Origin of the sequence: Aeoliella sp., from assembly GCF_965227375.1 — a bacterium.
Lineage (GTDB): Bacteria > Planctomycetota > Planctomycetia > Pirellulales > Lacipirellulaceae > Aeoliella.
In genome coordinates this window covers 1492383-1550053 of record NZ_CBDDFX010000001.1, presented here as the reverse complement: position 1 = coordinate 1550053, position 57671 = coordinate 1492383, and the positions used below count along the sequence as shown (strand labels likewise).

The 57671-nt window shown below is 61.1% G+C and carries 46 protein-coding genes (2 of these 46 cut by a window edge); 24 read left to right on the top strand and 22 right to left on the bottom strand.

Annotated elements, in window-relative coordinates:
• On the top strand, window positions 1–765 hold the 3' portion of the coding sequence (gene pheT, locus ACQK2L_RS06420) for a phenylalanine--tRNA ligase subunit beta (RefSeq protein ID WP_425396108.1). 1263 nt of this gene lie to the left of the window's left edge; the window shows 765 of its 2028 coding nt (coding positions 1264–2028); the start codon falls outside the window, past its left edge; it ends in the stop codon at window positions 763–765.
• A gap of 68 nt (window positions 766–833) precedes the next feature.
• Window positions 834–1634, top strand: coding sequence for a YhfC family glutamic-type intramembrane protease (locus ACQK2L_RS06415; protein WP_425396107.1), 801 nt, complete (start codon window positions 834–836; stop codon window positions 1632–1634).
• A 40-nt stretch (window positions 1635–1674) separates the two neighbouring features.
• Here the strand turns inward: ACQK2L_RS06415 and ACQK2L_RS06410 are convergent, their stop codons facing one another.
• Together ACQK2L_RS06410 and ACQK2L_RS06405 are read right to left on the bottom strand one after the other, a co-directional pair.
• The gene (locus ACQK2L_RS06410; protein ID WP_425396106.1) at window positions 1675–2733 is read right to left on the bottom strand and encodes a hypothetical protein; all 1059 of its coding nucleotides are present in this window, start codon (window positions 2731–2733) and stop codon (window positions 1675–1677) included.
• Between the two features lie 26 nt (window positions 2734–2759).
• The gene (locus ACQK2L_RS06405) at window positions 2760–3836 is read right to left on the bottom strand and encodes a hypothetical protein (protein WP_425396105.1); all 1077 of its coding nucleotides are present in this window, start codon (window positions 3834–3836) and stop codon (window positions 2760–2762) included.
• Window positions 3837–4359: 523 nt separating this feature from the next.
• Here ACQK2L_RS06405 and ACQK2L_RS06400 point away from each other — a divergent pair.
• The 4 genes from ACQK2L_RS06400 (at window position 4360) to ACQK2L_RS06385 (ending at window position 13657) form a co-directional block, all read left to right on the top strand.
• Window positions 4360–5964, top strand: coding sequence for an AMP-dependent synthetase/ligase (locus tag ACQK2L_RS06400; RefSeq protein WP_425396104.1), 1605 nt, complete (start codon window positions 4360–4362; stop codon window positions 5962–5964).
• A 136-nt stretch (window positions 5965–6100) separates the two neighbouring features.
• The gene (locus ACQK2L_RS06395; RefSeq protein WP_425396103.1) at window positions 6101–7054 is read left to right on the top strand and encodes a C-terminal binding protein; all 954 of its coding nucleotides are present in this window, start codon (window positions 6101–6103) and stop codon (window positions 7052–7054) included.
• Window positions 7055–7261: 207 nt separating this feature from the next.
• The gene (locus ACQK2L_RS06390; protein ID WP_425396102.1) at window positions 7262–9214 is read left to right on the top strand and encodes a hypothetical protein; all 1953 of its coding nucleotides are present in this window, start codon (window positions 7262–7264) and stop codon (window positions 9212–9214) included.
• Window positions 9215–9646: 432 nt separating this feature from the next.
• Window positions 9647–13657, top strand: coding sequence for a CotH kinase family protein (locus ACQK2L_RS06385; RefSeq protein ID WP_425396101.1), 4011 nt, complete (start codon window positions 9647–9649; stop codon window positions 13655–13657).
• Window positions 13658–14099: 442 nt separating this feature from the next.
• Here the strand turns inward: ACQK2L_RS06385 and ACQK2L_RS06380 are convergent, their stop codons facing one another.
• The 5 genes from ACQK2L_RS06380 to ACQK2L_RS06360 all read right to left on the bottom strand — a co-directional run bounded on the left by ACQK2L_RS06380 (window position 14100) and on the right by ACQK2L_RS06360 (window position 19330).
• Complete coding sequence (locus ACQK2L_RS06380; RefSeq protein ID WP_425396100.1) at window positions 14100–14678, bottom strand: DUF3299 domain-containing protein; 579 nt, start codon at window positions 14676–14678, stop codon at window positions 14100–14102.
• Window positions 14679–14734: 56 nt separating this feature from the next.
• A complete protein-coding gene (locus tag ACQK2L_RS06375) occupies window positions 14735–15454 on the bottom strand; it encodes a hypothetical protein (protein ID WP_425396099.1) in 720 nt (239 codons plus the stop codon).
• Between the two features lie 64 nt (window positions 15455–15518).
• A complete protein-coding gene (locus ACQK2L_RS06370; protein WP_425396098.1) occupies window positions 15519–17231 on the bottom strand; it encodes a hypothetical protein in 1713 nt (570 codons plus the stop codon).
• A gap of 78 nt (window positions 17232–17309) precedes the next feature.
• Window positions 17310–18644, bottom strand: coding sequence for an ABC transporter permease (locus ACQK2L_RS06365; RefSeq protein ID WP_425396097.1), 1335 nt, complete (start codon window positions 18642–18644; stop codon window positions 17310–17312).
• A complete protein-coding gene (locus tag ACQK2L_RS06360) occupies window positions 18641–19330 on the bottom strand; it encodes an ABC transporter ATP-binding protein (protein ID WP_425396096.1) in 690 nt (229 codons plus the stop codon). The genes ACQK2L_RS06365 and ACQK2L_RS06360 overlap by 4 nt, the downstream gene beginning before the upstream one ends.
• A 281-nt stretch (window positions 19331–19611) precedes the next feature.
• Here ACQK2L_RS06360 and ACQK2L_RS06355 point away from each other — a divergent pair, with 281 nt between their 5' ends.
• Window positions 19612–21111, top strand: a complete 1500-nt coding sequence (locus ACQK2L_RS06355; RefSeq protein ID WP_425396095.1) for a DUF3466 family protein — start codon at window positions 19612–19614, stop codon at window positions 21109–21111.
• Here ACQK2L_RS06355 and ACQK2L_RS06350 read toward each other — a convergent pair.
• Window positions 21108–22226, bottom strand: coding sequence for a CinA family protein (locus ACQK2L_RS06350; protein ID WP_425396094.1), 1119 nt, complete (start codon window positions 22224–22226; stop codon window positions 21108–21110). The two genes, ACQK2L_RS06355 and ACQK2L_RS06350, sit on opposite strands and share 4 nt — an antisense overlap.
• A 284-nt stretch (window positions 22227–22510) precedes the next feature.
• On the opposite strand from ACQK2L_RS06350, the gene ACQK2L_RS06345 reads away from it, so the two are divergent.
• Window positions 22511–23644: a GNAT family N-acetyltransferase gene (locus tag ACQK2L_RS06345; RefSeq protein WP_425396093.1), complete on the top strand. Its 1134-nt coding sequence runs from the start codon at window positions 22511–22513 to the stop codon at window positions 23642–23644.
• 7 nt (window positions 23645–23651) lie between these two features.
• On the opposite strand, the gene ACQK2L_RS06340 is transcribed toward ACQK2L_RS06345, so the two are convergent.
• Window positions 23652–23900, bottom strand: a complete 249-nt coding sequence (locus ACQK2L_RS06340) for a hypothetical protein (RefSeq protein ID WP_425396092.1) — start codon at window positions 23898–23900, stop codon at window positions 23652–23654.
• Between the two features lie 274 nt (window positions 23901–24174).
• Between ACQK2L_RS06340 and ACQK2L_RS06335 the strand changes: the two genes are divergently transcribed.
• From ACQK2L_RS06335 to ACQK2L_RS06305, 7 genes are all read left to right on the top strand, one after another.
• A complete protein-coding gene (locus tag ACQK2L_RS06335; RefSeq protein ID WP_425396091.1) occupies window positions 24175–27207 on the top strand; it encodes a CHAT domain-containing protein in 3033 nt (1010 codons plus the stop codon).
• A 366-nt stretch (window positions 27208–27573) separates the two neighbouring features.
• Window positions 27574–29394, top strand: a complete 1821-nt coding sequence (locus tag ACQK2L_RS06330; protein ID WP_425396090.1) for a phosphoenolpyruvate carboxykinase (GTP) — start codon at window positions 27574–27576, stop codon at window positions 29392–29394.
• A gap of 294 nt (window positions 29395–29688) precedes the next feature.
• A complete protein-coding gene (locus ACQK2L_RS06325; protein WP_425396089.1) occupies window positions 29689–29991 on the top strand; it encodes a hypothetical protein in 303 nt (100 codons plus the stop codon).
• Window positions 29992–30047: 56 nt separating this feature from the next.
• Window positions 30048–31151 (top strand): A/G-specific adenine glycosylase, encoded by a 1104-nt coding sequence (gene mutY / locus ACQK2L_RS06320; RefSeq protein WP_425396088.1) that lies wholly within the window; start codon window positions 30048–30050, stop codon window positions 31149–31151.
• Between the two features lie 193 nt (window positions 31152–31344).
• Window positions 31345–31770 carry a nucleotide pyrophosphohydrolase gene (locus ACQK2L_RS06315; protein ID WP_425396087.1) on the top strand — a complete coding sequence of 142 codons (426 nt, stop codon included), beginning with the start codon at window positions 31345–31347 and terminating at the stop codon, window positions 31768–31770.
• A gap of 5 nt (window positions 31771–31775) precedes the next feature.
• The gene (locus tag ACQK2L_RS06310) at window positions 31776–32861 is read left to right on the top strand and encodes an ATP-grasp domain-containing protein (protein ID WP_425396086.1); all 1086 of its coding nucleotides are present in this window, start codon (window positions 31776–31778) and stop codon (window positions 32859–32861) included.
• Window positions 32862–32906: 45 nt separating this feature from the next.
• Window positions 32907–33389 carry a YfcE family phosphodiesterase gene (locus ACQK2L_RS06305; RefSeq protein WP_425396085.1) on the top strand — a complete coding sequence of 161 codons (483 nt, stop codon included), beginning with the start codon at window positions 32907–32909 and terminating at the stop codon, window positions 33387–33389.
• Between the two features lie 13 nt (window positions 33390–33402).
• Here ACQK2L_RS06305 and rimI read toward each other — a convergent pair whose 3' ends face one another.
• Window positions 33403–33921 (bottom strand): ribosomal protein S18-alanine N-acetyltransferase, encoded by a 519-nt coding sequence (rimI, locus tag ACQK2L_RS06300; protein WP_425396084.1) that lies wholly within the window; start codon window positions 33919–33921, stop codon window positions 33403–33405.
• Window positions 33922–34257: 336 nt separating this feature from the next.
• Here rimI and ACQK2L_RS06295 point away from each other — a divergent pair, with 336 nt between their 5' ends.
• From ACQK2L_RS06295 to ACQK2L_RS06285, 3 genes are all read left to right on the top strand, one after another.
• Window positions 34258–36135, top strand: a complete 1878-nt coding sequence (locus ACQK2L_RS06295) for a hypothetical protein (RefSeq protein ID WP_425396083.1) — start codon at window positions 34258–34260, stop codon at window positions 36133–36135.
• Between the two features lie 3 nt (window positions 36136–36138).
• Window positions 36139–37026: a glycosyltransferase family 2 protein gene (locus ACQK2L_RS06290; RefSeq protein ID WP_425396082.1), complete on the top strand. Its 888-nt coding sequence runs from the start codon at window positions 36139–36141 to the stop codon at window positions 37024–37026.
• A gap of 294 nt (window positions 37027–37320) precedes the next feature.
• Window positions 37321–38541 (top strand): DegT/DnrJ/EryC1/StrS family aminotransferase, encoded by a 1221-nt coding sequence (locus ACQK2L_RS06285; protein ID WP_425396081.1) that lies wholly within the window; start codon window positions 37321–37323, stop codon window positions 38539–38541.
• An 84-nt stretch (window positions 38542–38625) separates the two neighbouring features.
• Here the strand turns inward: ACQK2L_RS06285 and ACQK2L_RS06280 are convergent, their stop codons facing one another.
• A complete protein-coding gene (locus tag ACQK2L_RS06280) occupies window positions 38626–38784 on the bottom strand; it encodes a hypothetical protein (RefSeq protein WP_425396080.1) in 159 nt (52 codons plus the stop codon).
• Between the two features lie 128 nt (window positions 38785–38912).
• Window positions 38913–39389 (bottom strand): hypothetical protein, encoded by a 477-nt coding sequence (locus tag ACQK2L_RS06275; protein ID WP_425396079.1) that lies wholly within the window; start codon window positions 39387–39389, stop codon window positions 38913–38915.
• Between the two features lie 301 nt (window positions 39390–39690).
• Between ACQK2L_RS06275 and ACQK2L_RS06270 the strand changes: the two genes are divergently transcribed.
• From ACQK2L_RS06270 to ACQK2L_RS06260, 3 genes are all read left to right on the top strand, one after another.
• On the top strand, window positions 39691–41631 hold the full coding sequence (locus ACQK2L_RS06270; protein WP_425396078.1) for a protein kinase domain-containing protein: 1941 nt from the start codon (window positions 39691–39693) through the stop codon (window positions 41629–41631).
• A gap of 60 nt (window positions 41632–41691) precedes the next feature.
• Window positions 41692–42954 carry an MFS transporter gene (locus tag ACQK2L_RS06265; protein ID WP_425396077.1) on the top strand — a complete coding sequence of 421 codons (1263 nt, stop codon included), beginning with the start codon at window positions 41692–41694 and terminating at the stop codon, window positions 42952–42954.
• Between the two features lie 161 nt (window positions 42955–43115).
• On the top strand, window positions 43116–45227 hold the full coding sequence (locus ACQK2L_RS06260; RefSeq protein ID WP_425396076.1) for a sodium:solute symporter family transporter: 2112 nt from the start codon (window positions 43116–43118) through the stop codon (window positions 45225–45227).
• 1 nt (window position 45228) lies between these two features.
• On the opposite strand, the gene ACQK2L_RS06255 is transcribed toward ACQK2L_RS06260, so the two are convergent.
• Complete coding sequence (locus ACQK2L_RS06255) at window positions 45229–46311, bottom strand: potassium channel family protein (RefSeq protein WP_425396075.1); 1083 nt, start codon at window positions 46309–46311, stop codon at window positions 45229–45231.
• Window positions 46312–46554: 243 nt separating this feature from the next.
• Here ACQK2L_RS06255 and purE point away from each other — a divergent pair, with 243 nt between their 5' ends.
• Window positions 46555–47049, top strand: a complete 495-nt coding sequence (gene purE / locus ACQK2L_RS06250) for a 5-(carboxyamino)imidazole ribonucleotide mutase (protein WP_425396074.1) — start codon at window positions 46555–46557, stop codon at window positions 47047–47049.
• 163 nt (window positions 47050–47212) lie between these two features.
• Here purE and ACQK2L_RS06245 read toward each other — a convergent pair whose 3' ends face one another.
• The 5 genes from ACQK2L_RS06245 to ACQK2L_RS06225 all read right to left on the bottom strand — a co-directional run bounded on the left by ACQK2L_RS06245 (window position 47213) and on the right by ACQK2L_RS06225 (window position 51144).
• Window positions 47213–47938 carry a hypothetical protein gene (locus ACQK2L_RS06245; RefSeq protein ID WP_425396073.1) on the bottom strand — a complete coding sequence of 242 codons (726 nt, stop codon included), beginning with the start codon at window positions 47936–47938 and terminating at the stop codon, window positions 47213–47215.
• Window positions 47939–48145: 207 nt separating this feature from the next.
• Window positions 48146–48271: a hypothetical protein gene (locus ACQK2L_RS06240; RefSeq protein ID WP_425397422.1), complete on the bottom strand. Its 126-nt coding sequence runs from the start codon at window positions 48269–48271 to the stop codon at window positions 48146–48148.
• Between the two features lie 183 nt (window positions 48272–48454).
• Window positions 48455–48925 carry a hypothetical protein gene (locus ACQK2L_RS06235; protein ID WP_425396072.1) on the bottom strand — a complete coding sequence of 157 codons (471 nt, stop codon included), beginning with the start codon at window positions 48923–48925 and terminating at the stop codon, window positions 48455–48457.
• Window positions 48912–49130 carry a hypothetical protein gene (locus tag ACQK2L_RS06230; protein WP_425396071.1) on the bottom strand — a complete coding sequence of 73 codons (219 nt, stop codon included), beginning with the start codon at window positions 49128–49130 and terminating at the stop codon, window positions 48912–48914. Before ACQK2L_RS06230 ends, ACQK2L_RS06235 begins: the two co-directional genes overlap by 14 nt.
• 25 nt (window positions 49131–49155) lie before the next feature.
• Window positions 49156–51144, bottom strand: coding sequence for an acyl-CoA dehydrogenase family protein (locus ACQK2L_RS06225; protein ID WP_425396070.1), 1989 nt, complete (start codon window positions 51142–51144; stop codon window positions 49156–49158).
• Window positions 51145–51441: 297 nt separating this feature from the next.
• On the opposite strand from ACQK2L_RS06225, the gene ACQK2L_RS06220 reads away from it, so the two are divergent.
• The gene (locus tag ACQK2L_RS06220) at window positions 51442–52566 is read left to right on the top strand and encodes an aminopeptidase (protein WP_425396069.1); all 1125 of its coding nucleotides are present in this window, start codon (window positions 51442–51444) and stop codon (window positions 52564–52566) included.
• A 333-nt stretch (window positions 52567–52899) separates the two neighbouring features.
• On the opposite strand, the gene ACQK2L_RS06215 is transcribed toward ACQK2L_RS06220, so the two are convergent.
• The 3 genes from ACQK2L_RS06215 to ACQK2L_RS06205 form a co-directional block, all read right to left on the bottom strand.
• Window positions 52900–53256, bottom strand: a complete 357-nt coding sequence (locus tag ACQK2L_RS06215) for an STAS/SEC14 domain-containing protein (protein WP_425396068.1) — start codon at window positions 53254–53256, stop codon at window positions 52900–52902.
• A 248-nt stretch (window positions 53257–53504) separates the two neighbouring features.
• Entirely contained in the window at window positions 53505–54788 is a 1284-nt protein-coding gene (locus ACQK2L_RS06210; protein ID WP_425396067.1) for a metallophosphoesterase family protein, read from the bottom strand.
• 74 nt (window positions 54789–54862) lie between these two features.
• Window positions 54863–55294 (bottom strand): hypothetical protein, encoded by a 432-nt coding sequence (locus ACQK2L_RS06205; RefSeq protein WP_425396066.1) that lies wholly within the window; start codon window positions 55292–55294, stop codon window positions 54863–54865.
• 220 nt (window positions 55295–55514) lie between these two features.
• On the opposite strand from ACQK2L_RS06205, the gene ACQK2L_RS06200 reads away from it, so the two are divergent.
• Window positions 55515–56474, top strand: coding sequence for a family 43 glycosylhydrolase (locus tag ACQK2L_RS06200; protein WP_425396065.1), 960 nt, complete (start codon window positions 55515–55517; stop codon window positions 56472–56474).
• Window positions 56475–56557: 83 nt separating this feature from the next.
• Here ACQK2L_RS06200 and ACQK2L_RS06195 read toward each other — a convergent pair whose 3' ends face one another.
• Window positions 56558–57671 carry the 3' portion of a phosphoenolpyruvate hydrolase family protein gene (locus ACQK2L_RS06195; RefSeq protein WP_425396064.1) on the bottom strand. The gene runs 689 nt beyond the window's last position, so 1114 of the gene's 1803 nt are visible here — the last part of the coding sequence; its start codon lies beyond the right edge, outside the window; the stop codon is at window positions 56558–56560.

The following is a 57671-nucleotide window of genomic DNA, read 5'->3' as shown; positions in this document are numbered from 1 at the left end:
ACCAGCACGCCGGTATTGCGCCGCGCCAACGCCCTGCGCCAAAGCGTCGTGCCGAGCCTGCTCGCGTGCCGCAAGACAAACGTGGCGATGAGCAACCCGGTGATCGAGCAATTCGAGATTGCCAGGATCTACCTGCCGCAGCCCGGCCAACTGCCCGACGAACGACTGGTGCTGGCGATCGCCAGCGGGCGGGGGTTCCTCGATGTGAAGGGCGTGGCGGAAGCGGTGGTGTCCGACACCGTGGGACACCGCCGAACCTTGGCCGCCTCGGCCGACGACTCAGGCGCGTCCACGTTGCTCGATGCATCGCGCACCGCGAGCCTATCGCTCGACGGAGTGAAGCTCGGCTACATCGGCGAACTTTCGACAGAGGGACTCGACCAATTTGACCTCCGCGGTCCGGTGACCGTGGCCGAGATCGACCTCGGCCCGCTGTTGGACGGTGCAGAGCTAATCCCCCGCGCGTCGTCGCTCACCAACTACCAACCGATGTCGCGCGACCTGAACGTGGTGTTCGACGAGTCGGTCCGCTGGGCGGACGTGGAGGAGATCGTGCACACGGCCGGCGGCCAGTTGCTCGAAAGCCTCGCGTTCCAGGAAGAGTACCGCGACGCCGAGCGGCTGGGCAAAGGCAAAAAGAGCCTGCTGTGGAGCGTCACTTTGCGAAGCAGCGAAGGCACCCTGACTAGCGAACAAGCCGACGAGGTCCACGCAGCGATTGTGGCCCAGTTGTCGAAGAAGCTCGGCGGCGAATTACGGGCTTAGTGGGTGAACCGACTGGGCCTGCCGGGTATGATTAGCGGAGCAGTTGATCCAACCCAAGCGTGGTCGCCATGCTCAGCCCGGTCTCCTATCTGTTTTACTTCCTCGGACCTGTTCTGCTCGCCGTGTGGTGGCGTTGGCGAAGCGGGGCCGAGTGGAGCTTCTTTTTTATCGGCATACCGCTTTTCCTGTTGTCGCAGGTCGGAGTGGTGCTGGTGCAAGGTCTGATGGCCGCCATTGCGGGTGTTGCCGGCGGACAAGAGTATGCGAAAACAGCCGCTCTTATTGGAGCTGGAATTGGCCCCGGGCTGTGCGAGGAATCTTGCCGCGTGCTTGGCTTCTATTGGCTCAGCCGGCGCAGCAAGCCAGCCACGTGGAATCGTGGCTTCATGTACGCCATCGGACATAGCGGCATGGAGACGGTTTTGGTAGGGCTCGGAATACTGGCCGCGCTGGCAGCCGCCGAGTACATGCCGGATAAGCTTCCAGAGTCCGTCGTTCAATCCATCGATGAAATGCGCCAGACGCCGACTTGGAAAGCAACGCTACTGGCTGCGCATCGCCTGTTTGGCGGATTGTTGATCCATGCTACGTTCACGTCACTCGTAGTCCTGTTCATGCAGCACCGCCAGTGGCGGTGGTTGCTGGCGGCCATGGGACTGCACGCGGTGAACAACTGGGTAGCGATTTCGTTGCAGTCGCAATTGGCGCACCTTGGATTCCTGGCCATCTTCACGCTGTGCCTCGTTGCGGTTTACGGAGCGCTACTATGGTGGACCTGGCGGCTGACGCACCACCAACCAGCTCCGACTGCGAATGCTGGAACCACGGCAGACACGACGAGCACTCCCGAAGACTCGCACACGCCCTAGCCGGTGGCACACCTGCCGCCGCGACGAACATAATGGGTGCTCACTCTTGCGATTTCGCGTCCCGCTCGGCGACTCGCTCTCGTAAGTCCTTGACGTAGCTCTCGAGGCCTTCGATTGTCCACTCACCATCAGGCTGATTGATGTAACTCCAAAGTTCCAGCAGCGTGATGCGGAGGTCGCTCGTCAGCAGTTCGCCGTCCACCACTTCAAAGATCTGGACATCGTCCGGCAGCATTGCCTTCGACTCGCCTTCCAACGGAAGCTCGTAGTGGTATCGATGGGAGAACCATGGTTCGACACGTTTTGGCTGCGGATTCCAACGGACGTTTCCGCGCAGGAATTGCACGAATATCACTCGGGGTTCTTCTCGCCAGTCTCTGGGCGCTTGCATCGCGTACCAGATGTTGACTTGGTCGCCGGTGGGTAGTTCCCAGCTTTGTCCTTGCACGCCATCGCTCGTACGTGGCCAAAACCGCACTCCATGGGGGAAGTAAATCGGATCACTCAAGCTCTGCCGCTCCACCCATCGCTGGCCCCACAACTCGGGCCACCTAGGGTGATAGGCTATCTGGTAGGTACTCAAGGCGAACATGGCGGTCAGAAGCAGCATCGTGCCAACGCTGAAGCGCCACTTCAATGGATTCCACACCAAGAACGGGGGTCGTGAAGTCGCGTTTCTGAACCACGCCCTGGCTGGGCCAAGTTCGAGAGACCGAAACACCCAGTACAGCAACAGAGCTACAAGAAGCCACGGGACCAATCCGACGTAGCAACGAAGGACTGAGTAATAGCGTCTCATGCCATCTAAGACCATCACCCAGGCTGGCAAGCCGATCAACCACACGATCAGTACCAATAGCGACATCATCGAGCCTGCGACCCGCGCCCACTCCCGTCGGCGGAACAGTCCCCAAGCAATGGGCAGGAGTACGAACCACACACTCCAGCAGGGCCATTCTTCGGTCCACAAGCTTAGAGCTTGTTTAATCACCGAATAGCAGCTCAACAGCAGCAGCAACCCCGCAATCACACGAACTTCGAGCGGCGCGCGATCGTCGGCTTCGCGTTCCGACTCAGGGGTCTCGGGTGATTCTTGCATGGAGGTATTGTAGACGACCCGTTGTCTTAGCAACCGCTCGCGTCCCGCTCGGCCACTCGCTTGCGTAGGTCATTTACGTAGGTTTCGAGGCCTTTGAGGGTTGGTTCTATGTCGGGGTGGTTTACATAGCTCCAGAGTTCGAGGACTGTGAGTTGCACCTCGCTGGTGCGGAGCTTGCCACCGTAGAACTCGGCAATCTGGACTTTTCCTGGAAAGTCGATCCTTGGTCCGCCGGCCAAACGAAAATTAGCAGTCCATCTTCCTGCCCCTCTCGTGGCCCGCCCATGGGCCAGAGAAACACGCTCGCCGATTACGTCCCAACGATTTATGACAACGTAGCCGAGTGCAGGTTGATCGGAGAATGAGTTACTCAGCACGACGCCGTAGTGTATTTCGCTAGCGTACCTGTCATCTTCGCGGTAGTATGCTCCGCCAGAATCCGTCGAAGGGACGGAGAGAACTGGTTCGGGAAAGTAGAGTGGGTCCGAAAACTCCTGCCTTTCAAGCCAACGCCGTGCTCGTAGTCTACGTACCCCGGGATGCGTCACCGTAACTACCGAGGCGACCGCTAGGATCACGGTGAGGAACAGCAGCGCGCCGAGTCCAAACCGCCAACGCTTCGGACTCCACTCGATGTAGGGAACCGTGGGCCACTGGCGTTGGTAATAGTCGACCACCTTCTTGCTAGCCATATATCGACTGAGATTCCCTGAAACGAATGCCACAACCAACGAATAGGCTACGGCAACCAATTTCTGCTGAGCGCCAGTGGGGCCAAAGTCCTTGCCCAAGAAGAGATCGCCGATACACAGCAACGCTGAGAAGGAACATACAATCAGACTGACGTAGCACACGATGCCAAGCGGAACTGCCACCCACTTGCGCGCCCATCCCCTGCGGCGAAGCAGCCCCCATCCCACCACGCCCAGGCCAACCCACACACCAATCCAAGCATCGCCGTCAACCAATGTGCTGAGAACGAAGCTGACAAGCGACATCGCTCCCAACAAGAGCAGCAACCCTGCAATCACACGAATCCCCAGCGGCGCGCGCTCGGTGGCTGCTTCGCTCTGCGGCTCAAGGGTCTCATGTTCTTCCTGCATGTAGCTATTGTGATCCAACGTGACGTTGGCCGCAAAGTCCTAGCCGGCCGGCACACTTGCCGCCGCGGGTGTCCCCGGCGATGTTCCGAGTTCTTGCGAATCCGGCTACCAACCGACGGGCCGGGCTGGTGTTTTTGCAGCGTGTTTTCCGCAGGCGCAATTTGCTAGCCTCCGCCTCGTTGGGCGCTATAATTACAGTACCGGAACACTTTTCTCACGAAGGAATGGTTCAAGAAGAACTTCCGCTTACTTCTATTTCCCCCTTCTCCTATTCTCTCCCCCACACAGGAGAGGGGGGAATGCAGGTGGAAGTTCTTCTTGAACTGTTCCTGGACGCTTGTCTCGCTAGCATCTCGTCAAGCCGAACTTTTCGAATAGTGATCGCAAGTACGGCGCTGCTAGTCCAAGCTTCCCTCGAGATCACTATCCGAAAAGCTCCGTTTGACAAAGCGCTAGCATGCTCCGCTTGCGTGCGCAGATTCCTCTGGACCTGTTGCCCGCGTTTTCCTAATTTCTCGCCACTATGCGCAAGACTTCCCTCGCCACTGCCACGCGTGCTCGAACGCTCCCCGAGTTGTTCGTGGCGACCGTGCGCCGTCGTCGCCATCAGCCGGCGCTGGGCGTGATCGAGGGTGGGCAGCTCAAGTGGCATACGTGGGAGGAACTCGGTGCGGCCGTCGAGGCTCGCGCGCGGCAGTTCGAGAACCAAGGCATCGGGCGGGGCGAGTTGGTCGTGCAGATCGGCCCGAACAGTGTTGCCTGGGTCGTGAACGACATGGCATTGCACTACGTGGGCGCGGTGCATGTGCCGCTGCACACGACGCTCTCGAAATCGAAACAACAAGAGCTGATCGATCACAGCGGCGCGGAGCACGTGATCGAGCTCTCCGGGGACGCTAACCAGGTCAAGCTCTCCAAACGCTCGAACGAGCGCATCGGCAAGTACATTCCGCCGCACAGCATTTGTGCGCCCGACTCGCTGGCCACCATCCTGTATACGTCCGGCACCACTGGCGAGCCGCGGGGCGTGATGCTCACGCAGAAAAACCTGGTGTCCAACACGGTGGCCTTGAGCGAAGCGGTTGGCAGCCGCAACGAGATGCGGTTGGTGGTGCTGCCGTTCAGTCACATCTACGCCAGAACTTGCGATCTGTATAGCTGGATCGAACGCGGCTCACGGCTGGTGCTATGCGAAGAACCGCGCGAGACGTTCATGCGCGACTGCCAGTTGGTCAAGCCGCTGGTAATCAACGCGGTACCGTACCTGTACCAGAAACTGGTCGACCTGGCCGACGCGGAACTCGAACGGGCGGACGCCGACAAGGCCTCGGGGCCGCCGAAGACAATTCGCGGGCTGCTGGGCGGACGCATCGCCCGCTGCTATTGCGGCGGTGCGGCGCTGGCGCCGAGCGTCGTGGAACGCTTCGCCGAAGAACGCATTCCACTGCTGCCGGGCTACGGCCTTACCGAGGCTTCGCCAGTGGTGACGGTTCCCTCGCACGAGGAACTCGCCCCGTACGCAGTCGGGCGTCCGCTGTCGAACGTGGAAGTGCGATTGGCCGACGACGGCGAGATCCTGGTTCGCGGCCCCAATGTGATGAAGGGTTACTGGCTGAACGAAGCGGCCACCGACGAAGTGCTGCACGACGGCTGGCTCTCCACGGGCGACCTGGGTGAGTGGGACGCCGAAGGGCGGCTGGCGATTGTGGGCCGCAAGAAGGAACTGATGGCTCTGGCGACCGGCAAGAAAATCATTCCGTCGGCCCTGGAAACGCTGGTTTGTGCGTCGCCCTGGATCGAACAGGCGATCGTTATCGGCGAAGGCCAGCGGTACCTATCGGCCATCATCGTGCCGAACCCTAAGCGGATCAAAAGCGAAATTCGCAAGCAGAAACTGTTCGTGTGGTCGAAGAAGCGAGGTGTTTCGCATCCGCGGATTCGCAAAGTCATCGAGCGGGAACTCAACGCCATGCTGGCGCACCTGCCACCGCATCAGCAGGTCAAGAAGTTCGTGATCATCGACCGGGGTTTCTCGATCGACCTGGGCGAAATGACCCCCAAGCTGAGCCTCCGCCGCAAGGTGATCGAGAAAAATTTCGCCAAAGAAATCGCCTCGATGTACTCGTAAGGCGAGCGCTCCAGAAATGTTTCTGGACCGCCAAGCTTGGCGAAGCTGACGCTTGGTACCGTCTTCAAGACCGCACGGGCGGAGGTTAGGATAGCAGTCTCTATCCACCCGACCTCTGACCTCTCCGTTCTTCACCATGCCCCGCGCTCTCTACACCGATTATCCCTGGCCCGACACCTCTGTTGAGCAGTCGATTCTGGACGAGGCCGATTGCCAAATAGTCGAAGCTCCCACGGGCGACGAGGAGACCTTGGCCCGGTTGGCCGTGGACTGCGATGCGATTTTCACTTGCTGGGCGCAGGTGACCGCCAAGGTGCTCGACGCCGCGCCCAACTGCCGGCACGTTTCGCGCACTGGGATTGGCCTCGATAACATCGACGTCGAGCGGGCCACCGAGCGCGGCATGATCGTGACGAACGTGCCCGACTACTGCATTCCGGAGGTAGCCGAGCACACCATGGCGCTCTTGTTCGCTCTGGCTCGCAACATTCACGTCCACCATAAAAACACGCACGCTAATGTGTACGACATCCAGTCGGGCGCGACGATGGAGCGAATGGAAGACCAAACGGTGGGCGTCGTGGGCACCGGGCAGATTGGCAAGGTGTTCATTCAGAAGTGCCTGGGCCTCGGCATGCGGGTCGTGGCCCACAACCGTTCGCAGCAGGTGCCTGCCGGAGTCGAGTGGCGCGGTTTAAATGACCTGCTGGCCGAAAGCGACTACGTAGCGCTGCTCTGCCCGCTGACACCCGAAACGCAGGGCCTGATGAGCGGCGAACAGTTCGCCCGGATGAAAGACTCGGCGTTCCTGATTAACACCTCGCGGGGCGGGCTGGTCGATCACGCGGCGCTGGCCGAGGCGCTCGATGCGGGGCAACTGGCCGGCGCGGGGCTCGATGTGCAGGTTCCCGAACCGCCCGATCTGAACGTGCCGCCGTACAATGATCCGCGTGTGATCGTTACTCCGCATGCGGCATTTCTTTCTACCAGAGCAGTTACCGAACTTCGCACGCGCGTGGCCAGACAGGTAGTAGACTTTCTCCAGGGGCGAACGCCTGAGAACATCGTCAACGCCGACCGCTTGGCGTGAAGTTGTCCTCATAACCGGCAATTTGCCCGGTGCCACCCGCATGTTCGCTACAGTCGGCGCGCGTGCGCAAAGGGTTTTTTGACCCTTGCCCATGCTCGGCCTATATATCTGCGTAGAGATTTTATGTCGCCACAAGACGGGCGGCGGCGCACATCGTGCGTTCCCGCCCCGATGAAACTGCATTAGGAAGGCTCGCGCTACACCAGTATGGACACTTCGAACTCCCCGCCTGAAAGCCCCCCCGAGGGCGCAACTCGCGACTCGCTTCGCGACTTGCGGGAGCGCGCGCAAGCGTCGCTCGAAAAGCAGCGGGAGCGGATGCGAGAACTGGAAGGGAGTTTCTCCGACCGGCTGCAATCGGTGGCCGACGAACTCGCTCAAGAATTGCAGAACGACGAAGGTGCCTCCAGCGACCCGCAGGTGCACGAACAGCACCAGCAGTGGCAACAGGAACTGGCCGAGACCGACGCGGAACTCAACCAGCGGATGGCCGAGCTGGAAGCCAAGCTGAGCGAAGTCGCCGAGCGCGAACTGGAGTTCGAGCAACGTGAGAACGAGCTCGCCGCCCAGGAAGAGTCGCACCGCGAGCAATCGGAGGAAGTTGCCGCCCAGCAGCAGTCGGTCGAGCAGCGCGAAGAACAGCTGGCTAGCGAGCGGCAGTCGCTCGAACAAGGTCAGGCTGAACTGGAGCAAGCACGTGCCGAACTGGATCAGTCGCGCAGTGAGTTGGAGCAAGCACGGGCCGAGTTCGAACAACAGCGAAACGAAACCAATCAAGAGTTGGAGCATCGCCTGGCGGAGCTGGAAGGCCAGCTGGGCGAGCGGCAGGCGGAACTTGATTCGACGAGGGAAGAGCGAGACCGCCTATCGGCCGATCGCGAACAGTTATGTGGCGAGATCGCCCAACTGCAGCAGGAAGCGGAAACGCGGGAAGGAAACTTTGCCGCCGAGCGAGAAGCTTGGCAACAAGCGCAAGCGGGCGACACCGAGCAACTAACGCAGAGAATCGCCGAGCTGGAAGGCCAGCTCGAGAGCGACGCCTCGACGCACCGGCAGCAACAGCAAGCGTTGCAGCAAGAACTGTCTGAAGCGCAGTCGCGGGTCGAGAACCTCGAATCCGCGGCTCAGTCGGCCGAGCAGTCCTCCGCCGAAGCGTCCAACTCGCTGGAAGAAGCCCAGGCCGCCTGGCAGCAGGAACGCGAGGCGATGCTGGCCGAAGAGCAGCGGCTGGCCTCGACGCTCGAGAAGGTGAGCGCGAAGCTGGCCGAAACCGAGGCCAACTCCGAGCCGATGGAGGAGATGCAGAGCAAGTTTGCCCTGGCTCTGGACGACCTGCGCGAACTCCGCGAGCGGAATGCTCAACTGGAACAAGAACTGGCCCACCGACCGGCGCAGGGCGAAGGTGAGTCGGCGGAGTTGATCACACTCCGTGAAGAACGCGACGCGCTGATGGCCGAGGTCGAAGACCTCCGCAACCGGCCGTTGCCGACCGCCGAGTCGGGCGACGAGGCGATGGCCGACTTGCAGCGACGATTCGAAATGGCCGTGGAAGACGTCCGCGAACTCCGCGCCGAGAAAGAGAAGCTCGAAGAGCAACTTGCCAATCGCCCGGCGGGCGGCGGCAGCAGCGGCGGCGGTGAGGAGAAGTGGGAAGATCTGAAACGCAAGCTGTTGATGAGCCTGGAAGACGAGTCGGGCGAGTTGACCGAGGAACGACGCGAAGAACGGGCGTCGATCGAACACACGATCCGCATCACCGACGACGTGGTCGCCGGGAAGGATCGCGAGATTCACCAGCTCCGCGAGCAACTCGAGTCGGTGCCCGAAGCCCCACCTGTCGACCCCGACCAGGACGAAGCAACGGAACAAGCCGTGCAGGCCGCAGTGGACGCCGACGAGGTGATTCAACAGCACCGCGCGAACATGGCGCGACTCGAGGAAGAGCTCACCGAGAAGCTCCGCCAAGCAGAGTTGGAAGTCTCGGTCGAACGAGCCAAGATCGCCCGCGAGCAGACGGAACTGGCCGAGTGGCGAATCGAACTAGAGGCGCTACGCGACTCGCTCCCGCAAAAAGGCTCCGGCGGCTCCGATGGCAATGGCGGCGGAGGCGGAGGCCGCGGCCGTTGGTTCAGAAAAATGGGCCTCGGCGGCGACGAGTGAATTTAGGCTTTAAGCTGTAAGTCCTAAGCCATGAGCCGTATGCTCGAACCAGCGTAGTCCTGCCTATGCTTGGTGCTTTAGTTCGAGCGGCATTTTTTCTAGACGGTCTCGCACGAACTCACGCTACCGAGTATCTATAGTGCGATCTAGTCCCCGCCCAGGCATACGCGGCCAATGCGCGGAGGCGCACTTCTCTCTCGGAAAGCCCAGAAAAAGTAACGTTTTGGGCCTTCGTGGTATCTATAGGGTGCGGGGTCTGAGTAGTTGCCAGGCGTACCGCGACAAACTCTCGTCGTCTATTCGCTGATTCAAAGGGCGAGCCTAGCAGATAGGCTCGCCATCGCTACCGCTGGGATTCTGCACTCTATGACTGTCCGTATCGCTCGAAAGTCGCTTCGGTCGCTTACTTTCGAAAAGCTGGAAACTCGGGTCGTGTTGAGCTCGACCCCCATCATCACGGAATTCGTTGCGTCGAACGACAATTCACTGGACGACGGCGATGGCAACAGCAGTGATTGGATCGAAATCTACAACCCAACCAAGGACGCGATTGACCTGGCCGGCTGGCATCTGACCGACAAGGCCGACAACCTTGATAAGTGGACGTTCCCCAGCCTGTCGCAGTCCATTTTGTCCCCTGGCGAGTACCTTGTCGTCTTTGCGTCCGGCCAGGAGACCGAAACGTACGTTGACCCAGGAGGCAATCTGCACACCGACTTTGCATTGAGCGCGGGCGGTGAGTTCCTGGGGCTGACCGATCCGCTGGAGAACATCGTCTGGTCGTACGCGCCGGAGTACCCGTCGCAACTGACCGATGTCTCCTACGGTGTGAATACACAGGTCGTCGACCTGATCGACGACTCGACGACCACGTCGGCGTGGGTGCCGACATCGGACGTGTTGGATGCGGGCGCGTCACCCGCCTGGACCCAGATCGCATTCGACGATTCGTCGTGGGCGCAGAGCGTAAGCGGCCCCGGTGTGGGATTCGATTCTTCCGCGGGGCAATCGCCTGGGCCCGCCAATGGAGTGGAACTCGGCGACCTGGTGGGCGGCGACCTTACCGACCCAGAGGACGACGGTATTCTGGCGGTTATTTTTGAAGGAGGGTCGTCGAGTAATTCACCCACGGGCGAAGAACCCGCCAGGGCGCTGGACAACACCGACTCGACCAAGTGGTTGGCCTTCGCTCCTTCGGGCACGTACTACGAAATCCACTTCACCGATGGCCTGCCGCGGATTGTCGATGGGTACACGATCACCTCGGCGAACGACGCGTCCAATCGCGACCCCTATAGCTGGACGTTGAGCGGTTCCAACGACGGGGAAACGTATACGGTCGTCGATAGCAGGGATGCTCAGGACTTTGACGACCGCTTTGAGACTAGGCTCTACGAGTTCTCTAGCACCACTGGCTTTAGCTCCTATCGCTTCGACTTCCAGACGGAGTACGGCGTAACCGGTGGCAACATGCCCAACTCGATCCAGATGGCCGAGATTGAGTTGTTCAGTTCGCAGGAATTCAACATGGACCAGCTGGTCGATCTCGACCTGCAGTCCGAGTGGGAGGCAGACCGCAGCAGCATTTACCAGCGCGTCGAATTCAATGTGGCCGACCCGTCGGCGCTCGGCGCGTTGTGGATGGACATGCAATTTAACGACGGCTTTGTCGCGTACCTGAACGGCATGAAGGTCGTGGTGGAGAACGCCCCTTCGCGCCCGAGTTGGCAGTCGCTCGCCCTGGAGCAGCGCGAAGACTCCGAGGCATTCAGTCCCAAGCGTTTCGACCTGAGCGCGTTTCACGACCTGCTGGTGTCGGGCAACAACGTGCTGGCGATCCACGCGCTGAACGACAACGAATTCAGCAGCGAGTTGCTCTCGCGACCGCAGCTATCCGCAGCGTTATTAGACATGTCGGCGGCGACGGAGTTCTACTACGAAACCCCCACGCCCGGCGCGCCGAACGGAGAAGGGAACCTCGGATTTGTGAGCACGCCGGCGTTTAGTGTGCCGCACGGTTTCTACAATAGCGAGTTTAGCCTCTCAATCAGCACCGAAACGCCCGACGCGCTGATCTACTACACCACCAACGGCGACACACCGACACCTGAGTCCGGCTTGCTGTACACGGACCCCATCACCATCGACGGCACCACGGCCATCCTCGCTGCCGCCTTTCAGGAGGGCTACTACGATTCCACGGTTGTCGGCAGCACGTACGTGTTCGTCAGCGACGTGGTATCGCAGAGCTATTCGTCCACGCTCGCTGCAGGGTTCCCAACCAGCTGGGGGAGCGTCTCACCCGACTATGGCATGGACCCCGACGTGATCGGCAACTTCGACGGCGCAGGCAGCTCGCTGGGCGGCGACCTGTTCGGCGGCCAGTACGCCAGCACGATCCAAAGCGACCTGCTCGCGATCCCCACGCTTTCGATCGTGATGGAAACCGAAGAGTTGTTCGGACCCGACGGGATCTACACCCAGTCGACCAATGGCGGCGTGGCTTACGAGCGAGCGACATCGGTTGAACTCATCTATCCGGATGGGACCGAGGGTTTTCAGGTTAACGCGGGCATTCGCATGCAGGGCGGCGCCTTCCGCCGCCACGACCTGAGCAAGAAGCACTCGTTCCGCCTGTTGTTCAAGGACGACTACGGTCCGACGAAGCTCGATTTCCCATTGTTTGGGGAAGACGCCGTGGCCAGCTTCGACACCATCACGCTGCGGATGGAATCGAACGACGGCTACGCGTGGGACGGCGCCGGCACGCGTCCCCAATACGCACGCGACGCATTCGCGAGCAGGACGCTGGCCGCCCTGGGGCAAGTCGCTTCGCACAGCAACCGAGTGCATCTCTATATCAACGGCATCTACTGGGGCGTCTACAACCCGACCGAGCGTCCCGACGCCTCGTTCGCGGCAATGTACTTCGGTGGGGATAAGGACAACTTGGACGCGATCAACGATGGCAGTCCCACCGATGGCGACCTGGACGCTTGGAACGCGATGGTCGCACTGGCACAACAGGCGGGCAGCGGATCTGCCAGCTCGCGTGCCGCCGCGTACCAGCGCCTGCAGGGCGCTAATCCCGATGGTTCGAACAACCCCGCCTATGAAGACTACTTGGACATCGACAACTACATCGACTACTTGATGGTCAACTTCTACGGCGGCAATGTCGACTGGCCCCACCGCAACTGGTATGCAGTCAGAGAGCGGGGCCTGGACAGCACCGGCTTCAAGTTCGTGAGTTGGGACGCCGAGTCGACCATGAACCTGTTCGGCTCCGACATCAACACCAACCGACTGGGCGCCAATGTAGAGGCGGCGCAGCCCTACAGCTACCTGAGAAACAACGAGGAATTCCGCATCCGGTTTGCCGACCACGCACACCGCGCCTTATTCAACGACGGTGCCCTGACTCCCGACGAAGCCATCGCTCGGTACGAGGCGCTGCTAGCCGACATGCAGCACGCCATCGTGGCCGAGAGCGCCCGCTGGGGCGACATGCACCGCAGTACCCCATTGACCAAGGCGCAGTGGGAGGCGGAAGGGCAGTCGGTGATCGACACCTTCCTGACCGGTCGGACCGATGTGTTTCTCAACCAGTTGCGTTCCGCCAACCTGTACCCTTCCGTCGACGCCCCCGTGTTCAGCCAGCACGGCGGCCCGGTCCCCGCGGGCGGTATCGAGCTGGGCATCACTAGTACTGAAGGCGTCATCTACTACACGCTCGATGGTTCAGATCCTCGAGCAACCGGGGGAGGCGTCGCGGGGCAGACCTACACCGCGCCGGTGGCAGTAACACCCGGCGTCACGGTCAAGTCGCGCACGCTCAGTGGTGGTGAGTGGTCGGCGCTAAACGAGGCGACCTTCGAAGCGCAGCCGCTTCCCGGAGACTACGATGGCAATGGTACGGTCGAGCAGGCCGACTACCTCGCTTGGCGAAGCCAGTTCGGCTCGCAGGTGCCCACTCCTGGCACAGGCGCCGATGGCAACCAGGACGGCGTCGTTAACCTGGCCGACTACACGATCTGGCGAAACAACTTGGGTGCCTCTGTCGCGCCCAGTCAATCGGCGTCCCTACAGGTATCCTCTTCAGACCCAGCATTGGCGGCCGTCACGAGTTCGGCTGCCGAAACAGTCGACCAAGAACTGCAAGGAGTGTCGCCTGCACAGCTGCCCTATTCTATCGCCCTGAAAGCGACTGTCGGCGGAGCTGCAGGTCCGGCTAAGCAATCCTGGAGTTCCGCACGGGTCGACGTTGCTCTTCAGTTGTTGTATCTAAACCAGCAACAAGAGCAGCCAGACAATCAGAGCCCGGCGAATCTAGCAGGCGTTGATAGTAGCCTGGGCGACGAGGGGTACGATACGTCCGCCGAATTGCATGCCGTGGAAGAAGTGTTCGCTGATTTGGCAACGGAGTTCATTCTGGGGCTGTGATCAGGCAGTGACGTGACTTGCTACCACGCGGATCCCTCAAAATCGCTCCTGTAAAAAAATCGCCGTAGAATCCGCGTTCTGATTTGATCTAATAGAGAGAGCTGCTTCGCAGTTGGGTGGGACCGGTGTGCGCGTTTGGTGACTCGAGCGCTCGTTCAACGGTGTGAACGGCGACTATCGGGGTTTTGTCCTCCTGTAAAACCACCAGGGACAAAACCCTTTGGGCCCGTTTGCAAGGTGGTTCTTGTAAACCGTTGTCGCAAAACGACTTGCGTCAACGGGCCGAGTTCTCCGTGGACGGAGTTTTGGTACCACGGATGAAAATCGGGGAACTACTCAGCGTGGGCGAAATCGTAAATCGCTGGAGGGTAACGACTTATGGAGACGGAGCATTTTGGGTTTTGGTCCAGGTGGGACAAAACGTTGCATGGCGGGGTGGGGTCTATTTGACCTTTTCGCCGCGCATCAGGAAGACGGCGCGGGTTACTCCGTCGAACTCCAGTGGGTCGACAACGAACTCGCCTTCGACGGAGACCGGTTTGGTGGAGAACGTGGCCGTGCGGCCGGGCGTCATTTCGATGCGGATGCAATCGTAGAGCGCCGCGCCGGGTCCAAAGCAGCACTCCTGATTGTCGCGCACCAGCACAAAGGCCTTGAGCCCCTCGCGCTGCATGGTGGGATAGATATAGCCGCGAATGCGAATCCGCTGGCCGACCAGGTCTTCGATCTCCTCGGTCAGCATGTCGCGCTCGTACGGCGCGTCGGGCTCGATGTCGAACTTGATGTCGTCGAACGTTTTGTCGACGATTCGCGACGACTTCGTGGCCGCAGGTTTGGTGGCTGCAGATGTTTGGTCGTCCGACGCGCTGGCGTTGGAGACCTGCTCGGCGCTGGGCATGGTGTAGTAGGTCTCTTCCGGCTCGCAGCCCGCGATGAGCAAGAGAGCTAGCACCGCCACCACGCCGGATGCGTGCTGCCGTGGAGGCATGGTGAGCCACTTTTCGCGTTGTGGAAGTTTCATCTCAGCCATCACATCCATTGTCGGCGATTGGAGGCAAGCGAAACCAGCGAACCTGTCTACTCGACGTAGTCGGCTTCCAAAAAGTAAACGGGATACTGAGCGCCACGACCCAAGTTTTGAGGAGCGCATTTCAAATGGCCCCCCACGCGAAACACGCCAGCATCGTAGTCGATCGCCTTGGTTCCCGGATTGAGCTGCACGGCAACTTGATCCCAGTATTTAACCGACTGCAGGTCGCCAAAGCAGCATGTGTTGTTGTCGCGGACCAGCAGGAACTTGTCGATGTTCTTCCGGCCTGGGGCCGAGTCGGGACGGATGTAACCCTTGATGAACACCTTTTGGCCAAGTTGATCCGCCGCGTCCTCGGGAATGGGCCGACGCGCGAGTTCGTCCTTCTTGTCGGGCTTGAGCGTCTGGAACGAAATTCGGCTGTAACCATCGGGCACCTCCGTGGCGTGCTTCACCGCTGCGATGCCCACCCCAGCGACCAGCAAGTTCGCGGACATCAACAACCCAAACAGTGCGAAGCCCTTGCCGGTGTAGATATCGCGATTGTTGTTGATTTTGCGAATCGCCAGCAGCGACATCACGATGCCCAGCGCCGGGATCGCGGATACCAGGATAGCGACATCCAGAAAGTCGGTGAATGCCAGTATGAACAGCGACACGAGCCCTAACAACGCCGAAACCAACGCCCCCGAGTAGATGGCGCGATAGTCGATCGCGGCGTCTTCTTCGCTGCGCTTGGCCGGAGGATCAAGGACGGTTGTGCTCATGGGATTAGGTGAGTAAGTGAGTAAGTGAGTAGGTGAGGAAGTGAAGGGTTAGTATATGTGTAGCTTAATTGCCGCTGCGGAGTACCAGCCATACCAGGGCGATCATCAAGGCGGCCGCCACGAGTGGGATACCGATGACCAACGCCGGGTCGGGCTCTTTTTCAAGGGCTTCGGCCTCCGCTACGTTTGTCACAGGCTGCGTGGTTTCGGACTCGCTCTCGGCAGGCTCGAAGGTTTCGTCGATGTTGTTGGTTTCGTCAGGCTCGTCGGTCTCGGCTTTGGCCACCAAGGTTGTCACCGGAGCCTCGTCCGTCGCGACGTCCGCTGCGGGATCGGATTCGTCAGGCTCGTCGTCGGTCGGCTGCTCTATTGTATCCTCGGTGTCCGTGGAGACGGCTACTTGTTCTACGGTCTCCGACGGCAATGGTTCTGCGGTGTTTTCCGCCTCGTTTTCCGCTTCGTTGGGCGAGTTCAGCGGCGGGGCCTGGTCGGGTGGGCGGCTGCCGGCGCGGGCGAAGCCCAGGAAGCCGAACGACATCAGGCTCCGCGCCCTTTTCACCGTTTCCGGCTCGAGCTTTTCGATCTTCTCCAGCGCTTCGGTTGCCCGCTGGCCCACTTCGCCTTCCTGTTGCGAGGCCTGATCCAGGTAGGCCACGATCGGCTCTTTGACGTACGTCTTGGGGTCGGCTTCGCTGAACATGGTTACCAGGCGGTCGAGCACCGTCCAGTCCTGCCATCGCGAGAGATCGCGGACCGCCTGCTCGGCAAAGTCGGGCTTCTCGAGCACCAACCGCATCGACTGCTTCAAGCGGTCCATCGAGACTTCGTCGGTTTCCTCGGCCAGGAACCGCAGCGCGAGCAGCAGCCCGTACACCTTGGTGGGGTCTTCGGTCGGATCCTGGAGGAACTCTTCGTCGAGCCGATCGAGTCCATCGGCGCCGGTGAGTTTCAGGTAGCAACCCACCATGGCGTTGAAGCCGAGTTGCTTCTGGCGTTGCTGCATGGCGACCATCTCGGGCAGGATGGGCAGCGTGATGCCGCCGCCCAGGCCGAGGCTCATGGCAGCCGAGGCTTCGGCCGTGGCCTTCAGCACCCGCCCGTCGGCCAGCATCATTCGCTCCAGCTTGGCCACGTCCTGGTCGTCGCCCACGATGCCGAGCATCACGAAGTACAAGCTACGGCGGCTGGGGCTCACTTGCGGGTCTTCGATCCACTGCCACAGTTGGTCGCGGTCGATCTTATCGGCGATGGCCACCACGTCGGGGTACGGGGTACGGGCGAACTCGTCGTACGAGTCTTGCGCGAGCAGTGGGTCGGCGTGCTCCAGGTAGTCGTAGAAGTACTGCGAACGCCCGGGGCCCTTCTCCGGCAACGCGCGAATCTCCTGCACGTACTTCACCGCGGCGTCGCTCAGCGGAACGGGAATGTTCCAATCGAGCTCTTCGCTGCCGATGCCGCGGATCAGGTAGGTTTGTCCTTGGATCGGTTCGCCGAAGAACACTGCTTCGACTTGCTCGGCGCCGCCGAGCAGCTTTTCGCCCAGCAGCACTTTCTCGATGCGAAACTTGGCCTTGCCGGTGTCGGGATCGATGATGCCGCCGGGAGGGGCATCGCCTTCGGCGTCGACCAGCTTGGCGAGCACCACGACGTCGCTGCCGTCCATCTCCTCGGTCAGGGTGGCTTTCTCCACCGTGCAGTAGGGACACGCCAGCAGTGGGCCAGCGACGAGAGCCAGCACGGTCAGGACGAGCAGCGGGATTTGGAGGGAGCGGTTCATGGGGTTCGTTTCGCGGAGAGGGGGCAGTGCGAATCGTGGGAGGGACCTGTCAGGAAGGGGCCCTTCATTGTACCCAATCTATCGCGTACCGCTGAGAGCTTTTGCCACATCGGTTCGATAGGCAGTTATAGCAGGCAGAATTCCCGCCAAAATGGCCAAAAGCACCAGCGATGGCAGGACAATTAGCTCCTTGGGGTCCACCGCTAGCATGTCCAGCGGCACGCCAGTTTTGATTTCGACGTAGGGGCTCGCCAGGCCCACCATCAGATGACCCAGCACCCAACCAGCCAGACCACCCAGCAGCGCGAGCAGCACCGCCTCGAGCAGCACGATACTTTGCACCGCTCCGCGACTGGCCCCCAAGGCCCGCATCACCGCGATGTCGTGAGCCCGATCGGACATCGAATTGTAAATGCTAACCAGGATACCAATGGCAGCCACCAGCACGATCAACGCCGTGAGGACCAACAGCACGGTGCGCACCGGACCGACGATGTTCTCCAGCATCTGCGTGACCACTTCGCTGGGCGGCACCGCTTGGGTGCCGCTGCCCGACTTGTTGATGCTGAAGTTAAGTTCCATCGCCTCGGTCGGGCCCTTGGCGAGCACCAGAATGGAGGTCACCTCGCGCTGGGCTTCGGGCAGGGGCTCGAGTTCGTTGCCTTCGTTATCGTAGCCAACCGTCGGAGCGCCGGGCTCTGGCACCGTGCTGGCCTCGGTGTCGTCGGCGTTCTTGGGCTTGGCGGAGAGCGAGTGATTCGGCATCAGGTAGAAGCCTTCCATATTCACATACACGGCGCGGTCGTTGGCCGTTCCGGTCGGCTTCAGAATACCTACAACCTCAAAGGACTCCTCATGCTCGTCTTCCGGATTGCCGCCGAGACCGTGGGTCGGATTGACCTTGTCGCCGACCTTGATCTTGCCCTGCCTGGCGATCACCGAGCCGATCACTGCCTCGCGAAATTTCTCGCGTTTGAAGTTGCGTCCTTCGGAGAACTCATAAGGCGTCACCCCATCGTACTTCAGCTTTTCGAACAGGTCGGGCGTGGTGCCGATAGCGCGGTACTTGTAGTCGCCCACCACGAACGTATCGCCCAAGCAATAAGGAATCGCTGCATCGGTGTATTTGGCGTACTCGCCATCGACGAACTTGCGGTAATAGGCGTACGAAATGGGATAGAGCGGCTTGCCCAGGTGATACACGGTGCTCATCACCAGCTCGGTCCGTCCGCCAGTGCCGCCAACGATGAAGTGATAGCCTTGCGCGTCTTGCTCGAATTGCTCGACCGCCACGCGATGGATCACCAGCACCATGATCACTGCCGCTACGCCGAGCGCCATCGACAGTCCCGTGAGGAACGACGCCAGCGGGCGTTCGCACATGTTTCGCCAGGCGATGGAGAGGAAGTTCATGCCGCGCTCACCACTCGGTTAAGGTCTTCCAGGGCCACCACGTGTTCGAACTGGTTCGATACTTCCGGCGAGTGGGTCACCATCAGCATGGCGACTTTTTCGTTGTTGCACACGTCGCGCAGCATGTCGACCACTTGTTGCTGGTGGCCAGGATCGATGTTGGCCGTGGGCTCGTCGGCCAACAGCAGCACCGGCTTGTTCACCAATGCCCGAGCCACGGCGGTACGTTGTTGTTCGCCGACGCTCAGGTGGGCCGGTTTGTGGTTCAGGCGGTGCCCCAGGCCGACCTGTTCGAGCAGCTCAACGGCCCGGTCGCGATCCTTTGGCCGCTTGGTAAAGGTCATGCCGAGCATCACGTTCTCCAGGGCGGTGAAGGCCGGCAGCAGATTGAATGTTTGAAACACGTAGCCAATGTTGTTCGCGCGAAACTTGTCGCGTCCCGCTTCCGGCAACCGGTGAAGCTGCACCGGCCCGAAGTGGATTTCACCCGAATCGATCGGCATCAGCCCGGCGATCGAGTGCAGCAGCGTGGTCTTGCCACAACCGCTCCGCCCGCGAATCACCACCTGGTCGCCCGGCCGGATGGCGAAGTGCTCGATGTCGAGAATGGGCAGCCGCTCGCCGCTCGGCTCGCGGTAGCTCTTCTGCACCTGCTTTAGCTCGACGAGGTACGGGGAGTCGGACATGGGGGGATTGCGTGGTGGAGGGTCTGAAACCCGCGGCTTCCGCCGCGGGCGATGGTGGGAGACCGTCTATCATAACGCCGCGCGGGCGTGGGCGAAAATGGCCACTGGGGGCCGGAGACCAGCGCGATATCGCGCTTCTTGGGTGTACGTGGCGGATTTACGAGAAGTTCATGAAGTCGACCGAACCTCGACCACTATTCTTAGCGGCACAGTCTCAATTCGCACCGCAATGGCCCATGGATTAGGATACGAAGTCAGAAAACTCCCACCGAGACGAGCTCATGATGACTGCATATCGACTCGCCTTCTTGACGCTGCTCATCGCCTTCGGCGCGTGCACCACCGCCGATGCGGTTGCGTTTCTTCAAGTCCATGGCGGCCCCAGCTATGATCCCGGCCAGGGCAATGGGTACCTCCACCCCTTCGGTGGCTTGCAGGCGACCGACAGTGGCATCGCGATCAGTAGCTTCGTCAGATACGACGCCGGCGTCGCTGAGAGCCGACGCGCCATGCATTGGGGGCCGACTACCGGACCGAGCGAACTCGCCTACCTCAGTGTGGATTCCCAAGGAGCGCCCTACAGCGAGATTACCGCGATCAATAGTAGCGGAATGATGGTTGGTGCGGCGAACAAGTTTGTTGACGGAGTATCGCAGAAGATACGAGCGGTGCGCTGGGATGCGACAGGAACGGAGGTTACGGAGTTGGACTTCATCGCGGAGAACATCAACCCCATCTCTCACTTGGGCTACGCCACGGCCATCAATGACAGCGGGCTGACCGTGGGTTGGTCAACCAAGACGGGGCCAACCGGTTCGTTGGGGCGGCGGGCGGTGCGGTGGGAGCCCGATGGCACTGCCGTGACCGAGTTAGGGAACCTCGGTACGCGAGATGGATCGACTCGCAGCGAAGCACTTATCGTGAACGATGATGGAATCATTGCCGGCTACGCCGAGAAGTACGCGGACGGCGTCGCCATCGGAATTCGGGCTATTCGTTGGGATACCGACAGCACGGAAGCCGTCGAGTTGGGAGATCTTGGCACGGACGGTCGCGGATTTACGGAGAGTTATGTTACAGACATCAACGACGAAGGAACCATTGTTGGCTGGGCAAGGAAAGTTGAGGGTAGTTCCTTACGCTTGGCGCGGGGCGTGCGGTGGGAAGCGGGGCAAACAACCGCAACCGAACTCGGCACACTGAGCGCACAAAGCACTTCGGCAAGAAGCTTCGCCTTGAGCATCAACGACGAAGGCACGTCGGTGGGCTGGTCGACAAAACACATCGGCTCCGCGTCTCGAGGCACGCGCGGTGTCCGCTGGGACGCCTCGACCACAACGCCCACGGAGCTAGGCAGTCTCGGCACCGACTCCAGCGGACGCACGGCAAGCATTGCCTATCAAATCAATTCTCGCGGTGTAGCCGTTGGCTACGCCCAGAAGTATGAGTCGGAAAACCTGGTCGGCGATCGCGCTGTTGCCTGGGGGGCCGATGCAAGCGCACTGGACCTTAACACGCTAATCGACCCCAACAGCGGCTGGACATTGGAGCGAGCCTTCGATATCAGCGACAGCGGTTGGATCACCGGTGTCGGGATGTTCGATCCGGGTGGCGACCAGACGGCCTACGAACGTGCGTTCCTGATGCGTCTACCAGCAACCTACATTCCCGAGCCTGCCATGGGGCCGATACTGGCCCTAGCCGCTGTGGCAGTATGCCTTGCAGCTTGGCCGAGGAGGGCGTTCGCACGCGTACCGACCCCGCAAGCCAGCGGCCACTAACCTTCGCCGCGGAGCTTGGTGCTCGAAACGTCGTTGCGGAAGGTCGATTCGGGGACCGACGAGCTGATGGTCATGAGGCTTTTCGGCAGGCCCAGGGTTTCGAGCGTGTAGTAGCCGTCGTCGAGTTCGCGGCCGAACACCAGGAAGCTGGCGCCCAGGTCGGTGAGTTCGGCGATGGCCGAGTCGCGGGCGGAGATGCTGCCGCCGTAGTACTTGGCGTCGCCGATCCGCATGATGGTGTCGGCGCCGCAAACGAATGGCACTTCGGGATACATGCGGGCCTTCTCCACGAACGTCGCTGCGCGGGTGAGCACCAGCGGCTTGTCTTCGAACTGCAGGGCGCGGGACTCGATCTCCACGTAGTCGAGCGGCGGCTTGTCCACGTTGGCGATCGACAGCTCGAACAGCACGTGGCAGTCGAGCAACTGCTCGGCGATGGCGGCCATCTCGACATGGCCTGCGTGCAGCGGATTGAACGCACCGGGGAACAGGGCAATCGAATCGGTGGCGCCGCGGCAGTTCATCTCCACGCACGACTGCTCTCCCGTGAGCAGCGTTCGCCAGGCGGGCAGCGCCTCGACGCGGCGGCGGACCACCTTTTCGTCTTCGGCCAGTTCGAGTTCGAACGAAGGCTGAAGGCCCGCCGCTTCGGCCGCTGCGTACAGCACGAGTTCAGCGGCCAGTTGCTCTTCCTGCTCGCGAGTGCGCTCGCCTTTGTTCAAGACGAGTGTCAGCGCGCAGGTGCTGCTCACCGTTTGAAACGCCACGTGCACACGGTGTGGGCCCTTCTTCGGTCGGTCGGATGCCAGCGACGCGGTGGCGGCTACGCCGGCCAGAGCGAAGCCGGTGGTGCTGAGCTGCCGCGCGCGCATGTAAGCGGCCATGGCCATCGCTCGAGCGGTCCGCTCGCTGCACGCTTGCTCGGGCTGGGCGCCGAGCCATTGGGCGAGCGCCTGGGGGCTGTAAGGAACCTGGGCGTCGAGCACGGTGCGCGAGCCGCCGGGCACCGAGAGTACGTCGCCAATGGCCGAAGCCCCGCCTCCAGTGGTGGCCAGGACGAACTCGAACTCGGCGGAGTGGATGGCTTCGATGCGTGAACGGATCTGAGGATTCATACGGCGATTCGAAAGTTGCGGGTTGTGCGGAACTGCGTTCGTCCGCGGCGTTGCTTTTAGGCTGCGCTGGGTTTGCAGAAACTACACATGCTGCGAAAGGGCAACGTCGGTTTTCCCCGGCGTTTAGGTGCGGAGCTGGCAATTGTACCGGCTATCCGGCCCGCTGGCTGCGGTCCGGCGGAGTTGGCACATCGGTTGCAGTTTCCCTCCCTCTCAAGGGTACTTCAGCCAGTGCCCTGGTGCTCCTCGCAAATCTCCTCTTCGTAAGACTGGACGGTACCCCCATGGCCGACGTCGTCGAGCTGAATGATCTTCGCTCGCTAAGTCGCTACCGCCTGTTGTGGGACTCGCTCGTGGCGGACACGCCCGACGCGACGTTCCTGCACACCTACGACTGGCTGGAAAACTACTGGCGGCATTTCGGCCGTGGCAAACAGTTGCGCGTACTGGTGGTCCGCTCGTCGGCACATGGTGTGGGAATCCTGCCACTGTGCGTGGTGCGCCGGCGGCATCGACTCGGCTCGGTGCGGGTACTCACCTATCCGTTGGACGATTGGGGCACGTTCTACAGCCCAATCGGACCCCACCCCACCGCCACGCTGCTCACCGCGCTGCGGCACGTGTCCAACACGCACCGGGACTGGGACGAAGTCGACCTGCGGTGGATCGCCCACGAGAGTCGCGACCGCGGCCGCACGTTTCGCGCGATGCAGCAAGTGGGATTCACCCCGCGGGTCGAGCCGCACGGCGGTACTTCGTTGATCGATCTCGCAGAGGTCGGCAATTGGGACGGCTACCTGGCGAGCTTGTCGCGCAAGCAACGACACGAGCTGCGGCGCATCAACCGCCGCGTGAGCGATTGGGGCAGCGTCGAGCTGGTGCGTCACCGACCCCAGCCACGCCGCACCGGCGATGGCGACCCGGCGTGGGAGGTGTACCAACAGTGCGAGCAAGTGGCCCGCGCTAGTTGGCAAAACAACTCCACCACTGGCAACACGCTTTCGCATCCCTCGTTGGTGAGCTTCTTCCACGATACGCACGCCGCGGCCAGTCGGTTGGGCATGGTCGACATGGCAGTGCTGCGACTAGCGGACCGCCCTGTCGCGTTCTGGTACGGCTACCACTACCAGGGCCGTGTGATGGGGCTTCGCATGGGCTACTGCCCTAATGCTCCCGTGAGCGGAGTCGGCATGGCGCTCATGTCGCGGCTGATTGAAGACAGCCTGGACCGCGGCGACGACACATTCGACCTGGGTCCGGGTGGCGAGAGCTACAAACTGCGACTACGCACCACGATGGCGAGTCGGCATCGAGTGACCTATACACCGTCCACAGCGCTTCGCCCGCAACTGATCCGCGCCAGCGCGTGGCTACGCCAGCGGACTGCCGGCACGTTGCGCCTGGCAGCCAGTAGTTGACGCTTGCTTAGCGACCTTGCGGAACGCTCTCGATCTCGGCTTTGGCTTCTTCCAAGGCTTGTGCTTCGCGAGCAAGCTTGAACTCCGGCCCTGGAGCGAAGTACTGCACATCGTCTTGCAGGTAGTATCCGCTAGGCAGCACCTGGCCCGAGTACAGGCCCTGGCATCCAGTGAGCGCCATCGAGGCGAGGATCACCGCGCCGCACGCAGCTTGTGAGAGTTTGTGGTTCATGCTGGTGACCGTTGTCTTGTTCATGGCAATTTCGGTTCGGCAAATTCGAGTGAGCGAAGAACCGGCGGCAATAGGACGAGGCGGGTCGCGCACTGGCGAACCGTTACTACCGTTATCGTCCGCCTAACTGTCAAGGTTTAACAGAAGCCAGAAAAAGTTGTCCTGCAGGCCGGGTGAGAGCACTTTTCCACCGGAATCTGGCGCAATGACTGTTAAGCTGGGATAAATCGCCGTGATTTGCTGCGAATGGTAGAATACGACATCTCGCGCATCTCCGCTCCCCCAACCCCGCTCAGCCATGTTGAACTCCCCTCCCCAAGGTCCCATCCGCCACCAGTGGGTGCTAGCGTGCTCGATCGTCCTGGTGCTAGCGGGCGGGGTATGGCGCAGTGCCGGGGCTGTGGCCCAAGACCGCTCTGAGCCGGGGCAGTCCTACTTTGGGTCGGTCGAGGAGCTCTACCGCGCCGAACATCGCGATGCCCTGCGGGGATTTCGAAACGAGGTGCGCGGCGGCATCCGCGTGGGCCTGACTCGTTGGGTCGACTCGATCTGCTACCGCGCCATGCTGGGTGAGACCTTGTACCAAATGGGCCAACCGCGCGAGGCCCTGGCCGAGTTCGACGCGGCTTGTGAGCTGTTCCTTACTTACCCCCGTTGGATGCTGTCGGTTCGTTTTCAGGACCCGCGGCAGGACAACAACCCCCAGCGCCGCATCTCGCCGTGGGGCGCCAGCACTCGCCGGCCAACCTACGGCAACTTCACCGACACCATGCTCGTCACCCAAGGCGAGTTCCTCACCGAGAACCGCGTGCGGCAAGGCGGCGCGCTACAGTCGCCGCAGTTCTGGAGGATCAACGTCTCCGAAGTGGTGAGGGCCACTGCGCTGGCGATTCGACGTCGCAACGAGATCCTCGGACCGCTGGGCAGGCACGATCGAATTAGCAAAGACCTGGTCGACTCGCTTGCGCGCGGCGGCAACACCACGCGCAACCATTGGTCGAACGCCTGGACCAACATCCTGCTGGGCCTTGCGCAACAGGGCGTTGGCGAATCGCAGCAGGCGCTGGCCAATCTCACCCGCGGCGTGCTGGTCGACGGCCGTTTCGATCACCCGCTCACCGGCGTCGCGCTGCTTGCGCAGGCGCAAGTGGCCATGGAAGCTGGCAACGCCAAGGCGGCGCTGAATCTGGCCACCGAAGCCAGCTACTCCGGCTACGCCTACGAAGACTACGACGTGCTGGCCTCGTCGTTCGAACTCGCCCACCACGCCTGGATGGCCAGCGGCAACCCTGGCGCGATGCCCGCTTTGACCGTCGCTGCCGACTGGGCTAGCCGCAAGAACCTCGATTTGATCGCCGCCATCTGTCTGACCGCCAGCGCGGAGGAGTTAGCCGCCGCAGGCGATGTTGCTGGAGCCACCACCAGGCTGCGCAACATCTCGGCCCGACGGCGCGACTTGCGTACCTGTCGCATTGCGTCCGATCGTCGCTACGTCGAGGCGTTTATCTCCTACTTGGAGAACAACGCCGCGCAAGGCGATAAGGCCACGGCCGAAGCGATTGCCATGGAAGCTAGCCATTCGCTGCGCCACTTCCAAATCGTCTTGACCAGCGAGCGGGTCGACAGTGGGCAGGTCTCCTCGCGCGTGGCGGTGGACCTGTACGCCTACTTGCTTCGCGATCCGATTGGCAAAGACTGGGCGGAAGATCCGCTGGGCGTGCTCGCGAATCTCTCCACGTCGTACGAAGGAGCGCTCGGTCGCTGGATGCTGGCTGCATTGAGTCGCGAGGAGGTGCTCCCCGCGATCGACATCACCGACATCACGAAACGTCGCCGTTTCTGGCTGGCCCAACCAGTCGGTGGAAGGTTACTGGCGATTCGCGACCTGCTGGAGACCGACCCCGCACAACTGCCGGCCGATGCCGTGGTGGAACATCGCAACCTGATGTTGCATGCACCGACCTACAAGAAGCTGCTGGAAGAAGCCGCCGAGCTGAAGAAGCAACTCGAATCGAAACCGCTGGCCGACGACAGCGGCCGCGTGCCGCAGGAGCAAATCAGCCTGCTGAAGCGGCTGGACAATAACGCCCAGCAGCGCGACGCGTTGGTTCGCAAGCTGGTGTTGCGCCGCGACCCCACCGACTTGCTGTCGCCCCCGGCGATGCCCGCCGCCAACTTACAACAACAACTCAAGCCCGGCCAGGCGGTGATCGTGTTTCACCAGTCGGGCAGCTCGTTCTTCGCATTCATCCTCACGCAACAGGCGTACCATCACTGGCGTCTGCCCGAGGCCGGTCCCCTGGGCGAAAAGACCGCCGAGATGCTGCGAGCGATGGGGCACTTCACACAGAATCGCGAACTCGGCGCGGACGACCTGGCGATGGATAGCTGGAAGCCGATGGCCAAGCAGTACGGCGACATGCTGTTCGGCGAGTCGCGGCTCGACCTGGCCAGCACCACCGAGTTGATCATCATCCCCGATGGCATCTTGTGGCACGCCCCCGTCGAGCCGATGATGCCGAGCACCGGCGGCAACAAGCAAATGGTGATCGACCGCACGCCGGTCCGTTACGCACCGACGTTGGGTTGGGCCGCGCCCGACCGCCAGCGTCCTCGACCGATTCGCACCACCTTGATCGCGGCCGTGACCGGCAGCGGTGGGAACGGATACTTGCCCCAACAAGCGGCCGAGGAACTGGCGAGCACCGCCACCGGCTCGGTAGTGATCGACACACCGGTTACCGTGTCCTCTCCACTGCTGGCTGGTTTGACCGAGCAGACCATCGTGCTGGCCGACGCAACTCTCGACCCGGCCGAGCCGTATAGCTTCACGCCGCTGCCATTGGACCGTTCCTCCAGCCTGGGCACGCTGTCGCACTGGCTCACGTTGCCACTGCCCGACTGCGAGCGACTGCTGCTGGGCGGCGTTCATACCGCGGCCGAGACAGGTCTCAAGTCCCGCGGGCGAGGCCGCAGCGAAGCGGTGAATGCAGGGCCCGAGGTGTTCCACGCCAGTTGCGCACTGCTAGCAAGCGGTGCGAAGACCGTGCTGATGAGCCGCTGGCAAACCAGCGGTAAAACGCACCGCGATCTGTTGCGAGAGATGACATTGGAACTGCCACACGCCGCAGCCGATCAGGCGTGGCGTCGCAGCGTGGCCTTGGCGCGCCGCTCCGACTTGGACTCGGCCCAGGAGCCTCGCCTCCGCCGCTCGGAGGATGGCACCCAACCACTCGTGGCCGATCATCCCTTCTTCTGGAGCGGCTACGTGCTGGTCGACACGGGCTACGATCCCGCGCCCGCGGAGGAGGCGGCACCGAAAGCGCCCTAGTTCTGTCTGTCTTGATCAGCACGTGCGACGCGCTGTTGCGGTTAAGTGGTGTGGGACTGCCATTAACCGAAAAACAGAGGGCTGACTCTCTTCGTTTTCTGTCAGAGTGTGCACACCTATCGTGCGATACCGCGCGGCTGTGCTCTGTGTGCATGTGCGGAATAGTCGAAAACATGCTCGTTTTGGACGTTCATTCGAAACGCTTACTTGTGGCACGCGGCTTGCTCCGATACGCTGCAAAAACTTACCCAGGCATACCCCACGCGAGCTCTGGTGGCTGGCAGAGCCTGGAAGGTTTGCAAGTTCAAAACGTCGGTTCACACCGTAAGGACTAGTCAACCTCAACTAAGCAGGAAACGGAATATCATGAGCTTCAAAGAAGTAGGGGGCGGGGACGTCCAAAACAAAGAGTTGCGTGACTGGGTGATGGAGATCGCCGAACTCACCACGCCCGACTGCATTCACTGGTGTGATGGATCACAAGAAGAGTACGACACACTCTGCCAACAGATGGTCGACTCGGGGATGGCCACCAAGCTGAACGAAGAGAAGCGACCCAATAGCTTCTTGTTCCGCAGCGATCCGGCCGACGTCGCACGCGTCGAGGACCGCACGTTCATCTGCTCGCGAAGTCCTGACGACGCGGGCCCGACGAACAACTGGGAAGACCCCGACAAGATGCGGAAAACGCTCGCCGGCCTGTTCAAGGGCTGCATGAAGGGTCGCCCGCTATACGTCATTCCGTTCAGCATGGGCCCCATCGGCTCGCCGATCGCCCACATCGGTGTGGAACTCACCGACTCGCCGTACGTGGTGGTCAACATGCGGATCATGACCCGCATGGGCCAAGCGGTGATGAATCTGCTGAACAAGAACGAGGACATGGAGTTCATTCCTTGCGTGCACTCGGTCGGCGCGCCGCTCGAAGCGGGCCAGAAGGACTCGAAGTGGCCGTGCAACGCCGAGAACAAGTACATCGTCCACTACCCCGAGACACGCGAAATCTGGTCGTTCGGTAGTGGCTATGGTGGTAATGCCCTGCTGGGCAAGAAGTGCTTCGCACTGCGAATCGCCTCCTGCATGGCGCGCGACGAAGGCTGGATGGCCGAGCACATGCTGATTCTCGGCGTCGAATCGCCCGAAGGCGAGAAGACCTACGTGGCGGCCGCGTTCCCCAGTGCCTGCGGCAAGACTAACTTCGCCATGATGATTCCGCCCAAGCCACTGGAGGAGAAGGGCTGGAAGGTGTGGACCGTGGGCGACGACATCGCTTGGATCAAACCGGGCGACGATGGTCGACTGCACGCGATCAATCCCGAGTACGGTTACTTCGGCGTCGCGCCGGGCACCTCGATGGAATCGAACCCCAACGCAATGATCTCGTGCTCCAAGAACAGCATCTTCACCAACTGTGCGTTGACCGAAGACGGCGACGTGTGGTGGGAAGATATGACCAAAGAGCCGCCGGCTAAGTTGACCGACTGGAAGGGCAACGCCTGGACACCCGACTCCGGTACGCCCTCGAGTCATCCGAACGCCCGCTTCACCGCCCCTGCCGGGCAGTGCCCGACGATCGACCCCGCGTGGGAAGACCCCGATGGCGTGCCGATCAGTGCGATGGTGTTCGGTGGACGTCGGATGTCGCTGGTGCCGCTGATCTTCCAGGGCATCAACTGGACGCACGGCGTGTACATCGGCGCCACGATGGGTTCGGAGAAGACCGCCGCCGCGGCTGGCGGCCTTGGCGAGCTGCGCAACGATCCCTTCGCCATGTTGCCGTTCTGTGGTTACCACATGGGCGACTACTTCCGGCACTGGATCAAGATGGGGCGCAGCCTGAGCGAGACGCCGAGAATCTTCCACGTCAACTGGTTCCGCAAGGACGAAGACGGGAAGTTCATCTGGCCGGGCTTCGGCGAGAACATGCGTATCCTGCAGTGGATCGTCGACCGCGTACGTGGTCGAGCGGTCGGTAAGGAAACCCCGCTGGGCTGGGTACCGCACTATGAGGACATCGATTGGACCGGTCTCGATTTCCCGAAAGAGAAGTGGGAGGAGTTGATGGAAGTGGATCGTGAAGGTTGGCGACAATCCACCTTGAATCACGAGAAGCTGTTCCTCGATCTCCACGACCGTCTGCCCAAGGAAATGGTGTTCGAACGCCAGCTGCTCCTTTCGCGACTGTGATATTTCTCCCTAGAAGGGACTCGCTGAGGTCCTTCGAAAAGGAGTTCGAGTCAGAGTCCCCCACCTCTGACAATAGACCTTGCCTACGGGGCGGGGCGAGCTTGCTCGCCCCGCCCCATTCTGTTGTTGCTACGCCAGGTATGTTGGTCAATTTAGGGGGAGTAGATATCCCCTAATTCTAGGAGGCATGCGAATTGCGTGGGGAGTGTATCGACGGGGGCAGGTCGATATACTATGGATACCAGCCATTGGTGAGGGATTCATCATCGGCAATGCTTTGTGGGGGACAATCGAATGCCGTATGTGCTGTGCCAACGACATGGAACTCATGCTGCGCCGCTGCTGTGTAGCCATCTCTGCAACGCGGTGACCAACCGCGAACCACTACCCGAGGCATTTTGCGTCGAGGCGTGGTACCACGCCTATCCACTCGGCGTCCGCTATCTCTGCCCCGGGTGCGCGCAGATCATGGGCGTGGCCACGAACCGCACGGTGTGGCGAGACGAGGACGCGATGGATCGTCTAACCGACCTGCGCGACCTGGGAACCGTCTGCCCAAGGTGCTTCGACGAGGCACAACAGTCCGAAACGCTCTAAGTTGAGAGCGGATCTCGCTCCTTCCCGCGTTGGCGCCGAGGCTCTAAAATCGTTGCATGGCAACGGATGGCAACCCCCACTTCGAACTCACCAGCGCTTGGAAGCAAGCGTTTCGCCGCAAGCTGCTCGCGTGGTACAAGCAGCACGAGCGCGACTTGCCGTGGCGCAAGTCCCGCGACCCGTATCGCGTGTGGGTCAGCGAGGTGATGTTGCAGCAAACCCAGGTGGCCACCGTGCGGGCGTACTTCGAGCGGTTCATGGCCGCGCTGCCCACCGTGCACGACTTGGCAGCCGCCGACGAACAGCAAGTGCTGCGCCTGTGGGAAGGACTTGGCTACTATCGTCGCGCACGTGGTCTGCACGCGGCGGCCAAAGTGGTGTCGAACGAACTCGATGGAGAGTTCCCCACCACCGTCGAAGAACTGATGAAGCTGCCGGGCATCGGAAGGTACACGGCCGGCGCCATCGTGTCGATTGCCTACGACAAGCCCGCTCCGATTCTCGAAGCCAACACGATCCGCTTGCTCGCGCGGTTGATCGCGCTGGCCGACGACCCCACTCGCTCCGCCGGGCAGAAGCGACTGTGGCAAGTGGCCGAAGAACTGCTGCCCCGCAAAGAGGTTTCGCGATTCAATCAGGCGCTGATGGAACTCGGCTCGTTGGTTTGCACGCCAAGAGAGCCGAAGTGCGACGCGTGCCCCGTCGAGTCGCTGTGCCAAGCGCGGCAGTTGAACGTGGTGGACGACTTGCTGCCCACCACCAAGAAGACCGCCTACACTGACCTCCGCGAAGCGGCCCTCGTCGTGCGCCGCAGCGACAAGGTGCTGTTGCGGCAGTGCGGCCCCGACGAACGTTGGAGCGGCCTGTGGGACTTCCCACGGTTCGGCATCGAAAGCGAAGGTCCGCTGTTCGCCGCGCGGGAACTCGAAACCAAGCTCACCGAAGTAACCGGCATCCGCGCGTCGCTCGGCCCACTGCTCAAAACCATCAAGCACGGCGTCACCCGGTACCGCATCACCCTGGACTGCTACGAAGCCACCCACCAAGGCGGACGACTGCGGTCGAGCAAGACCTCGCCGGCAGTGTGGCTCGCGCCCACGGACCTGGGCGACTACCCGCTGAGCACCACCGGGCGAAAGATCGCGAAACTGCTGGGGTGAGGTGGTTATCTCAAGGGTGGCTGGGACCCGCCGCGTTTTCGTGTCATTTCGACGGGAGGCTCGCCGACCGAGAAATCTAGACTGCGGAGTGCTCGATGTCACACATGGGGAGCTTTGAATTCCAAGTGCCCTAACTGGCATTGCTCCCTAGCCCAGCAAAGGAGATTCCTCAGTCGGCGAGCCTCCTTTCGGAATGACACTATCCACAAGCGAGCAACTTGCACGCATGCAACCAATCCGCGAAAATCTGCCCATGCTCGACAACAACGACCAAACCACCACGGTGGCCGACCTCAAGAAGCTGGTGGACGATTTTGTGCGCGAGCGCGACTGGTCGCAGTTTCACTCGCCCAAGAACCTGGCGATGGCTTTGGCCGTGGAGGCGGCCGAGTTGATGGAGCACTTTCAGTGGATCGAGGTGGCCGACTCGCGCGAGGTGGCTAACCATCCGGAGAAGCTCGCGGCTGCGGCCGAAGAGATTGCCGACGTGCTGGCGTACACGCTGGCAATGGCGAACTCGATGGGCGTCGACCTTTCTGAGACGCTGCACGCCAAGATGGTGAAGAACGCCCAGAAGTACCCGGCCGACGAATATCAAGGTCGGCACGGAGGCGAGTGACCACGATGCGCCTTGCCATCATCGGCGCGAGCGCCCGCGCGGCCGCGTTCTCCGCTTTGGCCGCCGGCTACGAGGTCGTCGCGGCCGATCTGTTCGCCGACAGCGATCTGGCGGCCCGCTGCCCGGCATCGAAGTTGTCCTCGCCTGGGGAGTTCGTGCAATGGCTCGCTGAACAACAGATCGATGGTTGGCTTGCGACCGGCGCGTGGGAGAATTATCCCGAGGCGGTGCAGCAGATGATCAAGCTCCGCCCGATGTTGGGATGCTCGCCGCAAGCGATGCGCATGGCCAAGGACCCGCAGCACCTGGCTTCGCTGCTGGCCGCCGGTGGTGTTGCGTTTCCCGAAATCGCATTCACTCCTCCCAACAAGACCGGCTGGCTGGTGAAAGCGATGAACTCGGCCGGCGGTCTGGGGGTCGACGACTGGCAGCCGGGTTCCGAGCCGCCGAAGCACGGTTACTGGCAGCGCAAGATCGAAGGAACCCCGATCTCGGCCACGTACGTCGCCGCCGGCGGCCGCGCGGTGCTGCTCGGCGCGACCGAGCAACTCATCGATCGCCCTTGGACCCGCAGCGATCCGTACCACTACGCCGGTTCCGTGGGCCCGTTTGAAGTTCCGGGAGAGGGAACTTTGACAGCTCAACTCATGCAGACCGGAGAGCTCCTCACCAAGGACCTTGGACTCGTCGGTTTGTTCGGCGTCGACTTCGTGCTCGACCCGCACGGCACGGCGTGGGCGGTGGACGTCAATCCGCGTTACACTGCCTCGATGGAGGTCGTCGAGCGGTTCACCGGCGCGAGCATGGTGGCCGTGCACGTTGCCGCTAGCATGCAGGGCGTACTTCCGAATTCGGCGGCGAAGCCTTCCGGATTCGCCGGCAAGGCCTACCTGTTCGCCGAGCGAGAGGTTACCTTCCGGGTTCCGCCCAACCTGCACCTGGCCGACATCCCGTTCGAAGAGGAGGTGATTCCTCGCGGATATCCGATTTGCACGCTGCTCGCCACGGCGGAAAAATACGCGGGCGTCGAGCAACGGCTCAGGCAAGATGCTCAGCATCTCGAGTCGTGGTTGTTTTCCGACGAGGTGTAGCTTTTCGGCCGTTTGAACACTTGTGTCTAGCTTAGAGCCATTCTCATGCGACTTGGAATTGTCAGCGACTCGCACGGACATACCGATCACACGCAGCCGGCTATCCGCTTGCTCGAAAGTCTGGAGGTCGACGCGGTGCTGCACTGCGGCGACATCGGCTCGGGCGAGGTGGTGAAGATGTTCGCCGCCTGGCCGACGCACTTCGTGTTCGGCAATACCGACTACAGCCAGGCGAGCCTGACTCAAGCCATCGAAGAAGCGGGGCAGCACTGCCACGGGCTGTTTGGCGACTTGGAGTTCGAGGGAGTCCGTATCGCGCTGTTGCACAGCCACGAGCGAAGCCGCTTTCAGTCGGTACTCGACAACCCTGCGTACCAAGTGGTGTGCTTTGGCCACACGCACGTAGCGGAGAAGGTCCGCCGCGATGGCAAGCTGGTGCTCAATCCGGGCGCGCTATACCGCGCGGCCAGGCATTCGATTGCAATTCTGGATCTGCCGCAGTGCGAAGCGGAGATCATCGAGCTGTAACGTTCGATGACCTCTAACCGGCCAGCCGCTGAGTCCAGTTGTCGGCGAAACCGTCTTCGTCGTCGCTTTCATAGCGATACTGCATGACGTAGGCGTCTTCGGTCGAGTCGTCGTAGAAGTCGCGAAGCACGGCCGTGGCGCGGAAGCCGCTCTCTTTGAAGAACAGTTGTGCGTTGAGATTCGTCTCGCGCACTTCCAGCGAAATCCGCGTGCGGCGTTGGCTCGAGAGCTTGCTGACGAGCTTGTCGATCATCTGCTCGCCCACGCCCATCCGCCGATACTCTGGCGCTACCGCGAAATTCAGTACGTGCAGCCGCGTCTTGTGCAGCTCGTAAATCATGAAGCCAATGACTCGCTCGCCGTACTCGGCGACCATGCCAATGCAGTTGCGTTGGCGCAGACAACGCACGAAGTCTTCCTCGAACCAGGGAAATTCAAAGCTTCCCTTTTCGATCTGAAGTACCTCGCCCATATCGCGACGGATCATCCAGCGAATGTGAACCCGCAGCTTTTCTTTGCCATGAACTTGCATGAGGGGGCCTTCCTTCCGTGTCGGCCAGACGAGTTTTGGGGGTGGCGGGAGCGTGCCACCTTCCGTGCGGCTAGTCTCCATTTGAGGGCCGCAAGTTAACAAAACCCGCTGGCGGTGCCAAGCCAAATAAACGCCGCGTTAACGCATAGTGCTAGCACTCCAAAACGACGCAGTCAACCGGTTGTAACGACATTGCGGAAACTCGGGGAAATCGCAGCTTGGTAATTGGCGCACTTTCCCCAAACCCCACGGCGCGTGCCGGTTTTGCGAGGTAACTTTCCACGGCAGCCAAATCTGCACGACGCTATGCCGGCCCGGCCTCCTTGCTCCCGACCCATGAACGACCAATCCCCAGTCGACGATCCGCTCGACCGCCATCCACCCGACGGCGACCAACCCGAAGGCGATAAATTCAGCGCCATCGAGCGCCAGCCGCTCGAAGAAGGCGAGCTGGCCACTGCGCGGGCCGAATATCGCATGCTCAAGTGGTTGATGGTCGTTGCGCTGTGGGTGTCGTGCGCCGTGGCCCTGGCGTTCAACCTGGCCGACCCCGATCTGTGGGGGCATGTTCGCTATGGCCAAGACGCCATCCGCAGCGGACAGTTGCACCGCACCGCGACGCACACCTACACCGCCGCCGACCACCCGTGGGTCAACCACGAAGTGCTGGCCGAGCTGACCTACGCCTCGTTGTTCGACTGGTTCGGCGTCGAAGGTCTGCTGCTGTTCAAACTGCTGGTAGGGCTGGGCATCCTGGCCGGCATGGCTTGGGTGGCTGCCCGCCATGGAGTGAAGGTGCTCACCATTGCGGTGTTCTTGCTGCTGGTGGCTAACAACTTCACGCCATTCTTCACTGTCCGACCCCAACTGTTCAGCTTCGCCTGCTGTGCGATGACGCTCGTCGTGCTCGACCTGGCGTTTACCGGCTGGAGCTTGTGGTTGACGGATCCCAACAACGACGGCGAGCAATCCCGACACGACATCTGCACCTGGCGACATCGGCAGCTTACGTGGCTGCTGCTGTTGGTGCCGATCGGCGCGTTGTGGGCCAACTCGCATGGAGCGTTCCTCGCTGGGGTGGGCATTGCGGTGGCTTACCTGTTGGGTCGCAGTGCCGAAGCGATCCGGCACCGCCGCTGGCAATCGGTGCTGGTAGTGTCCGTGCTGCTGTTCATCGCCGCGGCCATGAGCGGCGCCACGCTGCTCAACGCCTATGGCGCCGACTTGCACCGCTGGCTGTTGATGTCGCTGGGCAGCCCTCGCCCTGAGATCTCCGAGTGGACCGCGCTGCGTCCCAAGCACGTGGTGTTCTGGCCGTTTGTCATTCTGTCGATCGTCTCGGTGTCGAGCCTGGCGCTGACGCGTCGAAGTCGCGACTGGGTGCAAATCGCCCTGCTTGTCGTGGTGGCCTGGCAGTCCATTCAGCATCAGCGGCACATTGCGTTCTTTGTGCTCTTGTGCGGGTTCTGGATTCCACCGCACTTGCAGTCCGCGCTGGCCCGCCTGCGGCCCGACACCAGCAAGTTGAACATCCAACGGCTTGGGCCATGGTGGCGGTGGGGCGTCGCAGCCTTGTTGGCCATCGTGATCGGCGTGCAGGGCAATACGCTGTACGGAAGGTTGTCGGTGCTGCCGGTCTATCGTTCGATGTACCCGGTCGACGCCGTGCAGTGGATGACGTTCAAGCAAATCAATGGTCGGATGATCGTGGCGTTCGGTTGGGCCCAGTACGCCATCGCTGCGCTGAGTCCCGAAACCACGGTCGCCTTCGACGGGCGGTTCCGCACTTGCTACCCGCAGGAAGTGGTCGACAAGTCGTTCGACTTCCAGTTGGGCGACAACCGCGGGTATCGGTATCGTCGCGCCGAGGCCGGGCCGCTGGATCCCACGGCCATCCTCGAGTTTGGCGACCCGGAACTCGTGCTGGTCGACCGTTTGTACAAGAACTCGGTGCAAGTGATGGAGTTCGAAGCCGCCGCCGCCGCGCCGCAATGGACACTGCTGTACCAGGATGGACTCGCCCAGCTGTGGGGCCGCGCGTTGATCTACGACAATCCCAACAGCCCGCGCTACATCGCTCCCGCAGAGCGACTGATCACCGACAAGGTGCACTTCAGTGCGTTCAACTGGCCGGCGTTGCCGGTTCCCTCGGTGATTCATCCGCTCGCCAAAGCACAAACCGACGCTCCCCCGACTCCCACCGAAGAGTTGTAAACCATGGTCGATCAAGAGCAAGAACTTAAGCAACAAACTTCGTCGCCTGCGAGCACCTCGCCGGCAACCGGCCCTGCGCGCCAGCCGCAAACACCCGAGTCGACCGAGCGGATGCTCGAGACGCTCGACGCGGCCGAGGCCAATTTGGCCGAGTTGGAGCGCGACCACCTTCAAAGCGCGAAGACCGAGCCGCTTCGCCGCACGAAGCTCGCAGTGAGCGTGGTGATCCCCGTCTACAACGAGCAGCAGACCATCCGCCAGGTCGTCGAGCGGGTGCTTGGGACCGGCTATGTTACCGAAGTGGTGATCGTCGACGACTACAGCACCGACGGCACCCGCGACGTGCTGCTGGAGCTGGAACAACTTTCCGGCGTTCGTGTCTTTATGCATGGCTATAATAAAGGTAAAGGCGCCGCGATCCATACCGCACTCGAGCACATCCAAGGCGACGTAGTCCTGGTGCAGGACGCCGACCTCGAGTACAGCCCGACCGACTACGGGCGACTGCTCGCGCCGATCGAAGCCGGCGAAGCCGACGTGGTGTACGGCTCGCGGTTCCTCGAAAACGCCAAGCAGGATCCTTCCCGGTTGCACCGCGCCGGCAACCGGGTGCTCACCTGGCTCTCGAACCGGGCGACGGGTCTGAGGCTGACCGACATGGAAACCTGCTACAAAGTGTTCCGCCGGCCAGCCATTCGCGAGATCGTACTCCGCGAAAAGCGATTCGGCTTCGAACCGGAACTGACCGCCAAACTGGCCCGCCGCAAGTGCCGCATCTGCGAGGTGCCGATCTCCTATACCCGCCGCGGCTACGACGCCGGCAAAAAACTCCAACTCCGCGACGGCCTCCGCGCCCTGTACTGCATCGGCCGCTACAGCTGTTGGGACTAAGCAGTCACACGCAGCTTCCGCCGTCAGACGAAGGGCAACCGCTGTTTTTGTCCGTTTTGCCCCAACGCACGATCTACTGGGGCAAATAGGGACAAAATGGTCAGGTTGAGACGTTGCTAGCACTCACGCGAAAATCTCTCTCGCGGCGAGTTCAGTGCCATTGACCGGCCGGGGGGCAAGTTCTAATCTCCGCGCGGCCGCTATCCAATTGGCCAACCCCAATGATCCAATTTCCACCTTTGTATGTACTAGGTCATTGGCACATCCGTTTTACCCCAGCCCCAGGTTGCTACGATGTCCGCCGCCAACGCGAAGCCCGTTCCGATGCTCGACGTTAATCGTCAAAACGCTCCTTTGTTGCCGGAGATCGATGCGGCGATCGCGGAAGTCACGCGTACCGGAACCTTCATCAACGGCCCGGCTTGTCGGGAGTTCGAGGAAGCGATGGCGGCTCGGGTGGGTGTCGAGCACGCGATCGGGTGTGCTTCGGGAAGCGACGCGCTGCTGTTGCCGCTGATGGCCGAGAACATTGGCCCCGGCGACGAAGTGCTGCTGCCGAGTTTCACGTTCTTCGCCACGGCCGGCGCGGTCGCCCGACTGGGCGCGAAGCCTGTGTTTGTGGACATCCTGCCCGACTCGTTCAACATCGATCCCGAGGACGCGGCCCGCAAAATCACGCCGGCCACCAAGGCAATCATTCCTGTCCACTTGTTCGGCCAGGCGGCCGACATGCAGGCGCTGATGGCCCTGGCCAACGAGCACAACCTGGTGGTAATCGAAGACGCCTGCCAGGCGATCGGTTCCACGGCTGGTGGTGTGGCCGCGGGTGCGATCGGGCACTACGGCGCGTTCAGCTTCTATCCCACCAAGAACCTGGGCGGCATGGGCGACGGTGGTTTGATCACAACCAGTGACAGCGAGAAGGCCGACGTCATTCAGCGGTTGCGCAACCATGGTCAGCACCCTCGCTACTACCACCACCTAGTCGGCATGAACAGCCGGCTGGATGCCATGCAAGCCGCCGTGCTGAACGTGAAGCTGCAACGCCTTACCGAGTGGGGCGAGGCACGCCGCGAGCATGCGGAGCGTTACACGGTCGAGTTCATTCGCCGCAACGTGCCGCTCGGTCTGCCGATCGTCGTCTCGGGCGTGTCGAGCGTGTGGAACCAGTACACGGTTCGCGTCGCCGACGGCCAGCGCGATGCACTGCAACAAGCCTTGAGCGCAGTGGGCATCGGCTCGGCGATCTACTATCCGGTGCCGCTACACCTGCAGGGTTGTTTTGAAACGCTCGGCTACAAGCAGGGCGACCTGCCGCACACCGAGCAAGCGGCCGAAGGAGTATTGTCGCTGCCGATGTTCCCCGAGATGACCGTCGAAGAGCAGGACCGCGTTATCGAAGCGGTGGCCGAGTTCTGCCAAGGCGGGGCGACGACCGCCGCGCCGATTTCGGTGTCGATCAACACCCCGGCAGCCGGCGCCAACGTCGATTTGCCCAACTCCAAGGCGGGCTAAGCGTTAGGTTGCAAGAAGGACCAATGTGCGATTTTCCAATGACCAAGGGCTATCGCTCTTGGTCATTGGTCTTTGCAGCCTGCGTCATTCTTTGCGGCCTTTGATTTCCTTCTCGCGCTTCACGGGGCCGAGCGTGATCAACATGCCGAGCACGACGCACAGGAGCACCAATCCCCAGGCCATGCTCTCCTTCATACTGGCGGCGAGCGGCAGGGCGTAGAATGCAAGGGTGTTGGCGAGCATCGAGAGTTATCCGGTGCGGGAGAGTGGGGGGAGTTCGGCTACTGCTATTCTAGTCACGCCCGGCAGCCGTGCCAAATGGCTCGCGGAAGCCTCAATCGCGGACTCGGGAAGCGGGAAACGAGGGCGAATCACTCGTCGTCTTCTTCGTCGTCGTCATCGTCCTCATCGTCGCCTTCGTGGTCCTCGTCATCGTCCTCCACTTCCTTGCGTAGCTCTTCGACTTCGCCGCCGGGGAATTTCTTCTCGGCGATCCGGTCGTCGTAGGTCGGTGAGCCTTCGTCCTCGGGGTCGAACGGCATCTTGCCGACCTTGGTTAGCCACTCGACGATCTTTTCATCATCCTTCTTGTCGTCCTCGGTCAGGTTGCCAATGAAGTGCTCGCCATAGGCGTTGTAGTGGTGCCGCTTCTTGCCCTGGTGGCACACCAAGCAGCGATCCTTGCCCTTGGCCACTTGTTTGATGTAGGCCTTGTTCTCGGGCGACTTGTCCGCCTTGTCGATGTACATCTCGACCCATTGCTTCTGGAACTGCACATGAGCCAACGCACTCTGGCAACCCAGCACCAACAGCAATACCGCCACGAACATCGATTCCAAGCGTCGCATCCTGTTTACCTCACTCGAGAAAGCTGATTCACATCGGGCGTTGCGGACGTCTGGCGCCGCAAGTTCGTCCCCCTAAGCATAGTTTGCCACAGCGGCCGACGCGAGCGGCCCACTACCCCAAGTTGCCTATTTATAGGCGGCGAAACCGGCAAGTTCGGGCGGATTCACGGAATGTCGACCGGGCGGTCCTGTTGGCAGGTTGCCGATGAAGTCCAATTCGTTTGCGGTAGTCATAAAGTTTACAGAAAGCTGCTAAACTAGTCATGAAACGACGATTTTCCCAGGCGACGCCGGAGTAGCCGTGCCCAGCGATCCTGAACCTACTGATGTTCGCCTCGCCAGCGAGAGCGACACCTACGAGCCGACCGGCGCCGCGCCCAGCCTGCCGCCGCCGCTGCCGCCGCATCAGATGGTCAAGACGGTGCCCTACACCGGCTCGATTCGCACCGCGGCCGACGTCATGAAGCGGGGCGAGCGGATCGACGATTTCGAGATCGAGGCCGTGCTCGGCCGCGGGGCGTTCGGCGTGGTGTACCTCGCCCGACAGCTTTCGCTCGACCGCCAGGTGGCCCTGAAGGTGGCCGCCAACCAGGGCAGCGAAGGCCGCACCATGGCCCGGCTCGAGCACTCGAACATCGTGCAGGTGTTCAGCGAGGCGATCGACGAGAGCGGCGAGTTGCGGCTGCTGTGCATGCAACTGGTGCCCGGCGCGCCGATGGATGCGGTGATTCAGGACCTGTCGCAAATTCGCACCGCCCGGGGGCATTGGACGGGAGCCGACGTGCTGGCGTCGGTCGACACGCGTTCGAAACTTACCGACATTTTTGATCCCTCGGCATTGCGCGACCGCGAGGCCCTGGCCGAGATGGACGACCTGGAGGCCGCCTGCTGGATCGGCGCGCGACTCTCCGAAGCGGTCGACTACGCCCATCGGCAAGGCGTGCTGCATCGCGATATCAAGCCGGCCAACGTGCTGATGAATCGCTACGGGCAGCCCATGCTGGCCGACTTCAACATCTCATTCCAGTCGATGGACGAAAACAGTTCGGTCGACGAGCGGTTCGGCGGCACCCTGGCGTACATGGCGCCCGAGCACCTCGAGGCGTTCAACCCATCGACCGACATCACGGCCGATGCGGTCGACGAGCGGTCCGACATTTACTCGCTGGGCATCGTCATCGCCGAGTTGCTCACCGGTCGCAGCCCACTGGAGTCGCCGCCGCGGTGCGACAACCGCCTGGTGTACCTCGAACGACTCTCGGCCGTGCGGAGTATTGCCCCGCCCGAGGTGATTCCCGGTGCGGGCAACGCCGACAAGGCGTTCAGCTACACGGTGGCACGCTGCCTGGACCCCGAACCCGAGAACCGCTACGCCAGCGGCGCAGAGCTGGCCGAAGCGCTCGACGGAGTTCGCGAACTGCGCAAGCACGAGCGCACCTCGCGCGGCAATAGCTGGCTGGTCCGCGCGGTGAAGAAACACCCGGTTCGCTGGGTGGTCATCTTCTCGCTGCTTCCGCAGTTTCTCGGCAGCTTGTTCAACATCAGCTACAACGCTTCGCAGATCTGCACGCACTTCACCGACGAAGAACTGGCCATCTTTCAGAGAATTGTGATCGGCTACAACGTGGTAGTCTATCCGCTGGCTTTCGCTGCCGGCGTGGCCATATTGCTCCCGCTACATCGCGTGTGGAAGAAGCTTGAGGGCACCGAACCAGTCGAACAGTCGAAGCTCGACTGGGCACGGCGTCGGTCGCTTAAATTGCCGATGTGGCTATTGGCCGTCGCAGCCATGGGCTGGCTGCCGGGGGGAATCATCTTTCCCTGGCTCATCGAACGCTTCACCGGCACGTCGTCGCCAGGACTCTACGGGCACTTCATTGCCTCGTTCACGATCTCTGGTTTGATCGCCGTGGCGTATTCGTTATGCGGCGTGCAGTACGCCGTGCTGCGTGGGCTGTATCCTCGGCTGTGGCCACGAGCGGAGAAGTTTCGCGAAACCGCTCAAGCGGAACTTCGCAGACGGTGGCGACTCTGGCTAATGGTGGGTCTCGCCGCGACGATTCCTACGCTCGCGTCATGGGCAATCCAGTACTTTGCTCTTGACCGCAATGACGACTTGCTCTTCTTGCTAACCACTGCTCTAAGCTTGGTTGGCATTGCTGGCCTTGGCCTTACAGCCTGGGCAAGTGTCAAGCTGTCCCGTCTAATGGACAACATCATGGGAATCGACCAGCGTCGCTAGTGTTGGTCAGCATCGCCGGGCCGCCTCGCGGTCCGCGCACCGGAGAAGTGGCAACTCGCTTTGGCACCCGATTCGCACCACCGACCGACCGGCTCGATCCGCAAGGCCATGTGGCTGGCCAACGCCAACGCGGCGATCTGGGCGACCGGCAACGGGCTGGTTAGCACGACACTGGTGATCTATTTGGCACTCGAACTTGGCGCGACGGGCATCGCAGTGAGCTTGATCAGGGCTGCGCCTCAGCTGGTTGGCTTATTGCGTTTGGCATCGCCCGCTTTGATGACGACGGGTCGGAGTCGCAAACTCGTGTGTCTTGCTGGTTACGCGTCCAGTGCATTGGTGCTCGGCGTACTGGTCGCGGTGGCCCAGTATCACGTCATGGCGCTGGTGGTTTGCTGGTGCTTGTACCATTTGCTGGAGTACGTCGCCACGGTGGCCCTGTGGAGTTGGCTGGGCGACTGGATGCCGCCGGTGGTGCGCGGCCGACTGATCGGCTGGCGCGAACGGTTTCTCGTTGCGGGGCGAATCGTAGGCATCTGCGCCAGTGTGGCGTTGGCCACGCTGTGGTACCGCATGGACCCCGACCCACAGCGATGGGAGCCGCTCGCCTGGTCGGCAGGTGTTGGTGCGGCGATGATGCTGCTGGCCGTCGTGCCGCTGTTGTGGCTCGCGCCGCGCACCGGAAAGTCGCCTCCCTCGTCATGCAATCCGTGGGACGATATTTGTCGCGCGCTCACCGACTCGGCGTATCGTCGGTTGCTGCTGTACTCGTTCTGGGTCGCCTTCGCCAACGGAGTAACTGGTACCGCTCAATCGCTCTATCCACGATGGGTGCTCGGCTTTGATTACACGCACATGCAGACCATGCAATCAATGATGTATACGGGCCAAACCGCCATCGCTCCAACGTGTGGTTGGTGGATCGATCGCTTTGGTCCACGGCGGTTGATGGTCGGCGCGCAGTTGGTCGTGGCCACGGGGCCGCTGTTCTTCTTTCTGGCCTCCGAGAACTACCCGTGGTGGATCGCCGGCGCGTTTCTGGTGTGGGTGGCGTACGCACCGCTGAACGTGGGCCTCGACACGCTCAAACTCCGCTTGATCCCCACCGATGGCAGTGCTCCTTCGCTGGCCGTGTACCAATCGGTGAGCGATCTGGCACACGGAGCCACCCTCATCATCGGCGGATACCTCTTCGACCGACTAACTGCAGGCGATTCGCCACCGCTGGGGCTGTACGCGGGGTTGTTCCTGCTGGGCTGGCTGCTGCGCAGCTGTGCGGCCCCACTGGCGTGGCGCGTACCCGAATCTCGCGGCGACGCATAGCCGCGGCGGTTGCCTTACATCCGGCCGCGTGAGTAGCTAAAATCAGAACCGCGACAGCGAATTAACGGCATTCTTCCCGCCGTCGCGTGCCCTTATCCCCTAGTCCCCGCGAGCAGGCTGCATCCTTGCCGACGGGACTTTTGAAGGCGAGGAAAATCTGCATGACCACTATCGGCGCTCTGGACATCATCATCTTCGTGGCGTTTGTCGCTTCGGTCATTGCAATCGGCTTGTGGAAGAGTCGCGAAGAGGACCACGAGAAGGACGCGCAGGACTACTTCCTCGCCGGGCGTGGACTGACTTGGTGGCTGGTGGGCTTTTCACTGATTGCCGCCAACATCAGTACCGAGCAGTTCGTCGGCATGAGTGGCAAGGCGGCCGATTGGCTCGGCATGGCCATCGCCAGTTACGAGTGGATGGCAGCAGTGACGCTGGTAGTTGTCGCGTTCGTGTTCTTGCCGAAGTTCTTGAAGAGCGGCATCTACACCATTCCGGAGTTCTTGGAGTACCGATACAACAACTTCGCGCGCACGGTGATGGCCATCATCACCCTGATCATTCTGGTCGGCGTACCCACCGCTTCGGTTATCTTCTCGGGCGCGAAAGTCATTAGCGTGTTCTTCCAGGGTTCCACGCTGCTGGGACTCGACCTGGGTAGCATCACGGTCGGCTGTTGGATCATCGGAGTGCTTGCTGCCGCCTACGTGTTCGCCGGCGGCCTGAAGGCGTGCGCATGGGCCGACTTGATCCAGGGCGCCGCGTTGGTGCTGGGCGGCGTGATTGTGGCCTGGCTTGCTTTCGATGCGCTGGGCAGCGCTGCGCCGGAAGAACTGATTCTCACCAAGCGCAACGATCAGGTAACGGTCGAGCAACTTGCCGAAGCCTCGCCCATCGAACGATTCTACGCCCTCAACGAAGGACCGCTGCCGGATGGCAAGCTGCACATGAAGCGGCCACTGGAAGATAAGGAAATTCCTTGGAGTGCATTGCTCCTGGGACTATGGATTCCCAACTTCTTCTACTGGGGCCTCAACCAATACATTACCCAGAGGACACTCGGTTCGAAGTCGCTTGCCGAAGGGCAAAAGGGCATCGTGTTTGCCGCCTTCTTGAAGCTGGTCATTCCGTTTGTCGTCGTGATCCCCGGCATCCTCGCATTCAATCTATATACCGGTGACCTGAACGATGCGGCAGTCTCCAAGAACGCTAAGACCATCGCAGCGTTTGCCCCCGACTTTTACGATTCGCTCCCGGGCAGCATGAAACCGGACCCGGAGAACCCGCGTACCGCGAACGACATTAAGGCCATCGATGCCCGCTTGGAGAAAGCTCGCAAGCGAGAGTCCGACGAGATTGCCGTGTTCAAGTTCTCCGATCGGTTTGCAGAGAACAACCCCGAAGTGGCGCGTCTGATCGTCGACTTCAACGCCACGCAACTCTCATCGAACGAGCTGGCAGACGACCTGGATGCCGCTGCGTTGGCCCAAGCCAACGACAAGATGATCGAGGCTGCAGATGGCGAAGAATCAAATGGAGGGCTCAATACGAAGGAGCTTTCACTGCGTGACTACGATGCGGCGTTTCCAGTGTTGCTCAAGAACCTGCTAAAGCCCGGCAGTGGCATACTAGGTTTCGTCCTGGCTGCGATCTTCGGGGCCGTGGTCAGTTCGCTCGCGTCGATGCTCAACTCGGCTTCGACCATCGCCACGATGGACCTCTATCGCAAAGTGCGTAGCGACGCCACGTCCGGCGAACTGGTAACCATGGGCCGCGTGTTCGTGGTGCTGTTTGTGCTGATCGCCATGTTTATTGCTCCCGCGCTGGACGATCCTGCTTTCGACGGCATCTTCACCTTCATTCAGGAATTCCAAGGCTTCATCTCGCCTGGCGTATTGGGCATCTTCCTGTTCGGCCTATTGATTCCGCGTGCTCCTCGTGTGTGCGGCACCGTTGGTTTGCTCCTCAGCCCGGTCTTGTACGGTCTGTTCAAGTTCGGCAAGAACATCCCTGGCGCCGACCTGATTCCGGGCCTGACCACGCCGCTGAAGGAAGAATGGAAAGCCGTGGTCGACTGGTCGTTCCTCGACCGCATGTCGCTCACGTTCCTGTCGGTGATCGCTGTGTTGGCTATCCTAACGGTCGTACGGCCGCTGCGCGAGCCGATTGAATTACCGGTGAACGAGAAGATGGATGTCACCAGCAGCAAGGGCGCCCTGACGGCCGGCTTGGTCGGCATTGTGCTGACCGGCGTGCTGTACTACATGTTCTGGTAGCTCACCCCCGCAATTCCATCTTCGCCCCGCGGTAGTACACTTCCTTCTTCGAAGTGTACCGCTTGGCGAGTTGCGGCAGGTCGCCGTGGTGGCCGAGCACGATCACCGCGTCGCCGGCGGCTAATGTCGTGGTCGGGTCGGGATCGACCAGCACGTTGCCGCCTGACTTGCGGACCGCGACAATCAGAAAGCCCTGGTTGCCGCCCAATTCGATGTCGGCCACGGCGTGACCGTCGAGCGGCGAGCCGGAGGTCACCGACAGCTCGTCGAGCTTCAGGCCGATGTGGCCCAGTTCGTGTTGCAGGCCGTCGACGCCTTTGCTGCTGGTCAGTAGCTGCTCGGTGCTCGGGCGGGTGATAAGTTGCGCCATGCGGATGCCGCCGATCACGGCTGGCAGCACCACGCGGTTCGCGCCGCTGCGGATCAGCTTCTTCTCCGTCGACGGGTACTCGGCCCGGGCGACGATGTGCAGGTCGGGATTCAGCTCTCGCGCGGTAAGCGTGATGAACACGTTATCGGCGTCGGCCGCCAGCACTGTGGCGAGCGTCTTGGCCCGCTCGATGCCGGCGCGGAGCAGCGTCTCTTCGTCCACCGCGTTGCCCTGCATGATCAGGTGGCCGTGCGACTCGGCCTCGCTCAGCTTCTCGTCGTCCATGTCGACGACCACGAACTTGTGATTCGCGTCGGCCAGTTCCTTCGCCAGGATGCGACCAGCGCGGCCGTAGCCACACAGGATGGTGTGCCCCACGAGTTCGTCGATACCGCGGGTCATGCGCCGATTGTTCAGCGCGCGGGAAATCTCGCCTTCCATTACCATTTGAACAAACCCTCCGACGATAACGATTAGACTGCCGTAACTGGTGAAAATCAGCATCATGGTCACGCCCCGCAGCACCGGCGAGTCCACGGGTTGCACCTCGCCGTACCCGACGCCGAAGATGGTGATCACCACCATGTAGATTGCGTCGTCCAGCTTCCACCCGTGCCCGACGTAAGTGGCCGTGGCCGCCACGCAAACCGTGGCGAACAACACCAACACCAGCACCAGACGCTTGAGCAATAGAGATTGCAAGACCGGCAACACCGCGGGGTGAACGTGAACAACGATGCGCCTGTGGTGAACATTGTAGTTGCGGGGCGTACAGATTGAAACTAGCGAGTGAGCCGCAGGCGATAGCCTCGGGTTTTGCCGACGCTCGCACGATGCCACCCCCGGACGCCACCCGACGCTAGCGCGTTCGGCTCACCATGAGTTGACACATCCACTCGCGCGGTCGATTATGGGTTTTCCTGGCTTTCGGTCCCTTTCTCTGCGGCGGAACTCTCGATGAACGATAAAAGTCCCCTAGTTGGTGTGATCATGGGCTCGGCGAGCGACTGGGACACCATGCGCGAGGCCGTGGAGGTGCTCAAGGAGTTTGGCGTGCCGCACGAGGCCCGCGTGGTGAGCGCCCACCGCACGCCCGAGGACATGTTCGATTATGCCCGGGAGGCTGAAGATCGCGGCCTCGAGGTGCTGATCGCCGGCGCCGGAGGAGCAGCCCATCTACCCGGCATGGTCGCCTCGCTGACTGTGCTCCCAGTCTTGGGCGTCCCGGTACAGTCCCGCGCGCTCAGCGGACTCGACTCGCTCTTGTCCATCGCTCAAATGCCCGGCGGCGTCCCCGTCGGCACGCTAGCCATCGGCACCAGCGGCGCAAAAAACGCGGGACTACTCGCCGTGCGAATCCTGGCCAACAAACAACCCAAGCTCCGCGAGCAACTGCATAACTACCGCGAAGCGCAAGCCGAGTCGGTAAGGGCGAAGGGGTTGGGGGAGTAAGGGATAACTCGCCTAGTTTGTTCCTCATTCAATTCACCCTCCCTCCGGGAGGGTCGCAGCTGCATTTGCTGCGGGGAGGGTGAAGTGCGGCAAGGCATCCAGCGGCCGGAGCATCGCCGAGATAGCTAGAAGGTTCGGACGATGTGGGCGAGGCAGCGTCGGATTAACCGCGTCCGTCGGATTCTATTTCATTCCACTCGTCTATCTGGCGTTGAATCTCAAACTCCATAGCCGCGCGTGACTCGTAAATTTCTGTGGCGGGCCACTCTGGATTCGTTTCTTTTGCCCACGTTAAGTGGACATTAGCGAAACGACCATCTGAAAGTTCAAACAGAAAGTCATCGATGTCTTGCCGCCTTGCTATGACTTTGGCGTCCATTCCATACAGGACGTGGTCACGTGACACCTCACGAAGCAGTTCATCGTTGAAAAAGACGTTGCTACACGAATGCCATGGCTCCAAAAACTCGAACGCCGTAGGCTTGAGTCGATAGTACCTCAAGATCTCGTCACATGCTTGAAGTGTCGCATCGCCGCACTCGCTGCTTCTACATCGAATCCAGGGCAGATACTTTCGGAGTGCCTCTGGCAACTCTGTCGTGTAGCTGCATTCTGCGAGTTGCCAGATTAACCAGAGGCCACATTCGACTTCTGATCCCGTTTCCTTCTCCAGGACGATTTCCACTGCGATAGGCAATAGTCTGAAAGCCTGTTGCGTTTGGATCTTGCAGGAAAAATCGGCGAATAGCCTAGCTGGACGAATTTCACGCTCGTAAGAAGGGTCGCTCCACAATCGCACTCGGTGCTCGAACAACTGTCGTAGTGAGGAAGCGTCTCCCTGAATGGCAGAATCGAAGTACCTGCGACCAACTTTGTAGATTCTGTCCATTCGCTCTTCGGCATCCGAATACTAGAACTGCACTTCCGTCAGCAGTATAGCGAAATCTCAGGCGTTCCGGATTCGCTACCGCAGCGTGAAACACCTGCCGTCTTCGCCACGGTGTAGGTGCGCGTAGCTTGCCCGCGGCCTAAGTTCTAATGCCCCAATCCTAGCTTACAGGCAGTAATTAGCTCCGCTTCACGCCACGCAATCGCTTCACCCGCGAGATGGTAAGCCACCAGCCCTCTGAGGAATGATACTTAGGGCCACAAGCCTCTCATTGTCGAGATGGGTGTGCGTTTCTTCGTCGGCGTGAGCGACTCGGAGGATGTGCTCTGCCAGCCAGATGAGCCCATCGCGAGTCCCGGCCAGTTCGACCTCATGTAAAGCATCAGGATCTGACGACGAACACTGACCTCAAGCCGGATTGTGTCTTTGTCCTCAACCATTTCAATTTCCTAAGGCGGCAGACTTTTAAGCCACTATGCCGTAACTGCGATTAACTTGTTTCGGCCTACGTTCACTTCACTTGCGATTCTGCAGCCAATAGTCGCGGAAAGAAATCAGTCGAGGAAGCGATTCCTTGTCCTTGCTTCTTCCGGCGGCTTGTTTGCTCGCAATGATGTCATCGGGGTGACAGACTGGAAACCCTTCGACCTCGACTCTCCGTTGCCACGCGTCTTCGAAATGCTCGATGCCATCTGGAGCAAAAATCAAATCGACGTCAAATGGTCCTGACTTGATTTGCACGAAGTCTTTTCCGCGCTCGACCTCGGCGGCTTGTTCGGCGGAAAGATCAAAACCGATCTCTTGTAGCGCTGCAACAACAGCCTTTCCGTTCTCCGAAGACTTCTCTACATAGAGGTCGGCATCTTGAGTTGTGTCGGGAAATCCTAGAAGAATGGCTCCAGATTTCCCCAAGAACAGATACCGCACGCCATGCGTGCTGAAGGCGTCGCGGATCTCTTCCGCTTGACGGTATTCAAACGCGCCCATAGCCCAACCAATCCGGCAGATTCTCTTCGCACCACTGGCGGTACTCTTCCATCGTGTCCCACGAGCGATAGGCTGCGTCGTCCATCACCGGTTTGTAGGTCTTGATGAACGCATACTTCCATCGCTGGGCAAGCGGCCGCGCAGCAGCGGCTTCGAACTCGGCCAGCCAGTCGCTTCGGATCGTGTTGGGCGTGACGGTACTCATGCGGTCCAGTATAGCTCAAGTCAGATCACGCGTCCGCATCTTCCTTCTCATACGGCATCATGATCTCGAACGCTTCGATCTCGTCCAAGCCGGGGAAGCCGCCGTCGGCGATCATGTCGCCTAGCTCGGTCACCTGACGGTAGTAGGAGTTGGTGGACCGCTCGCCTTCGAGCCGGGCGATCTGGTTTTGGCAGAACACGTCGGCCGCTTCGTGCAGCACGTCGCTGGACTGCCGTGATGCATAGAGCGTGGTCGCCAGCAGCGTGATCAGCGTTTGGCAGCGGCTCGAGAGTTCCTCCATGCGGCACTGCCGATCGGCGAGCGCGAGTTGGAACTTGCTCATCGTGCTGGAGATTTCCAAAGCCATCTTCTGCAGCCGCTCGCACGCGTACTCGGCGTGCCGGCGGAGCGCACCGGGCATCTTGGGGAGCGCCGGCGCGGCGGTGAACATCAGTTTGCGGCCCAGCACCCACTTGGCGTACGGCCAGGCGACCGGGGCGAGCGCCATGATGTGCGACGGGTTTAGCGGGTTGGGCTTTTTGATGCCGGCCGCGGCCAGCGCCTTGCCTACGGGCTCAAAGTACTTCTTGCCGTGGTGCTTGACCAGCGACTTGAAGAACGCCATGGCTAGCATCTCGCCTTCGCCTTCGTAGATGCACGGTGCGAGGAACTCGTGGACGTTGTCGCCAAACAGATGCCCGTGCAGGAACGACCGCCCGCCATGCGTCTTCATGAACAGCTCGATGGCCGCGTGCTTTTGGGCTTCGCTGCCAAAAATCTTGGCGACCACACATTCCATTTCGCCGCGGTAGCCTTTGTCGATCAACTCCGCACACCAGGCGACCAGGGCGTCGCTGGCGACGATCAGCCCGGCCAACTCGCCCATCCGCCGCTGTACGAGTTCGCGTTTGGCGATCGGCTGGTGATACGTCACGCGATACTGCGACCACGGAATCATGTTCGCGAGCATCGCCCGCATGGTGCCCGCCGCGTTGGCGCACAGGGAGACGCGTCCCAGGTTCAAACCGTGGTAAGCGATGGTGAGCCCGTCGCCTTTGATTGGCTTGAGCAGGTTCTCGGCCGGCACGGGGAACTTGTTGAACACCATGCCGCGGTTGTAGGTGTGCTTGAGCGCCCACAGGCCGTAGTCTTTCAGGCGGAACTGGTCGCTCTCTTCGTTGGGCAGGTCGACCACCAGCACGCTCGGCTGACCGTCGATCAAGCAGACCAAACCTACCGTGCGGCCGAGCTTCACGTTGGTGATGAATAGCTTCTCGCCCGTCACCAGGTACTTGTCGCCTTCGAGTACCGCTTCGGTGCGTAGCGCGGTGAGATCGCTGCCGGCGCAGGGCTCGGTGAGTGCGAACGCGCTGAGCCGTTCGCCGCTGGCCAGCTTCGGCAGGAAGCGTTGTTTCTGTTCGTCGTTGCCAAAGGCGCTCACCGGGTCAACCGCGCCGATGCAGCCATGCACCGACGCCAAACCGGCGATCGTCGGATCGACGGTTGCCATGCGGGTGATGAACGCGGCAAACGCGGCGAACGGCGCGCCGCTGCCGCCGTACTCTTTGTCGACCAATAGGCCCCAGTACCCGACGTCGGCCAGGTCCTGCATCACCTGGTCGGTGATCTTGCCTTCGGCGTTGTGCGTGGTGCCTGCGTCGCGGTGGCGTTTCACCACGTTGATCGAGTCGTCCATCACCGTCTTGATCTCAGGCGCGATCTTCAGCGGCGAACTTTGAAACTCGGCGACCGGCACGCCGCGGTCCCACACCGCGCGATGGGCGGGGCTGTTGACCGTTTGGTACTGCGGGGCGAACAGCGACTCGACCTGGTCGTCGGCTGTGTCGATGGCGCCGGTTCGGCGAGCCTCTTCGGCGCTCTTGCCGCCCAGTTCGAGGGCTACTTCGGCGAATGATTTTTCTTGCGCCGCAGCGGGCTCGCCTTGTTCCTCGCGGACCTCTCTGCCGGTCTCTTCGGGATCGATCATCGAGGGTGAACCTGTGAGCTTGGTCATGATGTGCTGCCGCCTTTCGGCTCGCCGCCGGCGGAGCTAAATCCGGACAGCGAGAGAAGTTAATGCGATTCTGAGCCCTAAGAATAGTACGTTGCGCCGTTCATGGTGACAAACGCCCAGAAACGGTCAATAGCAGTCTCTACCCGAGTGGTTTGCGTAAGTCGCGCCACAATCGGACGATTTCGCGCCACCGGATGCGGAATGCCCGAGCAGCTCCGCCGACTATGGACAGACTGGCCACTATGCGTGCATGATTTGGGGTAACCGAAATCTCCGCCACAAAAGGACCCGATTGTGATGCATGACCCGCGAATCGATCAGCTTGCCGACGTGTTGCTGGACCATAGTTGCCAACTGCAGAAGGGTGAGAAGATTCTCATCGAGGCCATCGACTTGCCCGAACCCAATCTCGTGTGCAGCCTGGTGGAAGGCGCTGCCGCGCGGGGAGCGATTCCCCTGGTGACCATCAAGGACCAGAATGTGCAGCGGTCGCTCTATCGCACCGCCACCAAAGAGAGCATGGACCTGGCCGCCAAGTTCGAGAAGGCCCGCATGGAGGAGATGAACGCCTACATCGGCATCCGCGGCGCAGCAAACAGCAGTCAGCACGCCGACGTTGATCAGCCGCAGATGGACCTCTACCAGGAGTATTGGTCGCAGGTGGTGCACACGCTGATCCGCGTGCCAAAGACCAAGTGGGTGGTGCTGCGGTACCCGACCGACTCGTTCGCCCAGGCGGCCAAAATGAGCAGTCGCGCGTTCGAAGACTTTTACTTCAAAGTCTGCACGGCCGACTACGCCGCGATGGCCGAAGCCCAGAAGCCGCTGGTGGCCCGGATGGAAGCCGCCGACCAGGTGCGGATCGTCGGGCCGGGTACGGAGTTGGAGTTCTCCATCAAAGACATCCCCGTCATCCCCTGCAATGGCGATCGCAACATCCCCGACGGCGAGGTGTTCACCGCGCCGGTGCGGGATAGCATCAACGGCAAGATCTCATTCAACACCCAATCGCGCTACCAGGGCACCGTATTCAGCGACATCGTCTTCGAGTTCAAGGATGGCAAGATCGTCAACGCCTCGGCCAACGAACCGGAGAAGATCAACGCCATCCTCGACTCGGACGACGGAGCCCGTTACTGCGGCGAGTGGTCGCTCGGCACGAACAACCACGTGAAGCACCCGATGCTCGACACGCTGTTTGACGAGAAGATCGGGGGCTCGTTCCACCTCACGCCCGGCCAGGCGTACGAGATTGCCGACAACGGCAACCGCAGCCGCATCCACTGGGACCTGGTGCTGATCCAACGCCCCGACTACGGCGGCGGCGAAGTCTACTTCGACGGCGAGCTGCTCCGCAAAGACGGCCGCTTCGTGCCGGATGACCTGCAAGGTCTGAACATTGGGCTGAACGAAGGCCCATAACACACACAGCGAGCCGGAAGCGTCAGCGCCCGGAGTTGAACTGCTAAGAACGCCACGGACTAGGCAACCACAGAGAGCACGGAGTTTTGGAACACTAATCTGCGCTAATAATCGCTAATTGAAATCAGGGAAGATTAGCGCCGATTAGTGTTCCTCTAATGTCCTCTGTGGCGAGTTTCTGATTGATGAAACTGTGGCACCAAGTGCGGTCTCGGTCGAGCTCCGCCTGTTGGCGAATCTCCTCCTCGACCGCGTTTCTGAGTGGCGCACCGACCCGACGTAAACGTCGGGCCTAAGTCTACTGCGCGCGGTTGGTAGCGTGTCCTACTCGCCTTACTCGGCGAGCCAAGTGTAGGCTTCGTCGATCTGGCCGGCGTCGAAGTACTTGACCTTCGCCATCGTGAACGGCTTGCAGACCGCGGCCATGCCTTTTTCCCAGGCCTTCTCGCCAACCAAGGCGACCTTCTCGATATTCGTGCAGTGGGTCGTGGCGAACTTGATGTCGTCCCACAGGGCGTGGGCGTCCCAGCCGTGGAAGTCGTGGAACTCGGCCAGCATGCGGACCTTGCCGTCGTTGGCGATCGCTTCGTCGACGCGGGGGACGAACGTCTTGTAGTCCTCGTCGTGCAGCTTGCCCGACAGGCGGAAGGCAAGGATGTTGTCGGATGGGGCGGAGAGTTCTTCGATCATAACGGCCTCCTGTGACACGGGAATGAACGGATCGGACGCGAGGGCTTCGCCGATTTCGTCAAAGCACTAGTGCTGGGTAGGTTTCAAAAACGCACTCGGCATTCTAACACGTTCGCCGCGCCGGTGGGGACCGGGCAACGGGTAAATTCAAAAGCTTGTCGCAGAGAGCAGGGATCAAGGGGAATCGGCAGATCACGCGCCTGGCGCCCTTCGCTGGACAGTTGGCGTAGCGAGCAGGTGGCGGTGGATCACAGCGTGACGTCGGTAAGAATCGTGCCGTCCAACAGCGACATTTTCAGATGCAGCGTCTCCTGGGTGGCTTCGCCCTGAATGAAGGTGGCGTATTTCGGCCTCGGAGCGCCGCCGATAAGCTGGGCGATGGGCTGCCCCTCCTTCTTGGGCATCCACTGGTAGTCGTGCGTGTGACCCGAAATCACCAGCTTCACGCCGGCGTCGACCAGGGTGTCGGCACACAGGTCTCGCAGGTGCGCGGCCACGTTTGAAGTGCTGCCAGGAATTCGCGGGTGGTCGAACCACATGGGAATGTGGCAGAACAGCACCTTGTGCGGTGCTTGTTGAAACCAGGGCGTCTTCACAAACTCCTGGAGCCACTCGGCTTGCGCTTTGGCCATCTTCTGGAACGCACCCATGCCGCTGAGGTAGGGTACGCCGTCGGGTTTGTCCTCGCCGGTGTCCAACACGATGGCAGCCAACGGTCCGCTGCGAAACGCATAGTAAAAGCGGTCGCCCGGCGTGCCGGTGAAATTGGCCACCGACTGCGCGGCAGGGCCTCGACAGTCGTGATTGCCACGCACATAAGCCAGCGGCCACTTATCGGCAATCGCCAGTCCCTCCGGCGCGAGGAACTGCCCCGCCATCTGATTTTGGAAATGGACGTCGTTCGATTGATCGCCATTCCACAGCATGAAGTCCGGCGCCAGATGGTTAGTGAGGGTGTCGAGCGCGCGGAGCGTATCAGGGTTCTCGTGGGTGTCGTTCCAAACCGCGAAAGTTGTCTTCTTCGCGGCCGGATCGAGCGTGCAAAAACGCCGTTCGGGTCCGACCTGCTCTTCGCCGACTTTGAACTCGCCATGATAGAACTGCCGCACTTTGATCCAGCCGGCGGCGCGGGCGACGATGCGATAACGCACCAAGACGCCGGGCGGGAGCGGCGGCAGGCGGAACTTCAGCACGTTCTCGTCGAGCGCCGCCAATCCGTCTTCATCTCCATCCACGCGTTGCCACGGCCCGTCGGCCACCGCGTACTCCAGATGCCCGGTGGCCAAACGTTGCAGCGGTTGCAGAACGCAAATCGCTTCGGACGCCGGTCCACTCACCACAGGGCTGCCTGCAAACACCGGCCCATCGGGTCCGCCACAGGTCCACGAACCCTCAGGCACGTCGGGCCTTGGGTCTTGGGAATAGTCCGAGTAGTCCTGAGCAGCGCTCCGCGCGCCGGTGCTCAACACGCCCGCAGTGGCTGCAGTTGTGGTTAGGAAAGTTCTGCGATCGACCGACACAGGAGTCCTCATTTCGGTGGTGGACAGTCTATTTCAGGGTAAACAACGATTGTACTCTCCGCGCAGGGCGAGTTCACCTGCCCAAATCAGTCCTCGGTCGCCGCCTGCAAGAGATCGTTGATCGCGCTCGGCAGCTCGCTGGTGCCCGAGTTCGCCAGGTACACGAGTTCCTCGCGGTCGTACCACTCACCGAACTCGGCATCGAACATCGAGCAACCCAGCCCGGCCATGAGAGCCGTTAGAACCTCGCGGGCGCGCTTGGGCAGGTTGCCGGAAAAGTCAAAGCGAACGTAATTCGCGCACAGCGTTACGTCGACTGTTCCGTTCTTGAAGGGTATGCGGGGCGGGTCGCTATCTTCGGTTTCTGGGAACGCCTCGACCATCAGCTTGTGTATCTGCTTGATCGGCATCTTGCCGAGCCCTTTGACCTTCTGGCCGTCGCACAGAAGGTCATAGATTTCTTCGGGCTCCTGCTCTTGCTTGCCACTGGGCTTCCAGAAATTCAGATCGTAACTCATGCCAAGCATCTCCTTCCGGGTCTGGAGCATTGTAACACCGCTGAGAAACGCCGAGGAGCCTTTGCGGAGCGGAGTTGCTCCACGGCGGCTGGGTGTAGATACTAGGCTCGCGGGGAGTCGCCAGGCACAGCACCGAAACGTGCTTTCTAGCATGATCCCATGAGCAATCCGCTGCGAGCCTGCGATCTCACGATGAACTTGGACCGACGAGGGTGAATTCATGCTGTTGGCTGAAGCGACTGCGCTACTAGCGGCCGTTCTGGTGGTGTCTGCCACGACTCAGGTGGCGGATTCGAGCTATGCGACATCTGCTGCGACGAATCTCGGTCCAGAAAAGGGGGTGATGCGCAGAGATCCGAGCGACATCGTCAAGGTGAAAGACCTGTATTACATCTGGTATAGCAAAGGCGCGTACAGTCACGGATACGACGCCACGGTCTGGTACGCCACGTCGCCCGACGGGCATACATGGAAGGAACAAGGTGAAGCCTTGGCGCGTGGACCTAAGGGAAGTTGGGATGAACAAAGCGTGTTCACTCCCAACATCCTGGCCGCCGAAGGAAAGTACTGGCTCTTCTATACTGGTGTCGGCAAGCCGTTTGTCCGTCGAGGTCCCAAGAAAACGCCCGCCGCGATTGGCGTTGCGGTTGCCGATTCGCCGGACGGTCCCTGGAAGAAGGTCGAGGCCAACCCGATCCTCCAACCGAGTGGCGACGACAAGGACTTCGACGGCTTGCGATTAGACGATGCGTGCTTGATCGTCCGCGATGGCAAGTATTGGTTGTACTACAAAGGCGTGCAGTCGTATCGGACCACCCCGCAACAAACCAAGATGGGCGTGGCCATCGCCGAGCAGCCGCAGGGCCCCTACGTGAAGCATCCCTCACCGGTTGTGTCCGGAGGCCACGAAGTATTGGTGTGGCCCTACGGCCAAGGTGTCGCGGCGCTCATCACAACTGCAGGCGCAAGCGACGTCGTCAACACGTTGCAGTACGCCGAGGATGGCATCACGTTCAGCAAGATGGCCGACCTGGAGAAGCGCCCCAACGGTGGCGGCGCCTTTCGCCCCGAGGCGTTCACCGACAGCGGCCAGGGAAAGATGATCGACTGGGGCGTGCACATCAAAACGAAGAAAGGTTCTCTTCCTTCGTTGGAACGATTCAATTACGAGTGGAAGTGAATGGTCCGCTCCGGCAGCAGCTGTCGCGGGTGTGTAAGAAGTGCGCGGTGTAAACAAATCGCGCATTTCGTACGCCGCGGCCGCTATCGGTCCACTTGCCGCAGCCAGCTATAGAAAGTCTTTCGCGAAACGCCCAGCGATTTGGCCGCTTTGCTTTTGTTGCCGCCAGCAGCGGCCAGGGCGGCAGTGAGTTGGTCGCGGCGGTCATGGAGCAAGGTGGCCGTGACTTCGCTTTCGACATCGCGCGCGGCAGGCTGCGCGACCGGTGACTTGGTGTGCGATCCGAGCGCTAGGCCCCTGGGCATGAAGTGATTGCCCGCCAGAACGTTGGCCTCTTCCAACAGCGCCGCTTGACCGACCACGTGTTCGAGTTCCCGAACATTGCCGGGCCAACTGTGCTTTTGCAGCTTCTCGAGAAACTCCTTGCTGATCCCTACCAGGCGGGGGCGGTCAAGCGTGAGTTTGAGTCGCTGGATGATGTTCTCTACCAACAACGGGATGTCTTCCACCCGATCTCGGAGTGGCGGCACTTCGATGGTGATGTAGTTCAAGCGGAAGTACAGATCCGCACGAAAAACGCCGCTCTCGACAAGCTTCGCCAGCGGGCGGTTCGAGGCGGCAACAATTCGCACGTCGGTGGCGATCGAATGGTTGCTTCCCAGTGGAGTGATCTCCTGCTGCTGAATCGCCCGCAACAAAGCCACCTGTCCGCGGGGACTGAGGTCGGCCACTTCGTCGAGGAACAAGGTTCCGCAGTTGGCCAGTTCGAACTTTCCTTTGCGTTTGGAGAACGCCCCGGTGAACGCCCCTTTCTCGTGCCCGAAGAACTCGCTTTCCAGCAAATCGTCGGGAATGGCGCCGCAATTCACCGTGACCATGCCCTGCCGCGCCCGCTTGCTCTCCAAGTGCAGCGCCTTGGCGACCAGTTCCTTACCGACGCCCGACTCGCCCTCGATGCAAACATTCACATCCGGCGCGGCGACACGTTTGATCAGCGCTCGCAGGCGGCGGATCGAAGGCGACTGCCCGATGATCTCTCCGGCGTAACCTGAGTCGTGCTGGTGCCTGACGATCACCGCGCGAAACTGCTTGACGGTTCCGGCTACCACATTCCGCACCGGCAATCGCTCGAAGGTCGAACCACCGACGAAGCCATGGATGCGCGTTTGCGATACCACTTGCTCCAAGTCGTCGGCC

Coding starts and splice junctions, on each gene's coding strand:
- ACQK2L_RS06415 (WP_425396107.1), top strand. CDS start 834: ATGCTCAGCCCGGTCTCCTATCTGTTTTACTTCCTCGGACCTGTTCTG.
- ACQK2L_RS06410 (WP_425396106.1), bottom strand. CDS start 2,733: ATGCAAGAATCACCCGAGACCCCTGAGTCGGAACGCGAAGCCGACGAT.
- ACQK2L_RS06405 (WP_425396105.1), bottom strand. CDS start 3,836: ATGCAGGAAGAACATGAGACCCTTGAGCCGCAGAGCGAAGCAGCCACC.
- ACQK2L_RS06400 (WP_425396104.1), top strand. CDS start 4,360: ATGCGCAAGACTTCCCTCGCCACTGCCACGCGTGCTCGAACGCTCCCC.
- ACQK2L_RS06395 (WP_425396103.1), top strand. CDS start 6,101: ATGCCCCGCGCTCTCTACACCGATTATCCCTGGCCCGACACCTCTGTT.
- ACQK2L_RS06390 (WP_425396102.1), top strand. CDS start 7,262: ATGGACACTTCGAACTCCCCGCCTGAAAGCCCCCCCGAGGGCGCAACT.
- ACQK2L_RS06380 (WP_425396100.1), bottom strand. CDS start 14,678: ATGAAACTTCCACAACGCGAAAAGTGGCTCACCATGCCTCCACGGCAG.
- ACQK2L_RS06375 (WP_425396099.1), bottom strand. CDS start 15,454: ATGAGCACAACCGTCCTTGATCCTCCGGCCAAGCGCAGCGAAGAAGAC.
- ACQK2L_RS06370 (WP_425396098.1), bottom strand. CDS start 17,231: ATGAACCGCTCCCTCCAAATCCCGCTGCTCGTCCTGACCGTGCTGGCT.
- ACQK2L_RS06365 (WP_425396097.1), bottom strand. CDS start 18,644: ATGAACTTCCTCTCCATCGCCTGGCGAAACATGTGCGAACGCCCGCTG.
- ACQK2L_RS06360 (WP_425396096.1), bottom strand. CDS start 19,330: ATGTCCGACTCCCCGTACCTCGTCGAGCTAAAGCAGGTGCAGAAGAGC.
- ACQK2L_RS06355 (WP_425396095.1), top strand. CDS start 19,612: ATGATGACTGCATATCGACTCGCCTTCTTGACGCTGCTCATCGCCTTC.
- ACQK2L_RS06350 (WP_425396094.1), bottom strand. CDS start 22,226: ATGAATCCTCAGATCCGTTCACGCATCGAAGCCATCCACTCCGCCGAG.
- ACQK2L_RS06345 (WP_425396093.1), top strand. CDS start 22,511: ATGGCCGACGTCGTCGAGCTGAATGATCTTCGCTCGCTAAGTCGCTAC.
- ACQK2L_RS06340 (WP_425396092.1), bottom strand. CDS start 23,900: ATGAACAAGACAACGGTCACCAGCATGAACCACAAACTCTCACAAGCT.
- ACQK2L_RS06335 (WP_425396091.1), top strand. CDS start 24,175: ATGTTGAACTCCCCTCCCCAAGGTCCCATCCGCCACCAGTGGGTGCTA.
- ACQK2L_RS06330 (WP_425396090.1), top strand. CDS start 27,574: ATGAGCTTCAAAGAAGTAGGGGGCGGGGACGTCCAAAACAAAGAGTTG.
- ACQK2L_RS06325 (WP_425396089.1), top strand. CDS start 29,689: ATGCCGTATGTGCTGTGCCAACGACATGGAACTCATGCTGCGCCGCTG.
- mutY (WP_425396088.1), top strand. CDS start 30,048: ATGGCAACGGATGGCAACCCCCACTTCGAACTCACCAGCGCTTGGAAG.
- ACQK2L_RS06315 (WP_425396087.1), top strand. CDS start 31,345: ATGACACTATCCACAAGCGAGCAACTTGCACGCATGCAACCAATCCGC.
- ACQK2L_RS06310 (WP_425396086.1), top strand. CDS start 31,776: ATGCGCCTTGCCATCATCGGCGCGAGCGCCCGCGCGGCCGCGTTCTCC.
- ACQK2L_RS06305 (WP_425396085.1), top strand. CDS start 32,907: ATGCGACTTGGAATTGTCAGCGACTCGCACGGACATACCGATCACACG.
- rimI (WP_425396084.1), bottom strand. CDS start 33,921: ATGCAAGTTCATGGCAAAGAAAAGCTGCGGGTTCACATTCGCTGGATG.
- ACQK2L_RS06295 (WP_425396083.1), top strand. CDS start 34,258: ATGAACGACCAATCCCCAGTCGACGATCCGCTCGACCGCCATCCACCC.
- ACQK2L_RS06290 (WP_425396082.1), top strand. CDS start 36,139: ATGGTCGATCAAGAGCAAGAACTTAAGCAACAAACTTCGTCGCCTGCG.
- ACQK2L_RS06285 (WP_425396081.1), top strand. CDS start 37,321: ATGTCCGCCGCCAACGCGAAGCCCGTTCCGATGCTCGACGTTAATCGT.
- ACQK2L_RS06280 (WP_425396080.1), bottom strand. CDS start 38,784: ATGCTCGCCAACACCCTTGCATTCTACGCCCTGCCGCTCGCCGCCAGT.
- ACQK2L_RS06275 (WP_425396079.1), bottom strand. CDS start 39,389: ATGCGACGCTTGGAATCGATGTTCGTGGCGGTATTGCTGTTGGTGCTG.
- ACQK2L_RS06260 (WP_425396076.1), top strand. CDS start 43,116: ATGACCACTATCGGCGCTCTGGACATCATCATCTTCGTGGCGTTTGTC.
- purE (WP_425396074.1), top strand. CDS start 46,555: ATGAACGATAAAAGTCCCCTAGTTGGTGTGATCATGGGCTCGGCGAGC.
- ACQK2L_RS06245 (WP_425396073.1), bottom strand. CDS start 47,938: ATGGACAGAATCTACAAAGTTGGTCGCAGGTACTTCGATTCTGCCATT.
- ACQK2L_RS06235 (WP_425396072.1), bottom strand. CDS start 48,925: ATGGGCGCGTTTGAATACCGTCAAGCGGAAGAGATCCGCGACGCCTTC.
- ACQK2L_RS06230 (WP_425396071.1), bottom strand. CDS start 49,130: ATGAGTACCGTCACGCCCAACACGATCCGAAGCGACTGGCTGGCCGAG.
- ACQK2L_RS06225 (WP_425396070.1), bottom strand. CDS start 51,144: ATGACCAAGCTCACAGGTTCACCCTCGATGATCGATCCCGAAGAGACC.
- ACQK2L_RS06220 (WP_425396069.1), top strand. CDS start 51,442: ATGCATGACCCGCGAATCGATCAGCTTGCCGACGTGTTGCTGGACCAT.
- ACQK2L_RS06215 (WP_425396068.1), bottom strand. CDS start 53,256: ATGATCGAAGAACTCTCCGCCCCATCCGACAACATCCTTGCCTTCCGC.
- ACQK2L_RS06210 (WP_425396067.1), bottom strand. CDS start 54,788: ATGAGGACTCCTGTGTCGGTCGATCGCAGAACTTTCCTAACCACAACT.
- ACQK2L_RS06205 (WP_425396066.1), bottom strand. CDS start 55,294: ATGAGTTACGATCTGAATTTCTGGAAGCCCAGTGGCAAGCAAGAGCAG.
- ACQK2L_RS06200 (WP_425396065.1), top strand. CDS start 55,515: ATGCTGTTGGCTGAAGCGACTGCGCTACTAGCGGCCGTTCTGGTGGTG.